General features: G+C 51.0%; 51 protein-coding genes and 1 riboswitch (1 of these 52 running past the window's edge). Of the genes, 30 read left to right on the top strand and 21 right to left on the bottom strand.

Annotated elements, in window-relative coordinates; all coding sequences use genetic code 11:
• Together AAC007_RS09770 and AAC007_RS09765 are read right to left on the bottom strand one after the other, a co-directional pair.
• Positions 1 to 369, bottom strand: partial view of an MFS transporter gene (locus AAC007_RS09770; protein WP_339676338.1) — the start only. Its footprint begins 1,140 nt before the window's first position; the window shows 369 of its 1,509 coding nt (coding positions 1-369); its start codon is at positions 367 to 369; its stop codon lies beyond the left edge, outside the window.
• Positions 370 to 429: 60 nt separating this feature from the next.
• The gene (locus tag AAC007_RS09765) at positions 430 to 912 is read right to left on the bottom strand and encodes a YajQ family cyclic di-GMP-binding protein (protein ID WP_219044318.1); all 483 of its coding nucleotides are present in this window, start codon (positions 910 to 912) and stop codon (positions 430 to 432) included.
• Positions 913 to 1,001: 89 nt separating this feature from the next.
• Here AAC007_RS09765 and AAC007_RS09760 point away from each other — a divergent pair, with 89 nt between their 5' ends.
• The 9 genes from AAC007_RS09760 (at position 1,002) to AAC007_RS09720 (ending at position 10,581) form a co-directional block, all read left to right on the top strand.
• Positions 1,002 to 1,958 carry a 2-dehydropantoate 2-reductase gene (locus AAC007_RS09760; protein ID WP_339676335.1) on the top strand — a complete coding sequence of 319 codons (957 nt, stop codon included), beginning with the start codon at positions 1,002 to 1,004 and terminating at the stop codon, positions 1,956 to 1,958.
• 45 nt (positions 1,959 to 2,003) lie between these two features.
• Positions 2,004 to 2,181: riboswitch (cobalamin riboswitch) on the top strand.
• Between the two features lie 89 nt (positions 2,182 to 2,270).
• Positions 2,271 to 4,142, top strand: a complete 1,872-nt coding sequence (locus AAC007_RS09755; protein ID WP_339676333.1) for a TonB-dependent receptor — start codon at positions 2,271 to 2,273, stop codon at positions 4,140 to 4,142.
• A 72-nt stretch (positions 4,143 to 4,214) separates the two neighbouring features.
• Positions 4,215 to 4,820 carry a cob(I)yrinic acid a,c-diamide adenosyltransferase gene (cobO, locus tag AAC007_RS09750; protein ID WP_339676331.1) on the top strand — a complete coding sequence of 202 codons (606 nt, stop codon included), beginning with the start codon at positions 4,215 to 4,217 and terminating at the stop codon, positions 4,818 to 4,820.
• On the top strand, positions 4,820 to 5,710 hold the full coding sequence (locus AAC007_RS09745) for a cobalamin-binding protein (protein ID WP_339676328.1): 891 nt from the start codon (positions 4,820 to 4,822) through the stop codon (positions 5,708 to 5,710). The genes cobO and AAC007_RS09745 overlap by 1 nt, the downstream gene beginning before the upstream one ends.
• On the top strand, positions 5,697 to 6,701 hold the full coding sequence (locus AAC007_RS09740; protein ID WP_296434387.1) for an iron ABC transporter permease: 1,005 nt from the start codon (positions 5,697 to 5,699) through the stop codon (positions 6,699 to 6,701). The genes AAC007_RS09745 and AAC007_RS09740 overlap by 14 nt, the downstream gene beginning before the upstream one ends.
• Positions 6,702 to 6,703: 2 nt before the next feature.
• Entirely contained in the window at positions 6,704 to 7,474 is a 771-nt protein-coding gene (locus AAC007_RS09735) for an ABC transporter ATP-binding protein (RefSeq protein WP_339676327.1), read from the top strand.
• A gap of 4 nt (positions 7,475 to 7,478) precedes the next feature.
• A complete protein-coding gene (gene bluB / locus AAC007_RS09730) occupies positions 7,479 to 8,135 on the top strand; it encodes a 5,6-dimethylbenzimidazole synthase (RefSeq protein WP_339676324.1) in 657 nt (218 codons plus the stop codon).
• 297 nt (positions 8,136 to 8,432) lie between these two features.
• The gene (locus tag AAC007_RS09725; protein ID WP_339676323.1) at positions 8,433 to 9,872 is read left to right on the top strand and encodes a cobyric acid synthase; all 1,440 of its coding nucleotides are present in this window, start codon (positions 8,433 to 8,435) and stop codon (positions 9,870 to 9,872) included.
• Positions 9,873 to 10,245: 373 nt separating this feature from the next.
• Positions 10,246 to 10,581, top strand: coding sequence for a type II toxin-antitoxin system HicB family antitoxin (locus AAC007_RS09720; protein ID WP_219044327.1), 336 nt, complete (start codon positions 10,246 to 10,248; stop codon positions 10,579 to 10,581).
• 5 nt (positions 10,582 to 10,586) lie between these two features.
• Here AAC007_RS09720 and AAC007_RS09715 read toward each other — a convergent pair whose 3' ends face one another.
• Entirely contained in the window at positions 10,587 to 11,519 is a 933-nt protein-coding gene (locus AAC007_RS09715; RefSeq protein WP_339676322.1) for an alpha/beta hydrolase, read from the bottom strand.
• A 52-nt stretch (positions 11,520 to 11,571) separates the two neighbouring features.
• Positions 11,572 to 12,399: an SDR family NAD(P)-dependent oxidoreductase gene (locus AAC007_RS09710; RefSeq protein WP_296434394.1), complete on the bottom strand. Its 828-nt coding sequence runs from the start codon at positions 12,397 to 12,399 to the stop codon at positions 11,572 to 11,574.
• A 188-nt stretch (positions 12,400 to 12,587) separates the two neighbouring features.
• Between AAC007_RS09710 and AAC007_RS09705 the strand changes: the two genes are divergently transcribed.
• The 11 genes from AAC007_RS09705 to AAC007_RS09655 all read left to right on the top strand — a co-directional run bounded on the left by AAC007_RS09705 (position 12,588) and on the right by AAC007_RS09655 (position 27,831).
• Positions 12,588 to 13,748, top strand: a complete 1,161-nt coding sequence (locus tag AAC007_RS09705) for a helix-turn-helix transcriptional regulator (RefSeq protein ID WP_339676319.1) — start codon at positions 12,588 to 12,590, stop codon at positions 13,746 to 13,748.
• A 107-nt stretch (positions 13,749 to 13,855) separates the two neighbouring features.
• Positions 13,856 to 15,325 carry an NAD(P)/FAD-dependent oxidoreductase gene (locus AAC007_RS09700; protein WP_339676317.1) on the top strand — a complete coding sequence of 490 codons (1,470 nt, stop codon included), beginning with the start codon at positions 13,856 to 13,858 and terminating at the stop codon, positions 15,323 to 15,325.
• Between the two features lie 45 nt (positions 15,326 to 15,370).
• Entirely contained in the window at positions 15,371 to 16,126 is a 756-nt protein-coding gene (locus tag AAC007_RS09695; RefSeq protein ID WP_339676314.1) for an SDR family oxidoreductase, read from the top strand.
• Positions 16,127 to 16,333: 207 nt separating this feature from the next.
• Positions 16,334 to 18,550: a TonB-dependent receptor gene (locus tag AAC007_RS09690; RefSeq protein ID WP_339676312.1), complete on the top strand. Its 2,217-nt coding sequence runs from the start codon at positions 16,334 to 16,336 to the stop codon at positions 18,548 to 18,550.
• Positions 18,551 to 19,013: 463 nt separating this feature from the next.
• Positions 19,014 to 20,459: a wax ester/triacylglycerol synthase family O-acyltransferase gene (locus tag AAC007_RS09685; protein WP_339676311.1), complete on the top strand. Its 1,446-nt coding sequence runs from the start codon at positions 19,014 to 19,016 to the stop codon at positions 20,457 to 20,459.
• 131 nt (positions 20,460 to 20,590) lie between these two features.
• Positions 20,591 to 21,547, top strand: a complete 957-nt coding sequence (locus AAC007_RS09680) for a MoxR family ATPase (RefSeq protein WP_339676308.1) — start codon at positions 20,591 to 20,593, stop codon at positions 21,545 to 21,547.
• Complete coding sequence (locus tag AAC007_RS09675) at positions 21,544 to 22,494, top strand: DUF58 domain-containing protein (RefSeq protein WP_339676307.1); 951 nt, start codon at positions 21,544 to 21,546, stop codon at positions 22,492 to 22,494. The genes AAC007_RS09680 and AAC007_RS09675 overlap by 4 nt, the downstream gene beginning before the upstream one ends.
• Positions 22,491 to 23,006, top strand: coding sequence for a DUF4381 domain-containing protein (locus tag AAC007_RS09670; protein ID WP_339676306.1), 516 nt, complete (start codon positions 22,491 to 22,493; stop codon positions 23,004 to 23,006). The genes AAC007_RS09675 and AAC007_RS09670 overlap by 4 nt, the downstream gene beginning before the upstream one ends.
• On the top strand, positions 22,999 to 24,030 hold the full coding sequence (locus tag AAC007_RS09665; RefSeq protein WP_339676305.1) for a VWA domain-containing protein: 1,032 nt from the start codon (positions 22,999 to 23,001) through the stop codon (positions 24,028 to 24,030). Before AAC007_RS09670 ends, AAC007_RS09665 begins: the two co-directional genes overlap by 8 nt.
• The gene (locus AAC007_RS09660) at positions 24,027 to 26,072 is read left to right on the top strand and encodes a VWA domain-containing protein (protein WP_339676303.1); all 2,046 of its coding nucleotides are present in this window, start codon (positions 24,027 to 24,029) and stop codon (positions 26,070 to 26,072) included. Before AAC007_RS09665 ends, AAC007_RS09660 begins: the two co-directional genes overlap by 4 nt.
• Before the next feature lie 37 nt (positions 26,073 to 26,109).
• A complete protein-coding gene (locus AAC007_RS09655; protein ID WP_339676301.1) occupies positions 26,110 to 27,831 on the top strand; it encodes a BatD family protein in 1,722 nt (573 codons plus the stop codon).
• Between the two features lie 28 nt (positions 27,832 to 27,859).
• Here AAC007_RS09655 and AAC007_RS09650 read toward each other — a convergent pair whose 3' ends face one another.
• Positions 27,860 to 28,738, bottom strand: coding sequence for a DMT family transporter (locus tag AAC007_RS09650; RefSeq protein ID WP_295876484.1), 879 nt, complete (start codon positions 28,736 to 28,738; stop codon positions 27,860 to 27,862).
• Positions 28,739 to 28,905: 167 nt separating this feature from the next.
• Positions 28,906 to 29,235 (bottom strand): hypothetical protein, encoded by a 330-nt coding sequence (locus tag AAC007_RS09645; protein ID WP_295876486.1) that lies wholly within the window; start codon positions 29,233 to 29,235, stop codon positions 28,906 to 28,908.
• Positions 29,236 to 29,461: 226 nt separating this feature from the next.
• Here AAC007_RS09645 and AAC007_RS09640 point away from each other — a divergent pair, with 226 nt between their 5' ends.
• The 3 genes from AAC007_RS09640 (at position 29,462) to AAC007_RS09630 (ending at position 31,001) form a co-directional block, all read left to right on the top strand.
• Positions 29,462 to 30,067 carry a DoxX family protein gene (locus AAC007_RS09640; RefSeq protein ID WP_339676297.1) on the top strand — a complete coding sequence of 202 codons (606 nt, stop codon included), beginning with the start codon at positions 29,462 to 29,464 and terminating at the stop codon, positions 30,065 to 30,067.
• Positions 30,068 to 30,150: 83 nt separating this feature from the next.
• Positions 30,151 to 30,765: a sigma-70 family RNA polymerase sigma factor gene (locus AAC007_RS09635; RefSeq protein WP_339676295.1), complete on the top strand. Its 615-nt coding sequence runs from the start codon at positions 30,151 to 30,153 to the stop codon at positions 30,763 to 30,765.
• Positions 30,759 to 31,001, top strand: a complete 243-nt coding sequence (locus AAC007_RS09630; protein WP_339676293.1) for a hypothetical protein — start codon at positions 30,759 to 30,761, stop codon at positions 30,999 to 31,001. The genes AAC007_RS09635 and AAC007_RS09630 overlap by 7 nt, the downstream gene beginning before the upstream one ends.
• Before the next feature lie 26 nt (positions 31,002 to 31,027).
• Here AAC007_RS09630 and AAC007_RS09625 read toward each other — a convergent pair whose 3' ends face one another.
• The 3 genes from AAC007_RS09625 to AAC007_RS09615 form a co-directional block, all read right to left on the bottom strand.
• Positions 31,028 to 32,260 (bottom strand): ATP-binding protein, encoded by a 1,233-nt coding sequence (locus AAC007_RS09625; RefSeq protein WP_339676290.1) that lies wholly within the window; start codon positions 32,258 to 32,260, stop codon positions 31,028 to 31,030.
• A gap of 272 nt (positions 32,261 to 32,532) precedes the next feature.
• The gene (locus tag AAC007_RS09620; RefSeq protein ID WP_339676287.1) at positions 32,533 to 32,790 is read right to left on the bottom strand and encodes a hypothetical protein; all 258 of its coding nucleotides are present in this window, start codon (positions 32,788 to 32,790) and stop codon (positions 32,533 to 32,535) included.
• Positions 32,791 to 32,820: 30 nt separating this feature from the next.
• Positions 32,821 to 32,961, bottom strand: coding sequence for a hypothetical protein (locus AAC007_RS09615; RefSeq protein ID WP_339676285.1), 141 nt, complete (start codon positions 32,959 to 32,961; stop codon positions 32,821 to 32,823).
• A gap of 331 nt (positions 32,962 to 33,292) precedes the next feature.
• Between AAC007_RS09615 and traF the strand changes: the two genes are divergently transcribed.
• Complete coding sequence (gene traF, locus AAC007_RS09610; protein WP_339676283.1) at positions 33,293 to 34,357, top strand: conjugal transfer protein TraF; 1,065 nt, start codon at positions 33,293 to 33,295, stop codon at positions 34,355 to 34,357.
• On the opposite strand, the gene AAC007_RS09605 is transcribed toward traF, so the two are convergent.
• Positions 34,335 to 35,984 carry a GMC oxidoreductase gene (locus tag AAC007_RS09605; RefSeq protein WP_339676280.1) on the bottom strand — a complete coding sequence of 550 codons (1,650 nt, stop codon included), beginning with the start codon at positions 35,982 to 35,984 and terminating at the stop codon, positions 34,335 to 34,337. The two genes, traF and AAC007_RS09605, sit on opposite strands and share 23 nt — an antisense overlap.
• A gap of 141 nt (positions 35,985 to 36,125) precedes the next feature.
• Between AAC007_RS09605 and AAC007_RS09600 the strand changes: the two genes are divergently transcribed.
• On the top strand, positions 36,126 to 36,764 hold the full coding sequence (locus AAC007_RS09600) for a TetR/AcrR family transcriptional regulator (RefSeq protein ID WP_339676277.1): 639 nt from the start codon (positions 36,126 to 36,128) through the stop codon (positions 36,762 to 36,764).
• Positions 36,765 to 36,769: 5 nt separating this feature from the next.
• On the opposite strand, the gene AAC007_RS09595 is transcribed toward AAC007_RS09600, so the two are convergent.
• The 3 genes from AAC007_RS09595 to AAC007_RS09585 all read right to left on the bottom strand — a co-directional run bounded on the left by AAC007_RS09595 (position 36,770) and on the right by AAC007_RS09585 (position 42,166).
• Complete coding sequence (locus AAC007_RS09595; RefSeq protein WP_339676275.1) at positions 36,770 to 37,525, bottom strand: SprT family zinc-dependent metalloprotease; 756 nt, start codon at positions 37,523 to 37,525, stop codon at positions 36,770 to 36,772.
• Between the two features lie 71 nt (positions 37,526 to 37,596).
• Positions 37,597 to 39,111 (bottom strand): response regulator, encoded by a 1,515-nt coding sequence (locus AAC007_RS09590; RefSeq protein ID WP_339676273.1) that lies wholly within the window; start codon positions 39,109 to 39,111, stop codon positions 37,597 to 37,599.
• A complete protein-coding gene (locus tag AAC007_RS09585) occupies positions 39,101 to 42,166 on the bottom strand; it encodes a cache domain-containing protein (protein WP_339676271.1) in 3,066 nt (1,021 codons plus the stop codon). The genes AAC007_RS09590 and AAC007_RS09585 overlap by 11 nt, the downstream gene beginning before the upstream one ends.
• A 183-nt stretch (positions 42,167 to 42,349) precedes the next feature.
• Between AAC007_RS09585 and AAC007_RS09580 the strand changes: the two genes are divergently transcribed.
• On the top strand, positions 42,350 to 42,970 hold the full coding sequence (locus AAC007_RS09580; RefSeq protein WP_339676269.1) for a response regulator transcription factor: 621 nt from the start codon (positions 42,350 to 42,352) through the stop codon (positions 42,968 to 42,970).
• Here AAC007_RS09580 and AAC007_RS09575 read toward each other — a convergent pair.
• Genes AAC007_RS09575 through AAC007_RS09565 form a run of 3 tightly spaced genes read right to left on the bottom strand, consistent with a single transcriptional unit; the run spans position 42,967 to position 46,620 of the window.
• Complete coding sequence (locus AAC007_RS09575; RefSeq protein ID WP_339676267.1) at positions 42,967 to 43,311, bottom strand: YqcC family protein; 345 nt, start codon at positions 43,309 to 43,311, stop codon at positions 42,967 to 42,969. The genes AAC007_RS09580 and AAC007_RS09575 overlap by 4 nt on opposite strands.
• Positions 43,312 to 43,329: 18 nt before the next feature.
• Entirely contained in the window at positions 43,330 to 45,453 is a 2,124-nt protein-coding gene (gene dinG / locus AAC007_RS09570) for an ATP-dependent DNA helicase DinG (RefSeq protein ID WP_339676265.1), read from the bottom strand.
• The gene (locus tag AAC007_RS09565; RefSeq protein ID WP_339676263.1) at positions 45,454 to 46,620 is read right to left on the bottom strand and encodes a 1-acyl-sn-glycerol-3-phosphate acyltransferase; all 1,167 of its coding nucleotides are present in this window, start codon (positions 46,618 to 46,620) and stop codon (positions 45,454 to 45,456) included. It abuts the gene before it with no gap.
• A 296-nt stretch (positions 46,621 to 46,916) separates the two neighbouring features.
• Here AAC007_RS09565 and AAC007_RS09560 point away from each other — a divergent pair, with 296 nt between their 5' ends.
• From AAC007_RS09560 to AAC007_RS09550, 3 genes are all read left to right on the top strand, one after another.
• Positions 46,917 to 47,282 carry a hypothetical protein gene (locus AAC007_RS09560; protein WP_339676261.1) on the top strand — a complete coding sequence of 122 codons (366 nt, stop codon included), beginning with the start codon at positions 46,917 to 46,919 and terminating at the stop codon, positions 47,280 to 47,282.
• On the top strand, positions 47,282 to 48,115 hold the full coding sequence (locus AAC007_RS09555) for a lysophospholipase (RefSeq protein ID WP_339676259.1): 834 nt from the start codon (positions 47,282 to 47,284) through the stop codon (positions 48,113 to 48,115). The genes AAC007_RS09560 and AAC007_RS09555 overlap by 1 nt, the downstream gene beginning before the upstream one ends.
• A gap of 103 nt (positions 48,116 to 48,218) precedes the next feature.
• Positions 48,219 to 50,564, top strand: coding sequence for a 1-acyl-sn-glycerol-3-phosphate acyltransferase (locus AAC007_RS09550; RefSeq protein WP_295876536.1), 2,346 nt, complete (start codon positions 48,219 to 48,221; stop codon positions 50,562 to 50,564).
• Positions 50,565 to 50,614: 50 nt separating this feature from the next.
• Here the strand turns inward: AAC007_RS09550 and AAC007_RS09545 are convergent, their stop codons facing one another.
• From AAC007_RS09545 to AAC007_RS09530, 4 genes are read right to left on the bottom strand one after another with little or no spacing between them, the layout of a single operon-like run.
• Positions 50,615 to 51,433, bottom strand: coding sequence for an SDR family NAD(P)-dependent oxidoreductase (locus tag AAC007_RS09545; RefSeq protein WP_295876538.1), 819 nt, complete (start codon positions 51,431 to 51,433; stop codon positions 50,615 to 50,617).
• Between the two features lie 30 nt (positions 51,434 to 51,463).
• Complete coding sequence (locus AAC007_RS09540; protein ID WP_339676255.1) at positions 51,464 to 52,402, bottom strand: alpha/beta hydrolase; 939 nt, start codon at positions 52,400 to 52,402, stop codon at positions 51,464 to 51,466.
• Positions 52,399 to 53,265 carry an SDR family oxidoreductase gene (locus AAC007_RS09535; RefSeq protein WP_339676253.1) on the bottom strand — a complete coding sequence of 289 codons (867 nt, stop codon included), beginning with the start codon at positions 53,263 to 53,265 and terminating at the stop codon, positions 52,399 to 52,401. The genes AAC007_RS09540 and AAC007_RS09535 overlap by 4 nt, the downstream gene beginning before the upstream one ends.
• 10 nt (positions 53,266 to 53,275) lie before the next feature.
• Positions 53,276 to 54,742 (bottom strand): NAD(P)/FAD-dependent oxidoreductase, encoded by a 1,467-nt coding sequence (locus tag AAC007_RS09530; RefSeq protein ID WP_339676252.1) that lies wholly within the window; start codon positions 54,740 to 54,742, stop codon positions 53,276 to 53,278.
• A 93-nt stretch (positions 54,743 to 54,835) separates the two neighbouring features.
• Between AAC007_RS09530 and AAC007_RS09525 the strand changes: the two genes are divergently transcribed.
• Positions 54,836 to 55,486: a TetR/AcrR family transcriptional regulator gene (locus AAC007_RS09525; protein ID WP_339676250.1), complete on the top strand. Its 651-nt coding sequence runs from the start codon at positions 54,836 to 54,838 to the stop codon at positions 55,484 to 55,486.
• Positions 55,487 to 55,560: 74 nt separating this feature from the next.
• On the opposite strand, the gene AAC007_RS09520 is transcribed toward AAC007_RS09525, so the two are convergent.
• Entirely contained in the window at positions 55,561 to 57,663 is a 2,103-nt protein-coding gene (locus AAC007_RS09520) for a TonB-dependent receptor (RefSeq protein WP_339676452.1), read from the bottom strand.
• Positions 57,664 to 57,671 lie beyond the last annotated feature (8 nt).

The raw sequence follows: 57,671 nt of genomic DNA, 5'->3' as shown, positions 1-57,671 counted from the left end.
CACGGCGGCAACCGCCATCATCTGCAATTGCTGTTGAGGATCGGTTAAGGCCATCAGACAAATGGCCGCAATCACCCCCAGCTGGGCCAATAACAGCCAGCTGCGCCGTCGCCCCATCGCCGCACTAAGCAAGGGCAGCGGCAATTTATCGACCAGCGGCGCCCAGACAAACTTGAATGAAAACCCCAGCGCTGCCCAGCTAAAGTAGGTAACTTCAGCCCGACTGACTCCGGCTTCCCGCAACCATAGCGACAAACTGGAAAAAATCAGCAGCAGGGGAACCCCCGCCGAGAAGCCGAGAAACACCATAATCCAGACGGGTTTTTGTCGCCACCAGACCAGATCGACTAGCTCTTCCTGATGACTCACGAGCTTACTACCACTGCAATACTCACCGTAAGGCGCATTAAGCTCTCCAGTAACGGGCTATCAATCTCTAAAGTTTGTGTACTGCAAAGGCTGATCTAACTCCTCAGCACGCAACAAGGCCATCACTTGCTGAAGGTCGTCGCGCTTTTTGCCTGTCACTCGCACTTGCTCATCTTGAATTTGGCTCTGTACTTTAATTTTGCTTTCTTTAATCAATTTTACAATTTTACGCGCCACGTCGGAGGTCAGACCGCTTTGCATAGTAACCAGCTGCTTTACCTGCTTGCCCGCGCCTTTTACATCACCCAGCTCCATCGCCAGCGGGTCGATCTTCACCTTAACCAGGGCCGCGCGCAATAGATCTTCCATTTGCTGCAACTGAAACTCCGCCTCGGCGAACATAGTCACGGTCAGTGCATCGCGCTCAAAGCGCGCATCCACACCTTTAAAATCAAAACGCGTCTCTATGACCCGTCCTGCCTGATCAACGGCATTGGTAAAAACGTGGAGATCCACTTCTGAGACAATATCAAACGCTGGCATAGCCTAGTTTCCTTTGTTATGTTGCGGTCGGCAGTTTAGCATCCCCGGATAAGCGACAAAACGTCTCACTGCGTCATAAAGGCCGTCTTATGGTAAAAGCCAGTCTATCGCCAGCGTCAGAACGCACTCTGTACATTTTAGGAGCGGGAGCGATCGGCAGTCTGTGGGCAGCATATGGCTATCAGGCGGGTGCGGATATTCGCCTTATTCTTCGCGATCAAGATACGCTTGATCACTACCGACAACACGGCGGCATTCGCCTAATCAGCGCAAATCAAACGTGGCTTTGCCCTATACCAGCGGACTGCCCCGAAAGTATTTCGACGCCAATTCAGCATCTATTAATTACTACCAAGGCTCAGCAAACTCTGGACGCACTGCGCAGTATAAAACCCCATATCGCAGCGCAAGCCGTCATGGTTTTACTTCAAAACGGCCTGGGGATTGTCGAGCAAATTCGACGAGAGTTTCAAAATGCCACCGTACTCCAAGGCTCAACCACCGAAGCTTGCTATCAGCAAAATCGCTTTGAATATGTGCATGCCGGCCACGGCCATACCTTTATTGGCAGTACCGAAAATGACCAGCGCACGGTGCTTTTAGAACTTGCCGAATCCCTTTCTTTTCCGCCTTTGCAGCTTAGTGTCAGCGACAATATTGACGCGGTGCTATGGCGCAAGCTCGCCATAAACTGTGTCATCAACCCGCTAACCGTCATTCACCGTTGCCGCAATGGTGAACTGTTAAATAGCCCAGAGCGTCGCGCTCAGATTCAGCAAATCGTCAATGAAATACTGGCGCTCAGTTCAGTCCTGGGTCGCAGCGAGTGGGTGGCAAACCTGTATGAACTCGTCACCGAGGTTGCCACCACCACCGCCGCCAATCGCTCGTCGATGCTGCAGGATGTGGAAGCTGGCCGCGATACCGAAATTGACGCCATCACCGGCTACGTCTGCCAACTCGCTGAGCAGCACAACACGCCAGCGCCCATGAACCGACAACTACTAGACGACATTAAACGCCTTCCTAAAATCACTCGGTGCTGAAAACACCAGCCACGCTAATTTGACAAACCCCCAGCGCAGTTTTAGAGTGCGCGCCAAGTAACAGGTGCTCTGCGCCCCTTCTACAGGGTCAATGAGTTAAACGGGAAGTCAGGTGCGCGAACTCTAACGAGTCTCCGCAATGCCGACGCTGCCCCCGCAACGGTAAGCAATTTCAGTTTTCTGAAGTGCGAGCCCGGAACCGGCCTTTACTGATTCACCCGATGAAGCGGAGGGCTCCATCAGCGGTCGTATACTTGTATATAGCCCCTACCCCTCCCTCATTGCTTCCTTTTATAGCTTTGAGGTTACACAATGAACAAAACCACCCTTGCTGCTGTTAGCAGTATTTTTACCCTTGCCACGTCACCGCTTTTTGCGGCTGATGAATCCCATATAGAAACTACCATCGTCACGGCGACGCGCACCGAGCAATCGGTGGCGGATATTCTGGCGCCGGTCACGGTCTTTGAGCGCGCTGATATCGAACGCATTCAGCCCAACGACCTGCAAGAGTTGCTGTCCCGCGCTGTTGGCGTCAGCTTTGTTCGCAACGGCGGGCGCGGCGCTAGCACCAGCCTGTTTTTGCGCGGCAATCAAAGTAACCATACTCTGTTAATGATCGACGGTGTACGCATCGGTTCGGCCACCAACGGTGCACCCGCCCTCACCAATATACCGCCGGAATTGATAGAGCGCGTCGAGATTGTGCGCGGCTCGCGCTCCAGCCTATACGGTTCAGAAGCCATTGGTGGCGTAATCAATATCATTACCCGCAAATACCACGACACCGACGGGCTCAAACCAATGATTCAACTTGGGGTGGGCACCCAAGGCAGCCGCAAGGCACTCGTCGCCGTGAGCGGCGGCAATGAGCAGACCCAAGCTAATATCAGCGTCTTGCGTGAAGAAACCGACGGTGTTGACAATACTGCCAGCAAAGCCGGCGTCAGTGGCGACAAAGACGCCTTTGAGCAAACCGCTATCAACGCCACCTTCAGTCATAAAATCAACGACGCCGCAGAATTATTTGCGCTCTATCAAAACAGTAAAACCGAAAGCGACTATGACAATAACTGTCGGGCTGGCGGCGTGACCTATGCGTGCTCGCCATACACCGAGGCCGAAGTCGGCATCGCCAATATTCGCGGCGAATTCCGCCCGCTAGATAGCTGGCTCCTGACCTTGTCAGCCGGCGAGTCCAAAGATCAATCGACTATCAACTATCGCTACGTTGACCCCGCTGCCATTGGCGTCAATGGCGACACGTTTGACACCACACGCCGTATCTACAGCCTGCAGAACGATGTCATGATTGGCGAACACCATGTCCTTACCGTCGGTGCCGAGCGCTCGCTGGATCACGTCGAAAGCAACCTTAGTTACGGCGAAGTGGACCGCGGCAATAAGGGCGTTTACGCACAGTGGCAAGGTGATTTTGGCGCCCTTGACGCACTGATCGGTTTTCGCAAAGACGACAATGACCAGTTCGGCAAGAACGAAACCAAAAATGTGTCGGTGGGATACGACTTAGTCGACGAGATCAAACTTATTGGCTCGTACGGCGAAGGCTACAACGCGCCAACGTTTAACGACTTGTACTACCCCTTTTACGGTGTCGATACCTTAAACCCAGAGACATCAAAGAATATCGAGTTGGAATTACGCGGCAATCACCAATGGGGTGACTGGGGTGTCGCTCGCTTTGAAAACAAAGTCGACAACCTGATTCAATACAACCCTGCCACCTTTGGCCCGGACCAAATCGAAGGTGCTGAAATAAAAGGCTGGGAATTCAGTGTTGCGAGCGAAATCTTGGACTGGAGCGTCAAAGCCAATATCAGCTTACTCGACGCCATCGATGCAAATTCCGGTTTGGATCTGCGCCGCCGCGCCGACAAACAAGCCAACCTCGACCTCGGCCGCGAATGGCAGAAATGGGGTGTGAATGGCAGCTTACGACTGGTGAGCAGCCGCTTTGAAGACACCGCCAACACCGACGAACTCGGTGGTTACGGCTTAGTCGACAGCTCGGTGTCTTACCGTGTAAACGAAGAAGTAAAACTACAACTGGCACTGAAAAACATCTTTGACAAAGAATACGTCAGCGCACGTAGTTTTAGCTTTGGTGACTACCTTTCAATCGGCCGTGAAGCGATGTTAAGCATCACTTACACACCAAAATAAAGGTATCATTCACCGCTCACACAATCTGCGCTGTAACACGGCGCAGATTTGACTCAGCAATCAGGAGCCATCATGACGCTTAATGACGAAGAAAAGCACCAAAAGCGAATGCAGATTAAAAAAGCCATGATCGACGAAAAAGTCGCCAAGGCCACTGAAGAGCGCGGCGTGTTAATCGTATTAAGCGGTCCCGGCAAGGGCAAATCCAGCTCCGGTTTTGGCACGATTATTCGCGCCATCGGTCACGGCTATAAAACCGCAATTGTGCAATTTATCAAAGGTACGTGGGACTGCGGCGAGCGCAACTTTATTCAGCAGCGCTGCCCCGAAGTCCCCTTCATTGTGATGGGTTCTGGCTTTACTTGGGAAACCCAAAATAAAGAACAGGATCGCGAAGCAGCCCAGCAAGCCTGGCAGCAAACCAAAGTTTTATTACAAGATGAATCCATCCATCTCGTTCTGCTAGATGAACTTACCTATATTTTAAAATACGGCTATATCGATGCCGAAGAAGTATACCAGGCACTGCGCAATCGCCCCCGCGAGCAAAGTGTGATCATCACCGGTCGCGGCGCCCCAGTACCCCTCAAAGAATTGGCCGACACAGTGTCGATGATCGACGACAAAAAGCACGCCTTCCGCGGCGGCATTAAGGCCCGCAAAGGCGTGGAGTGGTAATGGGTCGCTCCTTAACACTAGTCTGCACACTACTGCTTGGCAGCGTGCTGATCTCGGCGCAGGCCCGTGCGAAAGTCTGCGTCACAGACGACAGCGACGCCCAGCTCTGCTTGCTCAAAACAGCGCAGCGAATAATCGCGCTTTCGCCCGGTGCTACCGAATTAGTTTATGCCGCTGGCGCTGGCGACAAATTAGTCGCTGCGGTTAGCTTTAGCGACTACCCCGACGCGGCAAAGAAATTACCCCGTGTCGGCAGCTACAACCGCTTTGACCAAGAAGCCATTCTCGCCCTTAAACCCGATTTATTAATTGGCTGGCTCAGCGGTAATCCCCGCGAGCAACTATCACAACTACAGACCTTGGGAATGCCCATTTACTACAGTGAACTGCGCTCCTTTGAAGACGTTGCCAACTCGCTTGAACGCTTTGGAAAATTAGCTGGCACCACAAACACCGCAAATACTGCTGCCGCCGATTTTCGCTACGGCATCAAAAAATTGCGCGAGCGCTACGCCAAGGCATCAGAAGTAAGTGTGTTCCAGCAAATTTGGATAAACCCCCTGATGACCGTCAACAATGAACACATCATCAGCGAGGCGACCCGCATTTGCGGCGGTGTAAATGTGTTTGGCGATCTGCCAAATTTAACCGCACGCATCGACAATGAAGCGGTACTTGCCGCCAACCCAGAGGCCATTATCGCCGGTGGCATGGGGGAAGAAAATCACGACTGGCTGAAGGACTGGCGGCGCTTTAGCGGCTTAACTGCGGTGAGAAAAGATAATTTATTTTTTATTCCCCCCTCCACGCTGCAACGACCTACGCCGCGTTTATTGCAAGGCACCACTCTGCTCTGCGAACACCTGGACACCGCACGTGGCCGGCGCTAAAAGTAACAATAACACTACATCACTGCCGCGTTTTTTTACGCCGCTGTTGGTGCTGTTTGTTTTCACGCTCGGCACTTTAACGCTGGCCATCACCACTGGCAGCGTACACATTTCTAATCAAGAACTGTGGCAAGTTTTACATGGCGGCGGAGAACCGCTGCATCGCACTCTCGTTTTCGAACTGCGTTTGCCTCGCGCACTATCTGCCTTTGCCGCTGGCGGCTTGCTCGCCGTTGCCGGTGCCTTAATGCAGGTTTTATTGCGCAACCCCCTGGCCGACCCCTACGTGCTCGGCCTGTCTGGTGGTGCCGCCGTCGGCGCCTTGCTCGCCATGCTCAGTGGATTAAGCGCCGCCGCCGTATCAGGCTCGGCCTTTATCGGCGCCATGATCTCAGCCGTTACCGTCTTTGGTCTCGCCCACGGCACCGGCAGTTGGACACCCACCCGCTTATTACTCACCGGCGTGGTTATCGCCTCTGGCTGGGGCGCAGCTATTACCTTTATGTTGGCGGTCAGCCCCAGCGATCAACTGCCGGGCATGCTTTACTGGTTGATGGGCGACCTCGCCTATGCGCGCTCCCCGTGGATGGCATTAACCGTATTAGCGATCATTTCTGTCGTTATGTTGCCCTTGGGCCGGAGCTTAAATGTGTTAGCTCGGGGCCAAATGCAGGCATCCGCCTTGGGCGTGTCGGTTCGGCCGCTGGAATGGACGATTTATATTTCCGCCAGCTTGCTTACCGCGTTTGCCGTGACGACGGCAGGCAGCATTGGCTTTGTGGGCTTGATCGTCCCCCATATGCTGCGACTGGTATTGGGTAATGACCAACGCCTGATTTTACCCGCAGCAGCGCTTGCCGGTGGCGCACTATTAACACTGGCCGACACCTTGGCGCGGACTCTGATTGCACCAGAGCAGTTACCCGCTGGTGTCATTACCGCGCTGATTGGCGTACCCAGTTTCTTGTATTTACTGCACCGGAGTCGCTGAACATGCTGGCCGCGACTGATCTCGTTATTGATATTCCGGAACGCAAAAGTGGAACACCGCTTTCATTTGACGTTAAAGCCGGCGAAATTTGGGGCATACTCGGCCCCAACGGCGCTGGCAAAACCACCTTGCTGCACACCCTGGCGGGGCTGAAAAAGCCGCGGGCGGGCAGCGTTAATTTAAACAATCACAACATTCAAAATTTGCGCCGCAAGCAGGTCGCCCAGCAATTGGCGGTGGTGTTTCAAAATAACGGCGAAGGCTTTCCGGCCACCGTATTAGAAACCGCCATGATTGGGCGCCACCCCTTTATTGCACCGTGGGATATTGAAACCGCAGACGACCTTGCCATCGCGCGCCAGGCCTTGCAGAAATTAGAACTGAGCAATTTAGAATCACGCCTCGTCAGCACCCTGTCCGGCGGCGAACGCCAGCGTCTCGCCATCGCCACAGCACTTAGCCAAAGTCCCAAGCTGTGGTTAGCCGATGAACCCAGCAACCACCTTGATTTAAAACACCAAGTGCAGATTATGGGGCTACTTGCCGAGCAAGCAGAAACGGGATGCGGTGTTATTCTCTGCCTGCACGATTTGAATCTCGCCGCGCATTGGTGCGATAAAATACTGCTACTTTATCCCAACGGCGAAGCGTGTTGGGGCGACGCCAATGCTATGCTGACAGTTCCCGCACTAGAGCGCCTCTACGACCAAAAACTCAGCATGATCAGCAGTGAAGGCCAAACTTATTTCATGCCCATTAGCAGTAGGACATAGCACAGTGACGGAGCCAGAAAACACATTGCGCTATAACGACCAGGATCGCGACACCGTGTATCGCGTCATGGCCGAACGCCGCGACATGCGCCACTTCAGCGGCGGGCAGGTAGACTCAGCTACCTTAAAGAAATTACTCGCGGCCGCTCACCTCGCCCCCAGTGTTGGCTTTATGCAGCCCTGGCGATTTATTCGAATTAGCAAAGCCGAATTGCGCGAAAGTATTTATCAACTAGTTCAAGACGAAAGAATTAAAACCGCGCAGGCCCTTGATGAACGCGAAGACGAGTTCATGCGCTTAAAAGTTGAGGGGGTGCGAGACTGCGCCGAACTGCTAGTGGTGTGTTTAATGGGTGGCCGCGAAAAACATATCTTTGGCCGCCGCACCCTACCCGAAATGGATTTAGCCTCCGCGTCCTGCGCCATTCAAAATCTGTGGCTGGCTGCCCGAGCTGAAGGCCTAGGTATGGGCTGGGTATCGCTATTCGATCCAGATTCATTACAAAGTTTGCTCAATATGCCCGAAGGCAGTCGCGCCATTGCCGTGCTGTGCCTTGGCCCCGTTAAAACATTTTATCCGCGCCCCATGTTAGAAACCGAGCAATGGGCGGCGCGCAAAAATATTGATGAACTGATTATGCAAGATGGATGGCAGGATTAGGTCGGAAGTCGGAAGTCGGAAGTCGGAAGTCGGAAGTCGGAAGTCGGAGATTAGACACGGTGGCTGCAGAACGCAGGATGGGAGACGGGGAGCCCTAAAAACTTCGTTATACGCCAAACTTCGATGTAGGTTGGGTTAAGCGAAGCGAAACCCAACAATCGGGATATACCACCTATTAACCCTAGTTTCGTGCCACACCCCATGTTGGGTTTCGCTTTGCTCTTCCCAACCTACGAGCAACCAGCGACGCGACGGCGACCCACGGAACATGCCAATGGAATTAAGTGACACACAACCATGACCTTAACATTAATGATTCAAGGCACTACCTCAGACGCCGGCAAAAGTGTCACCGTCGCGGGACTGTGCCGGGTATTTAAACGGCGTGGTTTGAGTGTGGCACCTTTCAAGCCGCAAAACATGGCTTTAAACAGTGCGGTCACACCAGAAGGCGGCGAGATCGGTCGCGCCCAAGCCGTGCAAGCCCAGGCCTGCGGCCTACTCCCCCACACCGATATGAATCCGGTCTTACTCAAACCCAATAGCGACACCGGCGCCCAGGTCATCATCCACGGCAAAGCGCTGAGCAATATGGAAGCGCAGGACTATCACGACTATAAAAAGCGCGCCATGAGCGCGGTATTAGAGTCACACCAACGCCTGAGTAACCAGTACGACGTGATTGTCGTTGAGGGCGCAGGTAGCCCTGCCGAAATTAACTTACGCGCCAACGACATTGCCAATATGGGCTTTGCCGAAGCGGTGGACTGCCCCGTTGTTATCGTTGCCGACATTGATCGCGGCGGTGTATTCGCTCACCTTGTCGGCACGCTGGATTTACTTTCCGAAACAGAACAGGCACGGGTAAAAGGCTTTATCATAAATCGCTTTCGCGGCGATATTGCCCTTCTCCAATCGGGGCTCGACTGGCTAGAAGAACGCACTGGCAAAAAAGTCATTGGCGTGGTGCCTTATATTCACGACCTGCACTTAGAAGCTGAAGACGCCATCGACAGGCGCCAGCAGGTGTCTAACAATGCCATTAAAGTGGTTGTGCCAGTACTCACCCGCATCAGCAACCACACCGACTTCGACGTGCTGCGGCTACACCCTCAAGTCGACCTGTGCTTTGTCGGCAAAGGCGAAGCCATTCCGCCCTGCGATCTAATCATACTTCCAGGCAGTAAAAGCACCCGCCGCGACCTCGACTATTTACGCAGCAATAACTGGGACGCAGACATCAGTAAACATCTGCGCTACGGCGGCAAAGTGCTGGGTATTTGTGGTGGCTTCCAAATGCTGGGCAAGGCCGTTCACGACCCAGACGGCATTGAAGGCGACGCAGGCTCAAGTTCTGGCTTAGGCTTTCTCGACATGGAAACCACCCTCGGCAGCGAGAAAACCCTGCGCAGAGTAAGCGGTCAACTGATCGGCAGTGGCGCAAAAATCAGTGGCTACGAAATTCACGCCGGTATCAGCTCCGGTCCGGCCCTAAACAATGCCTTCGCAGATTTAATTAGCCATCAAGACGGCTGCCGCAGCGACGACGGTCACATCATCGGCAGCTATTTGCACGGCCTCTTTGATGAAAGCGAAACCCGCAATGAGTTACTGAGCTGGGCTGGTGCAAAAGAGATCGAAGACCTCGACTACGCCGGCGTTATTGAAAGCAATATTGAGCGCCTTGCGGATTGCCTAGAAGCGCATTTGGATATCGATGCGCTGCTAGCATATTAAGTATCCGTCTCATTTAGAACAAAACACACTACGCAGTAAAGCTGTCACTCAAGATATTAAGCCGAATGAAAATACCCACCTTCAAATATTGATGCGATATCATTTAATGATATCATTCACCCCGTGAACTCAAAGCAAAAGCGTACTTTGACTGCGATATTTAGTGATCCGGCATCACCACTTTGGCATGGAAGGATATCGAATTCCTTTTTATCTCTCTTTCTGTAGATGTCATTGAGGGAAGCGGTTCACGTGTCAGGTTTCATAAAGACGGGCACATTGCCTCCTTTCACAGACCACACCCCAAAAAGGAAGCAAAACCATATCAAGTCAAAGACGCACGAACTTTTCTTAAACAACTAGGAGTAGAGCCATGAGCAAATCCTTGGTCTATGAAGGTTATGCTGCTCGTATTGAATTTAGTTCAGAAGATGAATGTTTTATTGGTCATATTGCCGGCATAAAAGACGTTGTCGGCTTTCATGGCGAAAGTGTTTCTGAGCTCAAAGCTGCATTTGAAGAAGCCGTTAATGACTATTTGGAGACCTGTAATAGAGTGGGTAAGGAGCCTCAAAAGCCCTATTCGGGAAAATTAATGCTTCGACTTCGCCCTGAAATTCACGCGGCAATTGCTACCGCGGCTGAATTGAGCGGGCAAAGCATAAATCAGTGGGCATCAGAGGCGCTCAATAGAGAGGCTAGCCTGTAAAATGGCTAAGCCCCAAACAAACCCACAAGCACTTCTCTCCCCTTGGGAATAAAATCGGCAAAGCTGCAGAAGCCGTGTATCTGTCCAGCCACGCTTTGATAATCGACATGATTACCTTCGGCCGCCAATCTATCGGCGTACAACTTGCCTTCATCGCAGAGGGGATCGTACTCAGCAGTCACAATAACCGCCGGCGGCAAGTTCGCAAGATCAGCCGCCAACAAATCAACATAGGGACTTAGGGCATTTGCGGTGTCGCCAAGGTAGTGCTGCCAGAACCACTGCATTTGTTCTCGAGTTAAAAAGTAGCCTTCAGCAAATTTATGGTGTGAGTCAGTATCACAATGAGGCGATGTGACCGGATACAGCAGAATTTGTTTTTGTATCGCCGGGCCTTGGCGGTCGCGGCTAAGCAAACACAATAGCGCCGCTAAATTGCCGCCCGCGCTATCGCCGCATACCGATATCGCCGCGGCATCAACACCCAAAGTCTCGGCCTCTTGTGACAGCCATAACAGTGCGCGGTAAGCATCTTCCGGTGCAGCAGGAAAACGCGCTTCCGGTGCCAAGCGGTAGTCGACCGACACCACAACCGCGCCACTGGCGTTGCAGAGCGTTCTGCACATGCCGTCGTGGGTATCCAGATCGCAGCCGACAAAACCGCCGCCGTGAAAAAATATTAGCGCTGGCAGCGCGCCGATAACATCGGCCGAACTGGCTGGATAATATAGGCGAACTCCGATGGGATCTTTACTACCAGCTTCATTGTCTTTCGCAGGTAGAGGAATCAGGGTATTCACTACCTTCAACACTGCCTCACTATTTTCTGACAATGGCAGGGTCTGTGCGCGCATCATCTCAGGAGTGAGATCAGCTAGCGCCACGCTAGGCTGAGTGCGCATATATTCCAATAATACTTTTACTTCCGGGGCTAACATCCGCACTCCTCTATTATTCTATTTACAACTATTTTTAATTTAAGCACGATATTTAATCGCAGATCACTTGCTCAAAAATGGGGTTTCGCTCATTCGCCAAGGCATCTGCCTTGGCAAGGTATGCCGGCTTAAAATCTGGATGTGTGAATATCCAAAATGCCCCGCGCTCGATCGCGTCAAACACCTGCTCGGCCACGTCATCTGCCGACATTCCCGCTTGAATACCGCTGCGCAAAAAATCATTTAATTGTTTAGCAGTGCCGTGCTGCGCGCCACCAATATCGATCGCATCCATAATATTGCTGTCAACCTGCGCGGGGCAAAGCACCGACACGCCGATTTCCGAACCCTGGCTTTGCAGGTCATATAGTAAACTCTCTGACAGCGACACCAGAGCGTGCTTACTCGCACTATAGGGCGCCATCATCGGCGAACTTAGTAAGCCAGCCAAGGATGAGGTATTCACAATATGGGCGGGCGACGCCTGCATCAGCATTCGGGGCACAAATTCGTGTATGCCATAAACAGCACCCATGAGATTGATATTTATTGTCTTCTGCCACTCAGCGATGCCGCACTCCCAACTCAAGCCATTGATCATGATACCGGCGTTATTGAAGAGTAAGTTAACTTGGCCATAATGAGAGTAGGCGAGGTCGGCTAAGGCCTTAATTTGACTGGGATCGGAGACGTCGCACACCATAATCTGGTGATCAATCTTGCGCCCCTGCAAATCTTTACTCAATGACTCAAGCCTCGCCTGACTAATATCGGCAGCGACAATACGTATATTTCTGGCCGCGCAAATATTGACTAAACCCAATCCAATTCCACTCGCCGCGCCGGTAATCACCGCAACCTGTTGTCCATCTATAAGCATAGATCTCCGTCCTACCTGTCTAACATTATTGTGCAAAGTAGCAATGTGCCGTTCTCAAGCAAAACATTCATCGTCGAGATGGACTATTACATACCTCCACTTTAGGGCTATGCTATATTTCTTACCCTACAATCGCAGCAAGCAATACCCAATAAACAATAGTGCATATAATAAGCGAGCCCATCGACATGGCCACAAACGATAGTGCTGCGTACGACTTAAACACCTTCAGCAGTCTTTTAGAGAGCATTTACAAAGGTTTAGACGAGACTCCACTTTGGCAGACCTTTCTACGCAAATTACGCGAAGAAATGAATGCCAATATCTGCTTTCTCATCCTACGAAACCCCAACCCCGGTGATCTGGGCTTATTACTGAATGACGGCCTACCACCACACTTATCTGGCAGCCCAAATAATGTCTATAGTGATGGGCTATATGCCACCGACCCCTTTTCAAACCTCCCTACCGGGCAAGTCACCACTCTTGAAGAATTTGTGCCTACCGAGCAGCTTTTGCGCAGCGAGTTCTATTTGCGCTGTATGAAGCCCTTTGATTTGCTACACATCCTTGGCGTCGACATTCAGCTGGCCGAGGGCCTCCGGGTGAGCCTGCGAATAACCCGCGGTGTCAATTCGCCCTGCTTTACTGCGCAGGATAAAGACAAAATAGCTCTACTGATTCCGCATCTACACCAGGCAATTCCGCTCTACGCCAGACTCCAGCAAATGGAATCAGAGCGCTCTCTGCTAGACCGCACTGTGTCACAGCTTTCCCTTGGCACCGTCATCCTCGATGACAACCGCCACGTGCTCCACTGCAACGCGGTCGCAGATCGCATCCTTACTGAAAAAGACGGAATTTGCAGCAAAGACCGACAAGTACTTGTTACCCACGGCAGCGAGGCAAGCCATTTTCGGCAGTTACTAAATAGCGCCATCGACGCGCACAAACAAAATAAACCGCATATTGTGCAAGCTATGGCCATTAGCCGCGCCGCTGGGCGGCTGCCCTTAAATATTGTGATTCGCTCTATGCCTCAAGTGAGTCAGGTGGACGGACAAACCGTGGCTGCTGTCGCCATTTTTATCAGCGACCCAGAATACAAATCGCAAACCTCGGCTGAAATGCTAGGACAGCTGTACGGCTTAACACCTGCAGAATCGAGGCTAGCGATGGCATTGGCAGATGGTCAAAGCTTAGAAGACGCGAGCAATAACCTGCATATCAGTCGCAATACCGCGCGCGCTCATCTGCGCGCCATATTTGCCAAAACCGGCGTCACCCAGCAAACCATGTTGGTGAGCCTTCTACTAAAAAGTGTCGCGGCGTTTACAGCGAATAAATAAATCAAACCTTGTCATGTCAAATAGTTGATCTGGACGATTTAACGCCACCCAAAGCGGAATAGGATGAAACTATATCACTAGTTTTGCTTATAAAAGGTAGCACTTAAATGACTAACAATAACGCTAATAGACAACATCGCTACGTCATTATCGGCGCCGGTATGGCGGGCATTCTCGCTGCAATAAAGCTTCGCGAAGCAGGCAAACACAATATCCGTGTTTACGAAAAAGCTGACCGTATCGGTGGCACCTGGCGCGAAAACACCTATCCAGGTTTGACCTGCGATGTGCCATCGCACTCTTACACCTATTCTTTTGCCCCCAACCCCGAGTGGAGCCGGCATCTACCACCAGGCGCAGAGGTTCAGGCCTATTTTGAATCGGTAGTCGCCAAATATAATCTTGAAGACATTATTTCCTTTAACGAGGAAATAACCCAGTGCGAATTTTCTGACGATCAATGGCATATAAAAACATCTCGTGGGAATAGCGACTGTGCAGACTTTGTTATTGCCGCCACCGGCGTGTTGCACCATCCTCGCATACCCCGTATTGAAGGAATGGAGACGTTTAAAGGCGATATTTTCCACAGCGCCCGCTGGGATCATTCAGTAGCACTAGACAACAAGCGGATCGCCGTTGTCGGCACCGGCTCAACCGGTGTGCAGATAGTGACTGCCTTAGCGGATCGCGCAGCTACGCTATGTCATTACCAACGCACGCCCCAATGGATCATGCCGGTAGTGAATGGCGTGTTTAGTGAAGAGGAAAAAGCGTTATTTCGCAACGATCCAGTCGCTTTAAAAGGTATTCAAAACGATCCCGAACTGGAAGCCAATATAGAGCGCTTCTCGGTGGCTATAACAGAACCAGACTCCGCCGCCATGCACGAAATTGAGAATATTGTGACCCAAAATTTGGAGCAATCAATTAGCGACCCAGAGCTACGAGAGAGGCTGCGCCCACAGTATCGCGCCGCCTGTAAACGACTTATTTACTCAGAAAAATTTTACGTTGCCGCGCAAAAGCCCAATGTCGACATCTTGATCGAGGGCGTAGATATAATAGAAGAAAACGGTATTCGCAGCGCCGACGGCACTTTAAGAGAGTTTGATGTAATTGTCCTGGCCACCGGTTTTGAAGCAGACCGCTTTATGCGCCCAATGACAATCACCGGCGAGAATGGTGTCACGCTGGAGCAGGCTTGGTCAGAGCGGCCGACCGCCTATATGTCAGTATCTATTCCAGACTTCCCCAACTTCTTTATGTTAAACGGGCCCAGCGGCCCGGTCGGCAATTTCTCGCTTATCGAAATAGCCGAGCATCAGTGGCACTACATTAGCCAACTCATGGCTCTGGTAGAAAATGGCGTATGCCGCAAAGTCAGCGCGTCGCAATCCGCCTTAAGCAAATTCGATGAAGCGCGTATCGCAGCCGCTAAAAAATCGATTTTTGGCTCCGGTTGCCAAAGCTGGTATTTAGACGCCCAAGGGATTCCGGCCACTTGGCCGTGGACGCGGGCTCAGTTTAAAGAAGCAATGCAAAAACCTGATTTTACAGCGTATTGCCTAGGGTAACGCTGATTAATTCATTTAGGTAAATATAAAAAGCGAGGAGGAAGCATGAGAAACGTAGCACTTATAACCGGAGCCTGCTCGGGTATTGGTCTGGCTAGCGTAGAAATCTTAGCAGCAAACGGTGCTACTGTTATCGCCTGCGACATTAATCCGCCATCAGACGCTACCGCAGAAATATGGAAGTCTAAAAATATTCACTTCATCAAACTCAATGTTGAGCTAGAGAGCGCGATTCGCAGCACCGTCAATCAACTGGCCGACGAATTCGCCGGTATCGACACCCTGGTGAACTGCGCGGGGATTAGCGGCTGGGGTGGCTTAACTGAGGTAGATATGTCCCAGTGGCAAAAAGTACTGAACATAAACCTCAGCGGCACCATGTTGATGTGCAAATACGTGCTACCGGTAATGCTCGCCCAAGGCAGCGGCAGCATTATCAATGTTGCCAGTATTTTTGGACTGGAAGCCTGCGATAACAACGTTGCTTACAATGTGTCTAAAGGCGGTGTTATTCAGTTAACCCGCAGCATCACCGCTGACTATGCCAGCCAGGGCATTAGATGTAATAGCGTGGCGCCGGGGCTCATCGAAACGGCGATGACCAAGGACATCGCCCTCGATCCGCAACTGCATGAAAAATTTGTGAGTTGGCATTTACAAGGCCGCGCTGGTCGCGCTGAGGAAGTCGCCAGTGTGATCGCCTTTCTCGCCTCAAACGCCGCTTCATTCGTAAATGGCCAAACCATCGCTGTTGACGGTGGTTTCAGTATTGGCCGCAAATTCGCTTCGCATCCCAGGTGAGTGGTCTTGGCTGCCGTTCGCGGCAGCCTCTTTTCTCGCTAATTCGTACAGACGATGCCAGCCATCAAATAGTCCAAGTCAACGATGTCCAATGCGCTTTGCCATGACATAAATAGTGCCATGAAAAGTGCTGCCTGACCCAAGCAGGTCAAAGCTACATTTTCTCAGTTGAGATTTTAAATAATAACGGTTCATCCGGAGTAAAATATGTTTTCATTTCGACCCTATGCCATATCGGCCGGCGCTCTAATTGCAGTCGCAGCAAGCGTCAACAGCAGCTATGCCCAGCAATCTGACAACGGCCTAACACTAGAAGAGGTGGTGGTAACCGCTCAGAAAAAATCCGAATCACTGCAGGATGCGCCAATTTCACTGCTTGCCTTCAATAGTGAAAAGTTAGAAAAGCTAGGCGTGAGCGATGTTGGCGATATCCAGGGTGCCGTTCCTAATTTATCGACCGCACCACACCCCACGAATCGCAACTCCTTGACCGCCTTTATACGCGGTGTGGGTAATGCAGACTTACAAATTACCAAAGACCCCGCGGTGGGGGTTTACCTTGACGGCGTTTATTTAGGGCGCTCGGCGGGCCTCACAGCTGATATTGCCGACGTACAAGCCATCGAAGTACTGCGTGGACCACAGGGCACTCTCTACGGCCGCAACACCACTGGCGGCGCGATATCAATTCGCAGCGCACAGCCAAACGAAGAATTCAGCTTGAAACAAAAGCTCAGCAAAGGCAATCGCGGTTACTGGCGCTCGCTTACCCAAGCCAATATTCCCCTTAGCGATACCCTAATGATGCGCGCTGCATTCAGCCGCAGCGCAGAAGACGGCTGGGTAGAAAACACCGGTGCCGGCAAAGATTTTGGAGAACAGCAAAAGCTGGCTGCACGCATTGCCATTCGCTGGCTAGTCAATGATGAAGTGAGCATCGACTATGCCTATGACCAGTCAGAAATTGAAGGCGGTCAACTCGCCTACCAATTAACTCGCACTACCAATGCCAATGGCGCTGGATTCGCACCCTTCGCTCGCGAATCTCGCCAATCAAGCCTGTCGGTAAATAATTTAGAAAGCAGCTCTGATGACGTCAGCGGTCACAGCTTAGTGGCCACCTGGTTTGTAAATGACGACCTCTCCGTAAAATCAATTACCGCCTACCGCGATCTCGATGAGTTTGCCTATCAAGATTATTCAGCCAGCGCACACCACTTCAGTGGTGGTATGTTCCCGTCGCTGGTTGCCAGTGGCGCGGAAATTCTCGATACCCGCACCGACAAAGTTCAAGACCAGATCTCGCAAGAGATTCAATTCCTTGGCACGATGGCCGACGGAAAAATTGACTACGTTGGCGGACTTTATTACTTCAAAGAAGAGGGTAGCGAAGACCAACTGGCCTCCCTCAACCTCCTCGCACTGGGCGGCTTTCCGCAAATTGCCGAAGAGTATTACGAAATTGATGCTCGCGCAGAATCTCTCGCCGCGTTTTCTCAACTTGAATACACCCCTGAGATCCTAGAGCAACGCCTGCACCTCACCCTTGGTTTGCGCTATACCAGTGACAAACGCGAAGCGACCAAGTACGACAATTTATACAACAACCAAAACGGCGCCACTGTGGGCGGTGACCAGACCTCCAGTAAATTCACCCCCAGCTTCACCGCAGCCTACGATATTAGCGATGACATCAATGCCTATGCCAAAATCGCCACCGCCTATCGCGCTGGCGGTTTTAACACTCGCGGCACAGAGACACGTTTTGCCGGCGGTTTCGAGCCAGAAGAACTATTGGCCTACGAAATTGGCAGTAAAGCTGAGCTGCTCAATCGCCGTATCCGCCTCAACCTTGCCGCATTCTGGTATGAATACACCGATCTGCAGGTAGACCAAAGCGATCCAGTCAACATTATTGCCACCGACACGTTTAACGCCGGTGAAGCGGAAATGTCTGGTGCAGAAATGGACTTAACTGCCGTGCTAACCCGGGACCTGCAACTAAATGTGAGTTACGGTTATCTCGACGCCAGCTATCAGTCCTTCATTCAGTACGGACAGGAAGTTTCTCAATCTAAGAACGTCCCCTCGGCGCCACAACACAGCTACAACGTGAGCCTTGACTACACCCGCCCTGTGTCCATTGGCGAGCTCAGCGCCACGGTCAATTACAGCTGGGAAGACGAGTACTATTTCAGCACCCAAGGCATTGCCCGCAAAGACGACGTTGGCCTGTTGAGCGCCACCCTCGGCGTGAGTAATATCGCGATCGGCGACAGCGAACTTAGCGTGCAACTTTGGGGAAGAAACCTGGAAAACAAGACCTACGCCGCGCACGAAATTGACTGGGCGGAGAGTGGCTTTGTGACCACCATATTTGGTGAGCCACGCAGCTACGGGGTAGATGTCACCTTGTCATTCTAAGTATCACTTATTACTTTAAGCACTGTAGGGTCTGCTCACACTGAATTAGCAGTGTGAACAGACCCTAAGCTTCATGGAAGTGGCCTTAGCCACATCGACGCTTTACCGCACGACACCCCACTTTATAAATATCCGCTTTACTACTGCCCCCCAACCAACGCAAAACCCTAAGCTATTAAATGACGCAGATGAAACTCATTGCGCATTAATATCGGCCTCCACGGAAATCACTTTGCGACGGTAACGAGTCCCTTAAGACTCTACGAAGACATTAAATTCGTCCTGCATTCAAACCCTTCACAAATATGGCGCAGTTATTGCTGAATTTTTATCGCGATGACTAGTCACAATTTGATAGCGAATTCACACCTATTTTAAATCAGTCACTGACTGACACATCGCCACCATAAAATGTACTTACTCTAGTTTTGGCACCTAAATCAGAATAAGGAAGCACCGCACCATGCAACAATTAGACGGCCTAGATGCCTTTTTTGCCTTGAACGAACGTCAACACGCGCCCATGCATATTGCTGCTTTATCAGTTTATAAACCCAGCACAACCAAACATAAAAACTTTTTACAGCAGGAAATACACCAGAGTTTCCAGGAGCGACTATCGACTTCCCCGATTTTTAGACGCCGCTTGTTTAACGTATCGTATGGTATGGATCACCCCTACTGGATTGAAGATCAGAATTTTGATCTCAAGCACCATATATTCAGCCATTCGATTAAAGACCACAATGGCGACCTGGAATCCCTGTTAGCAAACCTACACGCCCAAGCCATGAACATGACTCGGCCACTGTGGGAGGTACACGTCATACATGGTCTCGGCACCTTAAAAGGCTATGACAAAGGTGCCTTCGGCTTGTACTTAAAAGTACATCACGCGGCAATGGACGGCGTTTCCGGTACGGAAATTTTAGCGGGCCTACACAATTTAGCCCCCCAGCCCTTTTCGCCGAGCGAGCAAACGGATGACTGGCAGCCTGACGCGGTGCCGAGCCAGTGGGCGCTAGGCCGCCAAGCCTGCATCAATAATCTTCGCAAACCTGTCAATCTGACATGGCAGGCACGCAAGCTGATCCCCTCGTTTAAAAAGGCCGCCAGCCTCAAAATTAGCGATCACACGCCCAAGGTAAGCTGGCAAAAATCGCCTTTCAATACCCGTATCGATGCGGAGAGAAATATATTGCTGCTGCGTTTTGATTTCGGTCGGCTGCGCCAAATCCGGCGTCACTATCCCCACACCACGGTGAACCACGTCATGCTCAGCATTGTTGGCGGCGCCTTGCGGCGCTACCTGATTGCGCTGAATAGCCTACCGGAAAACCCCTTGGCATCGATGGTCCCAGTAAATGTGCGCAATCGCGACAGCAATGTCGCCGGCAATGCAATCAGCATGTTACTCGCCAATTTACGTACCGACATCGAGTGCCCGCTGCAACGCCTGCAAGCGGTTCGCGACGCGGCCAACAACGCCAAAGATTTTTCTAAATCCATTGGCCGCACAGCCATTACCTCGCTGGTACGGGAAATGCCCAACAGCCTCGGCGCCGCAACACTGCGCACGCTGTCTGCTCTCGCCTACTGGCCCGGCGGCATTGCCGCACCCGCTTGCACGATTGTCAGCAACGTGCCTGGGCCTCCCGTTCCGCTGTATTTTAACGATGCCAAAATGGTGGACATGGTGTGCCTAGGGCTTATCATCGACCACTTGGGCCTGTTTCATGTGGCCACCAGCTACAACGGGGTAATGACCCTATCGGTGCTGAGCAGCCCCAGTTCATTGACCAAGCCCGAGGTATATCGGCGCTGCCTACAGGAATCTTATGAGGCTCTAGATGAAGCCGTTAGTCGAGAGGCAAATAGCAGCCACAGCCCGCCAGCTAAGCGGGCTTAAACCAGCGTATTTAAGGGATTGGGCATTAAATTAAAGCAAAACTAAATTTTCCCTTGAAATGCGCGAGCAAACCCCCATTTTTAATGTCACAAGAAAAGATAATGACACTCGCTCGGCAAGGGAAACCCCCAATGACGGAAAAACAATCCATCGGCCAATTACGCAACTGGCTGACTTCTCAGATTATTGGCCAACAAAGTCTGGTCGACCGCCTGCTAATTGCCCTGCTGGCCGACGGCCATCTACTGGTTGAAGGCGCGCCCGGCTTAGCAAAAACCAAGGCGATTAAAACCTTGTCGGACGGGATTGATGCAAGCTTCCAACGCATCCAGTTTACCCCTGACCTGCTGCCTGGCGACGTAACCGGTAGTGATATATACCGCCCCGAAACCGGTGTATTTGAATTTCAACCGGGGCCGATTTTTCACAATTTGGTGCTGGCCGACGAAATCAACCGAGCCCCCGCCAAGGTGCAGTCAGCCTTATTAGAAGCAATGGCGGAACGACAGGTCAGTGTTGGCAGCAAGACCTTGCCTCTACCGGCACTATTCCTGGTAATGGCCACCCAAAACCCCCTTGAGCAAGAGGGCACTTACCCACTCCCGGAAGCGCAGCTTGACCGCTTTTTAATGCACGTGAATGTGGCCTACCCCAATGCTGCAGCGGAATTGGAAATTCTCCGCAGGGTGCGCGCAGAAGCCAAGGGCGAAATTGACACTCCCAACCCGCTCAGCCAAGAAACCCTGCTCGCTGCCCGCAAGCAGGTCCTGGACCTGCATATGGCAGACGCCGTCGAGGAGTATATGGTTCAGCTGGTGGTAGCCAGTCGAGACGCGAAAACCCTCGACGCCGACCTCGGTAACTGGATAGAAGTTGGCGCCAGCCCTCGCGCGACAATTGCATTGGATCGCTGCTCCCGCGCCCACGCCTGGCTAAATGGTCGCGACTACATCAGCCCTGACGATGTCCAAGCGATCGCGCACGATGTGCTCCGTCACCGCCTGATTCTGAGCTTTGAAGCCGAGGCCGACGGCATCCGCAAAGACGACATTATTGACCGCCTTCTGCAGGTGGTGCCAGTGGCATGAACAGCCCCCTGCGCAGTGATTTTAGCGCACCGGTGAAAGGCGCAATCGTCGATCAGCAGGCGCTGATTCACACCCGCTTTGGCGCCACAAAACTAAAGGCCACACCGCGCCGCCGCCACTTTGCCAAACAAGGCGGCAACCACGCTTCGCCATTTAAGGGCCGCGGCTTGGCATTTCACCACGTGCGCGAATATCAAGGTGGCGATGAAATTCGCCACATCGACTGGCGGGTGACAGCCCGCACGGCAAAGGCGCACACCAAGATTTTTGAAGAGGAAAAAGAACGGCCGGTTGTGCTGTGTTTGGATCAGCGCGCCAGCATGTTTTTTGGCAGTCGCCATTGCTTTAAATCGGTACTGGCCTGTCACGTTGCCGCCACCCTCGCGTGGGCGGGACTAGAAAACAATGACCGGGTTGGCGGCCTGGTATTTGCCGATGAGCACCACCGCGAAGTGCGGCCGCGTCGCAGCCATCGCGCAGTGCTCAATTTTATCCACACCGCGGCCGAGTATAATCAAACCCTCAGCCACGCAAGCGCCGCGCCTGATATTGCCAGCGACCAGAGCTTGGCCACCGCTTTTGAAGAAATGCGGCGTATTACTCGCCCCGGCTCGACGGTCTATGTCATTAGTGATTTCGCTGGCTATCAAAGGCAAGCCGAGCGCCAATTGCATTTAATGGCCCGCCACAACGACGTGATCGCTATATCCATCAGCGATCCAATGGAAGAAAGCTTACCCGCCAACGGCAACTACCCTGTGAGCAACGGCCGCGAACGTTTACAAATGCGCCTGACAAATAGCCTGCGCGAACAATTCCTCAATCAGCATCGGCAAGAAAGTCACGAATTACAGGCCAGCCTGAAAAGAGGCGGCATTCACCATATTGCGCTATCGACCGACGCCGCGTACTTTCAAACACTTCAGCGCGGACTGGGGCGGGGATGAACGCAAACAATCTAGCCGCACTAAACCCTATTGCAGACCAATCATCGCCATTGGATCAGCTCGCTGATATTCATTTACCGCCACCCGTGGCCAGCTTTCCCTGGGCACCAGGCTGGTGGCTAGTGATCGGTGCGGTCATCATTGCGACCTTGGCAGCGGGGCTTTACCTTCGTCACTACCGTCGTAAGAATGCATTCCGGCGCGCAGCGCTCGCTGAATTAATTACGCTTAACGCGGTAGAAAATGATCGGGAATTTGCGCAGCAACTCAATCAACTACTGCGCCGTGTCGCACTGCATAGCTACACAAATAAAAATATCGCCGGCTTAAGCGGCGATAAATGGATGGATTTTCTATGTCGAAGCTGCGGTGACAAACCCGCGTTCACCGATGCCGCCATTGAGGCGATGCTAAACGCGGCTTATCAACCTGCGGCCCAATCACTCCCCCGCGACGTTCTTATTGCTGAAAGTACGGTGTGGATAAAACGTCACCGGAGCCACCATGTTTGAATTTCAGTGGCCACTGGTCTTTTTATTAATTCCCCTACCTCTGCTGGTGAGGTGGCTGTCAAAACCACATAGCCAAAATACGGCGGCCGCATTGCGGGTACCTTTTTTTGCGCAGTTGCGCAGCTTGGGCAGCGAGGACAGCGGCCCGATTCGCAGCGGCAATTATGGAAACCTCATTTTGCTCAGCCTGGTATGGCTAGCCCTGCTCGCCGGCGCAGCGCGACCAATCTGGATTGGCGAACCCGTCGCCATGCCTACCACTGGCCGTGACCTGATGCTAGCAGTCGACATTTCTGGCTCTATGAGCCAAGAAGACATGCTTATTAAAGACCAAGGCTTGCCGCGGATTGCCGTGGTCAAAGCGGTGGTAAATGAGTTTGTTCGGCAACGCCAGGGAGATAAGTTAGGACTGATTTTGTTTGGCTCCAATCCCTATATTCAGTCTCCGCTGTCCTTCGATTTAGAAACCCTCAGCACCTTGATGAATGAAGCCCAAGTGGGCTTTGCAGGCAAGCAGACAGCCATTGGTGACGCTATCGGCTTTGCCATAAAACGGCTGCGTCAACGGCCGGAAAACAGCCGCGTACTCATCTTGCTCACTGACGGTGCAGATACCGCCAGTACCTTAAAACCACTAAAAGCCGCCGAGCTCGCCGCCGCGGAAAAAATTAAAATTTACACCATTGGTGTTGGCGCCACTGAAATGAAAGTGCCAGGCATCTTTGGCAGCAGCTTTGGCGCGCGCACCGTAAACCCCTCTGCCGATTTAGACGAAGACACGCTGCAAACCATTGCCAGCAAAACCGGCGGCGAATATTTTCGCGCTCGCAACCCCGCCGAACTCCAAGCGGCCTACGATGCCATTGCCGCACTAGAACCCGTTGAACAAGAACAGGAAATGCTGCGCCCAGAAAAATCGCTGCTGCACTGGCCGCTATTTTTTGCGGCTGCCGCCATGTTGTTGTTAGCACTGAGCCGCAACTGGCCGTTTAATACACGCGGACAAAGCGAGGGGGCTGCATGAACATCGCCGGCCTGGAATTACACTGGATTCGACCGGAGCTAGCGTGGACAGCTATCCCGCTGCTAATGTGCGCCCTGCTCCTCAGCCGCCAGCAATTTCAACAACGCAGTTGGCAAAAGCATATCGACCCGGCTCTATTACCCTTTTTGCTCGACGGCAAACCGAGTGGCAAGCCCCGCCAATCTGCGCTTATTTTACTTCTCGCCGCCGTGCTGACGTGGTTGGCACTGCTAGGGCCGGCCTGGGAGAAAGCCCCGTCGCCCCTCCATAAAAATACCGACGGCCTAGTGGTCGTGTTGGATTTATCGCCATCGATGCTGGCCGAAGATATACAACCTTCGCGCATGGGTCAGGCGCGCTTTAAGTTGCGCGACATCTTACATTTACGGCGCGACGGCCAAACCGGTTTGGTGGTATTTGCCGGCGACGCTTTTGTTGTGGCGCCACTCACCGACGATGTAAACACCCTACTCACACTGATTCCCGGCCTTAATCCCAGCATGATGCCACTGCCCGGCAGCAACCCTCTCGCAGGAATTAGCCTCGCCAAAGACCTGCTGGATCGCAGTGGCGCGAATGGCCGGATATTACTCATTAGTGACGGCATTAATAGTCGACAACTTGATGGCATAAAATCCTTCCTTAGCAACAGCGACTACCCCCTTTCGGTACTTGCTGTCGGCACCAAGGATGGCGCACCCATTCCCTTACCAGGCGGTGGCTTTGCACGGGACAACGACGGCAACATTATTGTCCCGGCACTGAGCGTAGGCGAATTACAAAGCCTTGCATCGGCGGGCGGCGGTGATTACCGAGAACTCAGTTTAGACGACAGCGATATAAAAGCGCTCTCCGTCGATACCGCTACAAGTCTGAGCGCCGAAGCGGATAGCCGCACTGAACGCAATTATGATCAATGGAAAGACGCCGGCCCTTGGCTGGTATTATTGCTACTGCCATTTGCGCTGCTCGGTTTTCGTAAAAGCTGGCTGGCCAGCTTTTTACCCCTGCTACTTCCGGCTCTGCTTATCCTTCAACCCAGCAAGGCCAATGCCTTTGAGTTTGCTGATCTGTGGCAGACCCCAGATCAGCAAGCGGCAAAAATACTAGCAACTGAGCCGCAAGCCGCCGCTGAAAAATTTGAAAATCCTGAATGGAAAGCCGCTGCGCAGTATCGGGCCGGTGACTTTGAAGCCGCCGCACAAAGCTACTCCCAGCTTGACTCCGCTGACGCCCACTACAACCGCGGGAACGCGCTTGCCAAGGCCGGCAAACTCGATGACGCCATTGCCGCCTACCAGGCCGCACTGGAAAAAAATCCGGATCTTATTGATGCTCAAACAAATAAGAAAATAGTAGAAGATCTAAAAAAACAACAAGAACAAAATCAGCAGCAATCAAAAGACCAGAATCAAGACCAAAAAGACAAGCAAGATCAGCAGAAGCAAGACCAAGGTGAGAATAATCAGAATCAAGATAGCGAAAATTCAGACTCAGAGAGTTCTGAATCTGAAAGTTCAGATTCTAATGAAAATAATTCGCAAGACTCGCAGTCACAAAATCAACAGGGTGATTCGCAGAACAAAGACAATCAAAATTCTGAGCAAGAGGCGGATCAAGAAAATAATTCATCGTCTGATCAACAGGAAAACGACCTCGAGCAAAATGATGGTGAGCAAGCATCGGCAGAGCAACAAAGTGAACAGGCTAAGGCCGAAGAAGATCAAGCGCGGGAGCGCCAAGAACAGTTAGCAGAAGACTATGCCAAGCAGGCGGCCGAACAAAACGAAGCCGTTCAGAACGCCTTGCAAGCCAATCAAGACAACAAGACACAGGACCAAGCTGCCGACAAACAAACTGCGCAAGCTGCCATGGAGAGCGACGAGCCGCTTACCGAAGAGGAGCAGGCTCGTGAGCAATGGCTGCGAAAAATCCCTGACAACCCGGGGAATTTATTGCGCAATAAATTTCGCTACCAACATTTAGAACGTCAGCAGCGCGGTGAACAGCAAGGTGGTAATGAAGACTATGCACCCTATTAATTCGATAGCAGACCATACGCATCGCAGGAAAGCGTTTATGCCAAACAGCCTCCTCAATATCCTTACTCGCCCAATATTGGCGGTATTGCTACTACTCCTGTGCCAGATGAACAACGCCTACGCAGAAACCAATGTGCGCGCCAGCGTTGATCGCAATCAAGTTTCCAGCGAAGAAACCTTCACCCTGTCGCTGGTGGCAGACAGTATTTTGTTTTCCGGCGAACCGGATGTCAGTGCGCTAGATGCAGACTTTCACATTATTAATAAGCAGCAGAGCAGCCGCACCAATATTATCAATGGCAAGGTGAATAGTAGCCGGCAATGGGACTATACCCTTGTCGCAAAACGCGAAGGCACTCTGACAATACCTGCTCTTCCGATGGGAAAGTACAAAACCCGCCCCATCACAATATCGGTAAGCAAGGCCGCAAAATCTCAACAAGCCAATAGCGATAGCATCTATCTTGAATCTGACATCACCCCTCGCAATGCTTACGTGCAGCAGGAGCTGCAGTACACCGTGAAAATATTTACCTCGGTGAATATACTCGACGCCTCGCTAGACGCGCCCGAGGTCGACAATGCCGTGGTTGAGGCCAATGGCGAGCAACGCTATCAAACTCTAATCAACGGTCGCTACTTTCAAGTTATCGAACGGCGCTACAGCATATACCCACAAGTTAGTGGCACGCTCTCCATTCCCAGCCTTACCTTGCAAGCGCGGGTTGAAGGCTACCGACCCTCGATGCTCGACCCGGGCAGATTGGTGGTAAAACGCAGCGGCCAACACCGGGTAAAAGTTTCACCGCCGCCAGCGGAATTTACAGGTTCGGTATGGTTGCCAGCCAAAGAAATTGAAATAGAGGAAAGCTGGAGTAAGGATCCCGACAAACTTAAAGTCGGTGACTCTGTTACCCGCACTATCAATATCAACGCTGACGGCCTGCTAGGCTCACAACTGCCGGCGCTACCTGTTATAGATTTACAGAATGCCAAACTCTATCCAGACCAAGCCAAAATTGAAAAAGGTGACGAGCAATCGCACTGGACCGGGATTCGCAGTGAATCCCTTGCTATCATTCCCACTCGCGCTGGCGAATTTGTGCTTCCAGAGGTTCGTCTTGCATGGTGGAATACCGATACAGACAGCGCGGAATTTGCCGTACTTCCTGAGCGTCGATTCACAGTAGCGCCCGCGCTGACAAACACCAGCGACGGCAAGATCACTATTGGCGAAATTGCCTCGAACAATGCCACCGATAAAGTCAATAATCCCACTGCCGATAACGACACTACTGAAGCAAATGTCGTCGACAGCCCACAAGCGCATAACTCCTCGCTACTATGGGCTGTTATCGCCATGTTGTTACTCAGCAATATCGCTTTTGCGGCAGCGTGGTGGCGTGGACGGCATCGCCCTGCCAGCCCGATTAGCGCGCCGGAAAGTAGTACTCAAAACGAGAGCAAGGCTTTCAAATCACTGGAGCGCTGCCTAAAAATTAAGGCTGAGCACAAAGAGTTACGCAATGCCCTAACACACTGGGCAAGCTGCCACTTTAAGCGCGCGATGACATTGAGCGAGATAGCGAAAGCCATACCTGAACTTGAAGAGCCATGCCGACGACTCGACGCCCATTTATTTTCTGGGCAGGCGATTACCATAGACCCTAGCACTATCATAAACGCAGTCAAAAAGGCGCGCAGCAAACCAGCGACACACGCAGCTGAACCAGCGCTTTCCCCGCTATATAAAAGCTAAGTGTCCCTTAAAAACCGATACTCTGCGCCTAAGCTGGCGCAGGTGTCGCTTTATGCCTGAGAACCAGCACCCCACCCGAGACCACAAAAGCGATACCGAATAGTGTTAGCACATCGGGAATATGATCCCAAATTAACCAGTCCAATAGGCCGCTAAACACAACCCCAAAATAGCTTATTGGTGCTAAGGCGGCCGCAGATACATAGCGATATGCCAAGGTGTACATGACAAAACTCAGGTAAATAGCGACGCCCATATACAATAATCCCGGCCAAGCAGATAGGGGAATAGGCTGATAGTTCCAAATGAAAAACGGCAGACTAACCAACAAGGAGATACTAAAATAATAAAATAAAATACGGTTTTGCGGCTCATGCTGAGCCAACACTCGGGTACTGACCATCGATACCGCCAGCCCTAAGCCTGATAGCAGCGCCAACAAATGCCACAAGCTCAAGCCAGTAAAACCTGGCTTAAGCACAAGGACCACCCCGACAAAGCCCACTACCAAAGGCGGCCAGGTTTCCTTGCGAAGCCGTTCACTAAACCACAGGTAGATCACCAATGGCACCATTAACGGCGCAGACGATCGCAGCAAGGTTGCCTCAACCAGTGATATTTTACTGAGCGCAATATAGTACAAATAGAAACACGCGCAGCCGCTTACCCCCCTTACAATATGCAAGCCGGGACGACTTGTTGTCACACCTGAGCGGCCGGCTCGCAGCACTGCGGGTAGCGCGAATAAAAAGCTAATGCCGTACTGCACAAGCACAATGGCGGAGACATGCACCTCCTGCGACACATGCTTGCCCACCGCCGCAACAGTGCTTGAAAAAAAGACAGTCACCAGCGACAGCAATAAACCACTTAGTAATTGTTTTCGTTCAAGGCTGAGGGTTAGCAAGCAAAGCTCTCTTATATTAATCGCAGGCGAAATGACCGACGGTGCCGGCAGAATGCAGCAATACTATAATGAGCCGAGTAGACGTTTGCTAGTCAAGTGCTAGAAATAGAAGGGGATAGTGAGTAGCCCCAAGCTCCTCGTCGAAGGAAGAGCTTGGGATTTAACAATTACTTCTTGTCAGCGCCACATTTCGCTTCGCCGCACTTGCCTTCGTCAGCTGCTTTATCGGCGCCGCATTTGGCTTCGCCGCACTTGCCTTCTTTAGCTGCTTTATCTGCACCGCATTTGGCTTCGCCACATTTCGCTTCGCCGTCTTTTTTCTCTGCACCACATTTTGCTTCGCCGCATTTACCTTCTGCATCTTTAGCGTAATCAGCAAGCTGATAACCGCTACTCATTACTTTAGCCGCAAATGGGTTGGTATCTGCAACGGCAACTGAGGCCATTGAAGAAGCTAACATGGCTGCACCTAGTGCCGTCATCGCAGTATTTTTCATTATGTCATCACCTTTGTAATCAGTTAAAAGATCTATTTGGCCGCAGCATTGCGACTCTACTTATTAGAGACAGTTAAAAACCATCTGTTACACCGTCGTGAAAATAAATTTCTTGCCGCCGGCTGTAACAAGACTTGTCGCCGCACGTCTTAATCGCATAAACCGACACGATGGTTTCCGACAAACGACTATAGCGCAATGCTGGTAACTATACGGAGTAAACTCAATGCTAGATTTTATAAACACAATTCGCGACCTGCAGACTGCTATCGCGAAAATGGTGGCACCGCTGGATGGCCTTCCCTCACTGGCGCTGCGTCTTTATCTGGTACCCGTATTTTGGATGGCTGGCAGCAGCAAGATGATGCATTTTTCAGCCACCGCCGAGTGGTTTGGCAACAGTGACTGGGGCTTGGGATTACCCTTTCCCTACGGAATGGCCTTTTTAGCAACGGCCGCAGAGGTGGGCGGAGCACTATTGCTGTTGGTCGGATTTGCGACACGCTGGATTTCTATACCTTTAGCCGCGACGATGATCGTGGCCGCCACCACCGTGCACTGGAGCAATGGCTGGCAGGCTATTGCCGACGCCAGCGCCCCCTTCGCCAATGATCGCGTGCTTGACTCGGTAGAGAAACTTACCGCAGCGCGCTCGCTACTTGAAACCCATGGAAATTATGACTGGCTGACATCAAGTGGCAATTTCGTGGTACTGAACAACGGCATCGAATTTGCGGTCACCTACCTTGTTATGTTGCTCGCCCTAATGGTAATGGGTGGCGGTCGCTTTGTTAGCGCGGATTACTGGCTAGATCGTACAGTGACGAAATAAAGAGGAATACATAGCGGTGAACAGTTGCCTGAAAGCAGGAGGATCAGGGACACTAGGGGCTTAATCAGTTATTGGATATGCTCGTGTCTTTACCCGCCGACGATCAAGAACTTATTCGCCGCCTTAAAACGGGTGACAACAATGCGTTTAAGCAGCTTATCAGCAGCTATCACCCGAAATTACTTATCGTTGCCAGGGCCATTGTCGGCGATGTTTTTGCGGAAGACGTCACCCAGGAAGCCTGGAGCTCCATTTACAAAGCAATCGCTAAATTTGAGGGGCGGTCTAGCCTGTCGACGTGGATGATCCAGATTGTGAGCAACGAAGCTAAATCGAGGCTGCGCCGAGAAAAGCGTCACAGTAGTTTTGGGGATATCGAAGAAGTGCGCCCCGAACTTGACGCGAATAGTTTTAATGACGGGGGGCACTGGGCAAATCCCCCATCGCACTGGGACATCAATACACCGGAGCTCATGCTTCAAGAGGATCAGCTAAGACATTGTATAGAACATACCTTAACAATATTGCCGGAAAACCAAAAAGCCGTGTTTTTACTTCGCGATGTTGAGCAAAGTAGCTTGGAGGAAATCGCCGATCTACTCGCACTTAGCGAGGCAAATGTTAGAGTGATTTTGCACCGGGCGAGATTACAACTTATGAAAACCATCAATCATTATCAGGAGACGGGAGAATGCTAAACTGCAGGCAATTTACCGATCTCGCCAGCGACGATATCGATTTCCAGCACACTGGCTGGAAACGGCTTGAAATTCGCGCGCACCTGATGATTTGTCGCCACTGTCGACGTTTTCGCCGCCACCTCGACCGCAGCCGCCAAACCGGTGCAGCCCTGGCACAACAGTTATGGCGCGGCGACGACGCCATGGCGGACATGGTATTTTCGCGAATTAAGCAGCCGAACTCAGGAGAGTAAGGCCCAGCGCGGCTCTGAACACGCGGTTACGCGGCGGGCAGATATACTCTAAATTCAGCACCTTGCCCCTCCTCGCTATGAAGCGTTATTCGCCCCTCATATTCATCGAGGATACGCTGACAAATCGCTAAGCCAATGCCATTGCCCTCATACTCTTTCTCACCGTGCAACCGTTCGAAAACACCAAAAATACGTTTGCTGTACTGGGGTGCAATGCCAATACCGTTGTCGCGAATATAGAACCCAATTTCACCGCTATCGCCATCATTTAATGGCCCAATCTCTATTGTCGGCTCGCCCTCGTCTCTACTAAATTTAATCGCGTTATCCAGCAGCTTAGATAGCAACAACGTTAAGATCTCGATTGGCAGCCTAACTGTTGCGAGCGAATCACGCTTTAAATTCACTCCGTATTTTTTCAGTTCCGAGGCATTCAATGCGAGCGCTTTTTCTAGAGCGTCGTTGAGAGATGATGGCTCGAAATCACTAACTAGCTTCATATTCGAGTATTCGTGCAAGTCATCGATCATCGACGTTGTTTGCTTGGCCGACTTTACCATCATCGTCAACCACTTGGCTTCGTCCTCCGCCAAGCGGTCGATTAAGCGATCTGATAATAGTTCACCAAACACGGCTATTGAACGCAGCGGCTCTTTTATATCCCGCGAGGTCACCGTTGCGTAACGTTCAAGTGCTGTATTAGAACGCTCGAGAGAGATCTGATTTTGTTCAAGCAGGGTTTTCATCACCCGCGTCTCGGCAAGCTCTTCGGTGCGCTCATCCACCAACTGGCGTAAATCTTTAGACAAACGCTCCACTTCCGCCCGCTGCTTAACATTGTCGGCAACTTCATCACGCAGCTTTTGATTCAAATCTAACAACTGTTGATTACTGGGCAGCGCCAAAGCCTTTTTAACTAATGGCCACACGGCAATGGCTGTTCCAACAGAGGCAATCGCGGTGATCAATTTAACAATGCCACTAAGCCAATAAGCGCCGTACCACACATTGAATATATTAATAAGATGGGTCGCACCGCAGGCGAAGATAAAGACCGCAAACATCACGAATATAAAATTGAATTTTAAATCGTCGCGATTGCGAACTAAATAAACTAAGGCAATCGGAATCGTGAAGTAAGATAACGTGATCAACACGTCGCTAGTGACGTGTAAAAGCACCAAATCTTCATTCCACAAATAGCAATGCCCATGGGGGGGCATTTCTGGGCCTAGCAAAAAATTCATTAAGTCAGACATTTCACCAATCCATAATTTGCGCGCTGCCTACTATCTACCAATACGCAGCCGAAGAACGTAGCTATGCACATTCATAATGTCGTTCATCTTTATAGCAAGCTAAATCCAAACACACCACTGTGTATTTCACCTAGCTGGCCGCAAAACTTCACAGGCTGGCGGGAACCCAAGACTAGATGGCGCGTGTAAAACGTCTAATTCGACAAACTCAGAACGCCGGAATTAAGCTCGCCCAGCATAAATATAGACCTATAAACAACAACTATCCTAATTTATAGTGATTTTACGCAGCTACTACCTTGCTCTGGGTACGTTGCCGTTACGTCGCGATGAGACGCTTGGATCCGCTCGATATTACAAACGTAATCGCCCATCAGCCTATATTCCTGCGCAATACCGACATATTTTTTCGCATAATCTAGCTGAGCCGCCAAGACCGGCAGATCCGCACCTGCCGCAATATGGTAAAAACCGCCCTTCCATTCCTGAACGTTGCTTCGCGTGTCCTCAGGAGCAATGATCAAGACCATGTCCTCAGTATCTTAAAATAACACCACCATTTAGCTGACAAAATCATGATGACTGCTGCGCTCGACGGCAACAATCATGACGTACTTACGAGCAACAGGCTGTTCGCTGGTAAATCGCCAAGCCCCTAGGGCAAACAAGCCGTCCACCAGGGCGCGAATAGTTTTAAGCAAAGAGGATAAAGCTAATCGTTTTAACTTGAGACATCACCATTTAATGCATTCACCAGCTTTATTATTGTATCGGCCCAAGGCCTCAGAACAATGTAATTTGTGCTCAGCGAAGCCTTTGACCATATCGATGATTAGGAGATATCACACAAAACAAGCCCAATGTGCTTGCCACCTTCTACTGGCTCCACTATTCTGCCGATTCACCTAGTAAAGACGGACCAAGCCGGTCAAAAACAATATCGCCAACAGGATGAATACACTCTTGCCCCTATTTACCGACCTCCGTTTAAGGCAAATATTGCTGATCTGCAGCATATTAATATCGACACATGTGACCGCCGATAGCGCTGGCGACCAGCGACTAAGCTCCTTACATACCCGCTCCGCCGCATTCCCCGCAATTAATTCGCATTCTGAGCCAGCGCTGCAGGGAGATGGCTACGGTTTTGTTAACGACGCTGACAGCCTGCTAGACAACTTGAAAAACATTTACGATGAAGGGGTCGCTTTAGATGGACGATCGAGAGGCATTCTGGTTATTCCCGGCGACGAAACCGAGCTGGTCGAACAATTAGAGAATGCCGATAATGACATCACCAGTTTTGCCGCCGGCGGTCACTTCGCTCTGCTGACACAAGACAAAAATTGGGTGGTAGTCGGGGGCTCTGAATTTAATGGCAGTGGTCGATTTATTTACGACGAAGGGGATGCCAATCGACTGCGCTTTGCCACTATTCTCGGCTTGTTCTCGCTTGGTGAGCTGCAATCTAGCGTTAACGTATCTGCACTTTGGAAAAATTACTTAGGCCTAAACTATCGCTTCAGCTTGGAAAGCATGCCCAATACCCAAATTGGCATTACCGCAAAACTTCAAAACATCAGTGTTATCGAGCGTGAAATTTCAATAGAAGACTACGACGAAGACAAGCTATTCGACCGCGGCAGAGATGTTGAAAATAGCATCCAAGCCAATGCCGACCTCGGAATTGAGCACCAAGTCGACAATTGGTTATTCAACTTAGACTTTAACGATATTTATCAGCAAGAAATTGAAGGACCTGAGGGGACTCGCTACCAGCAGCGGACGCATATCAGCAGCAGTATCAACTACAGGGCAAACTGGGCAAGTTTGCGCTTAGACGCCGACCTTAGCCCACAAAAGGGATTTGGCGAATTGTCGTCCCGCAGAGCATACGCGCTTAGCGGCCTACTCCCAGTTAGTGAGAAGCTGCAGTTACTACTCGGCTATACTTGGCTACACAGCGGCAATGATTCGAATTTACCGACGGTAGGCTTACATTATCGTCTCGGTGAATTACTCAGAATCGAGGCCCAATTTAGCTATGCTGGGCCCCGCGAGTTTGGCGGTGGAGCTAGCCTGCAGCTGCCACTGTAACCGCTGGCGACTCGGTGACTAGAGATTGCTTAGCGGGAATATACGCCATGGCGTGCTCCGTCAGCGCGGTGATCGTCAGTGATGGGTTAACCCCTAGGTTAGACGACAATGTCGACCCGTCACAAACTAACATATTTTTATAGCCGAACACTCTGCTCTGCACATCAACCACGCCGTCATCGGCGGAGCGCCCCATTCCAGCACCACCCATGCAATGGGCTGTCGCAGGAATATTAAACAGAACTTCGGTGATCAAACTGCCTGCCATACCACCCAAACGGCGAGCAGTCTTCAGCGCGAACTCGCTAGCTTCAGGAATATGGGCGGGAATTTTGGGCCCAAAACTGACCATACGTTTACTAAATGGCCAATACCAACGGCGCTTATAAAGCATATCAATATGACCATCCAAGGTTTGCATACACAACAATATGATGGTCTGCTTTGCCAGGCCAAAAGGAATAATTGAGCCGATCGCCTGCCTGGGATTGCGCACCAAAAGGCGCAGCAAGGTGTAAAGCCAAATAAATACGCGGCGCCAATCTGTCTTCCCACGTATCATCGCGGTAACCAATAGCCCCATTGCATCAGAGCCTCGCGGATAACGGGTAGCTTCAATATGGGTTTTCTCGTCAAGATAAATTCCGGAACCAATAGCGATACCAGAATCCATATTGTCCACATTGGGTAAGCGCACCCCGATCAACGACTCGGCATTTGTTCTAACGCGACGACCCAGTTGCGCCGATATATTAGGGAGCGATTTCTTGTCTCGCAATTTAAAAAGCAGATCCTGAGTGCCTAGCGACGAACCCGCAAACACCACAGCCTTTGCACGCCAGCGGCGTTTATTGCGAAACAGTAAAGACGTGCTGCTGACGGTGGTCACCTCGTAGCCGTCTTCGCCATCTGCTTTTCCATTTAATGGCACAACGTCAATGACTCGGGTTTCAGAGAAAACCTGCGCGCCCTGCTTTTCCGCCAAATATAGGTAGTTTTTGTCGAGACTATTCTTGGCATTGTAGCGACAGCCGACCATGCAGCCTCCGCAGGCGATACAACTATTACGCTCTGGACCTTCACCGCCAAAATAGGGGTCGGCATACGATTTACCCGGCGCCTCACCCTCGTCACCAAAAAACACCCCGACTTGGGTTTTGTAAAAGCTATCGCCACAGCCCCAATCTTCAGCGGACTCCTTTAGAATTATATCCGCCGGCCCAAGGATGCGGTTTTCAGTGACCCCGAGCATTTTTTGAGCTGTGGCGTAATGCGCGGGCATATCAGTCTCCCAGTCTTTTAAACCCGCCCAACTGCCCTGCTGCCAAATAATTGGCTTCGGCACTAATAAGGTATTTGCATAGGTAATTGAGCCACCGCCCACGGCATTGCCATGTAAAACCAGGACATGCTTAAACCACTTAATGTTGAAAAAGCCCTTCAAGCCCAGCATTGGCCGCCACAGCCAGCGGTGAAAATACCAATTGGATGGGGGATACGTTTCAGCACTCCAGCGCTTTCCCATCTCCATCACGGCAACGCTATAGCCCTTCTCGCTCAAGCGATGAGCAGACACCGAGCCGCCAAAGCCAGACCCGACAATTAAGTAATCGACATCGTATTCCACGCAAAACACCTTTTTTCACCGCAGCCGAGCAGCGCGGCACAATTTGACAATAGTTCATGTCACTTTACATCTGACATCAAGCCATGTCAAAATTTCAAGATGCCAAAAACAATCGCAAAATCCAACAAAGACGCCGCCCAAATGCCCCAAAAGTCACGCCGCTACCGCGGTAGCAGTGGCGACCAGCGCCGCAGCGAACGCTACGAGCAATTACTCAACGCCGGTTTGAGTGTTATCGGCAATCAAGGTTACGCCGCCGCAAGCGTGCGGAGCATTTGCGGTGAGGCCGGATTAACTGAACGCTATTTTTACGAGTCCTTCGCCAATCGCGAAGCCCTGCTAGCAGAGGTATACAAAACTCAAACCCGCTATCTAAAAAGTCGGATGCTGGCTGCCTTTGAAGCGTCAGAACGCAACACCGCCGCTTTTTCTCGCGCTGGTTTACAGGCTTTTTTCGACACCCTCTCTCAAAACCCTGATATTGCTCGGCTACTGCTTTTCGAGGTACTAGGGGTAAGTGACACTATTGACGAACTCTACTATGAAGCGATGGAAGAGTTTGCGGTCTTGATTCGAACGCTGACCGAATCCTTGGGATTGGCAGATATTTCTGACATACCCGATCAGGGTATGGTGTACGCCGGTTTGGTTGGCGCAGTATTGCAAATCGCGCGCCGCTGGGCCCTCACAAATTACCGTGAACCTGTGGCCAGTGTTATTGAAAGTAGCTTATTTTTATTTATTGCGGCTACCAATTACAGTACTGCAAAATCGCAATAGCCGTTTTATTCGCGAACGATTCTGGCGCCGACTGCCTCCAATTCCGCCTTGCACTGCCGCCACTCGGGCATTGCCTCAGTCATTAACGCATAAAATCTCGGGCTGTGATTAAACTCTTGGATATGGCAGAGCTCGTGGACGATAACGTAGTCAATACAGCGTAAATCAGCCTTAATTAAATGGGTATTCAAACAAACACGCCCCTCTGCAGAACAGCTACCCCAGCGCGAGCGCATACGCCTGAGCCGAAGTTCCGGGACGCCGCTAACCCAGGGAAGACGACTAGCCCAAAAGGCCAAGCGTTCAGCGAACAACTGCTGGGCTTGACGCAAATACCATTGCTGCAAAACGCGACGCACCTGCTCCGAATCGTCATTTACACCGTGAACACACAGCTCACCATCGCCGGCTAACACCTTTGCCCGCCGCGCACCGGCCACAATCCTAAGCGCCAACGGCGCACCTAAATAATCGTGAAGCTCACCCGACTCGAAGCGAAGCGCGTCGCCCTGCTGAAGTAATACCACTTGCTGACGCTGGTATATCCAATCCCTATTGCGGGTCAGCATGTCATCGATATCGGCCTGCAAGGTCGAAAATGGCGCACGTAACACCACACCAGAACGGCCCACCTGCAAACTGAGTTTGCGACGCCGACGCCGACTGCGGATGACGGTAATAGCAATGGTTTGATCTGGATACTGCAGCTGTTGCTGGCTGCGCAGCTCGCTAACCCGCCTCGATTTAAGCGCTCTTAACACGATCGTCGCCTGCTATTTAAAAAACTTGCCGCGACGCGGGAGTGCAAAATACAGATCATGAGAAATGAGCCCTACTGATGCACCGGAAATTCACAGCTGAAAATAGCACCACCGTCAGGGTTGGCCTGATAGCGAATATCACCACCGTGCCCCTGCATAATAGATTTTGAGACCGACAGACCAATACCCATACCGCCTTCTTTCGATGTCACAAAGGGGCTGAACAACTGCGCTTCTATTTCCGGCGCCAAACCTGCGCCAAAATCTTTTACTTTAAAACACACCAAACCTTGATCCAGGTACGTGCTTACTTCCACGGCATTACTCTGCCCCGCATTCGCGGTCGACTCCATGGCATTGCGAATTAAATTTAAGGCCACCTGCTGCAACTGAACTTCGTCTGCAAAAATTGCCGGCAAATTTGGCGCTGCAATTAAACGAACTGGAATTGCGTTTACCCTCGAATCCACTTCCGCAAGCGCCAGTACATCCTCGAGCACCGCGTTTAATGCCAGCACCACCCGACCACCCGAGGGCTTTTTAACATAGCTGCGCATACGCTGAATAACCGCCGCCGCCCGCTCCGCCTGAATGGTAATTTTAGTCAGCACCTCGTCCATTTTCTGGCGGCGCTCCTCGGGCAAATCTGCCACCAACCGCTGGGCAACTCTCGCGTAATTGGTCACTGCCGTGAGTGGCTGATTCACCTCGTGGGCGATACCGGCAGCCATTTCACCGCCCGTACTTAAGCGCTCGATATGCGCCAAATGTTGACGCTGGCTGTCCATTTCTTCGCGAGCTTGCTCAAGGGCAAATTGGCTCTGCAACCACTCGCTAATATCCCGCAACACTAATACTGCACCGCCCTCACTACGTGGCGAACCACTGAGCGCTACCGGCGCAATACTGCCGGTACGGGTATTAATGCTGACGTGATCCTTACGCAAACTAACGCCTCCCGCGCACAGTAAACCCAAGGACTGATTAAGGGCCTCGTCACCGGAAAACAACTGTAGCTGAGAGAATAACTCACCAATGCAATCGGAGGCGGGCCACCCTGTAATTGCCGCCGCTTGAGCGTTCATAGATGTAACACGACCAGTGACATCCAAGCCCAATATGCCCTCTTCAACCGCATTTAATATTTGCTGATTTTCATCTTCTAACTCAGTGTTGCGTCGCGCCAATGCGCGCTCAAGACGCTGAATTTTTATATGAGTACGCACCCTAGCCAAGACTTCATCCGTCTGGAAAGGCTTGGCAATATAATCGACGCCACCAATCGCTAAACCGTGCACCTTCGATTGGCTATCGGTTAGGGCCGACAAGAATATCACGGCGATATCAGCCGTTTCTGGATCAGCTTTTAGGCGTTCGCAAACTTCAAAGCCGTCCATGCCTGGCATCATAACATCGAGTAATATCAGCGCTGGCCGAGCTCGTTTAGCGGTATAAAGTGCGGCCTCACCATCTCTAGCCGCCAATAGCCGGTAGCCACTCCCCTCTAAGGTTTTAAACAAAACCTGCAAATTTGTGGGGTTGTCATCAACCAATAAAATTTGTTCACTACCGCTATCAGGCGTCATCAATAGTGGTCTCGCGCGTCGCTTGTACTACTAAGTGGGCGAGCTTATCAAAGTCAAATTCAGAGAGGTATAACTCTGCCTCGTCAAGAAAGGCGTCGCACTCAGGGCAGCGTCTGCGCAGCTGCTGCAATAGTTCTCGCAGTCGAGTGACGTCGCCTAAGTCGACCGCCTCACTCAAATTCTGCAAATCATCTTCTTTGGGTAATACAAAATCACGTAAGGGCAGTGCGTTGCTAACAACTTGGCTAGGCTTAGGCTGCTGTTTTTGCGTTTCAACACCGCAAGTGGCGGCAACAACTTTGAGCAAATCGCCAATACCAATTGGCTTAGGTAAAAAGCCATCGCACCCTACCTGCACAGCTTCATCCATCATCTCTTCATCGGTTGTCGCTGACGCCATAATGATCGCAACATCGGCCATCCCCATGTCCTGCTTAATGACGCGGGTCGCTTCCATGCCATCCATTTCCGGCATACGCAAATCCATCAATACCAATTTTGCCGTGCGCTCTTTTAAATGCGCAATAACCTCTAAACCATTGGCAGCTTCTCGGATATCTGTCGACACATCCTCCAACATACCTAGGAGCACGTGACGATTTACCGCCACGTCGTCAGCAATAATAATTGCAGGGTTTTCGCCAACGGTCGATAAAAGCTCCGTTACAGGATCAACCGTATTTACCAGCGATTCATCGTCGAACTCACTTTCATGAATTTCCAGCAGCGGTAAGTCGAAATAGAAACAACTGCCGTGACCAAACTCGCTGCTAACATTTAAATTACCACCCATCGCCTCAACCAAGCGGCGACAGATAGACAGCCCCAACCCAGTGCCCTTGCCGTCTTGCGGATTAACTTGGCGGAAGGGTTCAAAAACATCGCGGAGCTTTTCTTTGGGTATGCCCATTCCGCTGTCGGTCACCGAAAACATTAACTGCTTGGTTTCCTGATCAGCGTGTAGTTTTAGAACCACCTTGCCAGCGCTGGTAAATTTTACGGCGTTATCAAGTAAGTTAACGAGGACCTGCCGCAGCTTCACCTCATCAACTTGCACTTTCTCCGGCAAATTCGGCGAACGATCCACAATAAAATCCAGACCTTTCGACTTCGCCCTGTGCGCTACGATATCGCTGACATTGGCCACAATGTCGTCGAGCTTGTTCGGTCGACAAACAATATCGATATTACCGCTCTCAATCTTGGCCAGATCTAATACATCGTTTATAAGGGTGAGCAGGTGCTTACCGCAGCTTTCTATCGCGCGTAAATACTCCTGACTGCCCGTTGGAATTCCTGTGTCGCGCTGAAGGAGCTGCGCATAACCTAGCACCCCATTTAAGGGGGTTCTCAACTCGTGGCTGACACTGGATAAAAACTGACTTTTAGCGTGTAGCGCATCTTCGGCGGCGATGCGCGCGTTGACCAGTTCTAGCTCTATACGTTTGCGGTCGGTGACATCTGTCATGATCCCCATGGCGCGCATCGGCTTGTCATTTTGATCATTTTCAACAACATCGCCACGGCTATAGATCCAGCGGAAATTACCAGCGCGATCCTTAACTCTAAACTCAACGCTATTGCCCGTCGCCATTCCAAGCCAGCTGTCGACCGCCGAGGCGATAATTTGCAAATCGTCACCAAAGGCAATGTTTTTGAAGGCGCCAACCGGATACGGCGTAGCGGGGGCATTGTAGCCCAGCATACGAAAGAAACTCTCTCCCACTGTGACCAAGCCCGTCTGCAAATCCAGATCCCAGAGGTGATTTTGGGCGGCATCCAAAGCTAATTGGAAGCGACGTTCACTGAGTTTTAAGGCGCGCTCGGTTTCGGTGCGCTTTTCAACCATGAAATTTGCGTCTTCAGCCAAGCGCTGAAATTCCGCAAAAGGCAGGTGATTTACATTGATGGTGGTAGACCGCTTGCTTGCGTCAGCAAAAAACTGCTGGAAAATCGTAAAGCCTGCAGCACTTCGGCGCGCCAACCAGCGCGCCGCGAAGGTTGAAAACACCATTAAGGCAAACGCAATAATCACAATAAAGCGAATATGTTCTTTTACTCGCTCCTGCAGTGCGGCACGCTCATCGCTCAATTTAACATTGAGCTCGTCCAAAAAAACGCCGGAACCCAATACCCAGCCCCAGGGTTCAAAACGGCGAATATAGGAGATTACCGGCTTTTTCATACCATCTCGGTCAAGCCAGCTTAACTCGGTAAATAAACTGTGCTCTTCGCCGCCCACCCTCGCACTAACGTTTACAATATCGGGCATGAGCAAACCGACATTACTGGGATCGTAGGCGTTTACCAATTGCCGCCCATCTTTATCGACGACAAATAAAATAGAGTTATCTGGATCAATAGGTACCGCGGCAATCCGCTCGATCACTTCGCGCTTCAAGCGATTAAGCTCGTCGCGCAGATAAATACTGGCGCCCATATAAATATTCAGCGGCTTGTAATAGTACACAAAGCTAAAATTGCGCTCGGTCGCGACTTGGCTATTGGGATCAGTGAAACGGTATTCTAGAAACTCGTATTTCTTGTCTGACAACGCGCTTTTAATCTGACTAGAAAAAGCATCAATCGTCGCACTGTCTGACATTCGCTCATCGGTAAGGGGGTTCATCGGCGGTAGCAAAGCCCTGCCGTCGCCATCAAACAAGAAAAAGAAGCCCTTATTATTTAAAAACCGCAGCGATCCCATTGTCGTTCGCAAGCGGTTTAACTGCTGCGACTTACTTTCGCCAACAAATTCTTTGCGGGTGTCTTCAACCAGAGAAATACCAACGGCAACTTGCTGGCGCAAATCGTTGTATAACTGCTGATTTAGCTGCGTGTGTTTAAAATCTAGATATTCAACCGCCTTGCCTACTTCCCTGCGCAACAACTCCCGGCGGGACTCAACATAAGCATCTCGCCACGCTTCACTTTGCTGCGTATAGCGCTCGTATTCTTTGGCAATCCAGATATAGCCGAAAATAGCCAAAGGAATCGCAGACAGTGCGACTAGGCTAAGAAGATAAATTTGTACTAAACTGCGCTTAGTTCGCATGCGCAACCCTTGTTGTTTTATGGCATTTGCTTCGTTGCAATGCGGATTATAAGGCGGAAGCTTATCCAGTCTTGACGCTTCCCGCCAGTATCAATCGACTAATTCACCGATTAAGCATGCCCAAAGTTAATAATTTCATGATAGCCTTATCCCATACAAAACGGTAACCGCAAGGACCTAATAATGACTACAGAAGCGACGGTGTACCTCGTAGAGGATGACGAAGCCGTACGAGACTCACTACAAATGGTATTGGAATCAGTTGGCCACAAAGTAGTTAGCTATTCACGAGCCGATACGTTTTTGGAGGATTACTCCATCGATATGGCCGGTTGCATGGTGTTAGATATACGCATGCCGGGCATGAACGGCATGGAGCTGCAACGTCAACTCAACACTCGCAATTCCATATTACCGATTATATTTGTAACCGGTCACGGCGATGTGCCAATGGCGGTCGACGCTATGCAGCGCGGCGCTGTGGACTTTGTGCAGAAGCCCTATCGTGAAGAAGAGCTACTAGGCAAAATCCAACAGGCTATTGCTGCTGACTCTGAGAACCGCGCCGACCTCGAAGAAAAACACAAAATTCGCGCTAAATTGAGCGACCTTACGCCGCGCGAAAGTCAGGTTATGGAACTGATGATCGAGGGCAAGGCGAATAAAGTGATCGCCTACGACTTAGATATTAGCCAGCGCACCGTCGAAATTCACCGCGCACGCGTTATGGAAAAAATGGGCGTTCGCTCACTGGCGCATTTGGTACGCATGGTAATGGCGGCCGAAGAGCCCAACAATAACTAGGACTTGCTTACGCTAATACCTTGACTGCCCAGCAGCGCATCCACTGTCTGCAGGGCAGTCATTAAACCCTCTATTGGCAACAAGCTCGCCCGAAAATACTCCCCCGCCATAGGCGCAATACCGCTGGCCAGAGGCAATTCTTGCCTTTGTTCAATTAAAAACCGCATTCTTGGAATAAAAATAAACTGTAACCACTGCGGGAAATTGAGCCTATCGATGGCGAATGGCTGCTCGCTGCACAATGCTTCCGGCGGTGGCGGCTCGGCATCCCAGCGGCCAATCCGGCGTAACTCGGCCTCAACATCCATTAAAACCGCAGCGACTTCATGATACTTGCTCATATCTCAGTCCGCCAAAATCTACTCAATTATCTGTCGATACGGTGGCATCGACGCCAACATTTTACGACCGTAATGCCGCGTGACAATGCGCCTATCCAGAATGGTGATACGGCCAACGTCTGATTCACTGCGCAGCAACCGGCCACTGGCTTGTATCAATTTCACCGCCGCGTCTGGCACGGTAATATCCATAAACGGGTTGCCATTATTGCGACTAATCCACTCAGCCAACGCTTCTTCAACCGGATCTTCCGGCACCGCAAAGGGAATTTTGGCGATCAATACGTGGGAACAATATTTACCGGGCAGGTCGACACCCTCGGCAAAACTAGCCAAACCGAAAATAACACTTCCGTTACCCTTGTCTAAAGCCTCGCGGTGGCGGGTCAGAATCTCGTGCTTCGGCAAATCATCCTGCGCCAAAATCCGGCCTTGCCAATCCGCCGGCATACCCTCGCGCACCGCGCGCAATTGCTTGCGGGATGAAAACAGCACTAAATTTCCGGCATCCGGCGCCATTAAGTTTGGCAGCATATCGATTAGCGCCGCGGTATGCGCCTCGGCATTACCTGCATCGCAATTCATTGCCGGTATGTGCAGCTCGCCCGCATCGGCGTGTGCAAACGGGCTGGGAACCACCTCAAAACTGGCATCGCTATCTAAACCGGCGCGCATACTAAAGCGGTTAAAACTACCCAGGGCGGTTAGTGTTGCCGAGGTTAGGACAGCCGCATAACAACGTGACCACAGCGCCGATTTAAGGGCATTGGCGGCCAGTATTGGACTGGCGTTCAATTCTATATCAAACAGGCCTTGACCCGTTTCAACCAAGGCCATCCACCGCGCATTGGGTGGTTTTTCTTTGCTGGCATCACTGGCGTAAGAGCGCCAGAGCGCACAGGCACTTTCCGCGCGAAAACGCGCAGCAGACACCGTCGCCAACCATTGCTCCGTCACTTCTCGGCTCGCCATCAATTGATTGCCATCTAAGCTGTCTTGAAAGGTATCGATAATCCTTTCCGCTTGATGGATCACGCCGCTAAACCCCTCGACCATATTTTTTGCGTGGGCGGCTAGATTGTCCGGCACGATACCGTCGGGAAAGCGCACACTCTTACTTCCCTGCCGCTCTTCTGCGCTCTCTAGCAGCTCTTCCAATAGCGGCCGCAGTGGCGCCAAACCGCGCCGCACGGCAATAAGTTGGGTAAGCAAGCTCTCTAGCTGGCCGCGGGCGGTAACGTCCATAGCGGGCACGGCAATCATCGCTGTCAAAGCGCGTTCAATTTGCTCTAGCCAGCGCTCAGTCGCCGCCATACGAAAGTTGGCGCTGAAATGGTTAATCACTTTGTCGGGCAGGTGATGCGCTTCGTCGAATATATAAATGCATTCTTCCGGAGGCGGAAGTATGGCGCCGCCGCCTAAGGCTAAATCCGCCAGCACAAGATCGTGATTGGCGACAATAACATCTGCCTGAGTGAGCGACTCGCGGGCTTTAAAAAAGCTACATTGCTTAACGTGACTGCAGCGGCGACCGGTGCATTGGGCGTGATCAGTTGTCACCCGCGCCCACTTATCATCGGCAATCACGGTATCCCAGTCGTCGCGATCACCCGCCCATTTTCCGGTTGCCATTTTCTGCGCGAAATCCGTGTACAAAGACAGGCTTTCGGCGTCCGGCGCGGCCATGTGCTCGTCAATGTATAGGGGTAATACTTTTGCGTCGGCGCCTGACAACAATTGATCCAGCTTGGACAGACAGATGTAACGACGCCGCCCCTTAGACAAGCTAACGCTAAATTGCAGGCCGCTTTTGGTGAGAATATCAGGTAAATCGCGGTAGATAATTTGCTCTTGAAGCGCAACCGTCGCGGTGGAAATAACGAGTGTTTTATTGCTCTCTTGCGCAATCGGGATCGCCGCCACCGCATAGGCCAGAGTCTTGCCGGTGCCAGTGCCGGCCTCCACCACGCAGAGATGATCACCGCCCCCGCGCTGAAACTCTTGATTGCGCTTTACGCCACCCAGGACTCTCGCGATATGGGCGATCATCAAACGCTGCCCATAACGTGGCTTCAAATCTTTTACATCCAGAAATTGCCGATACGCATCCTGAATTGCCTTTTTAAGTGCATCCGTGAGCACCTATACCGCCTTCTCGATTGCCCGTAAATCTCGACTACGCAATTGATTGCAAACCGGGTTGGCGTAGATCTCCATCGCCTTTAGACGAAAGGCCTCAGGAATTTTTGCAAAACGCTGCTCGAAATCTGCGACATCGCGATCCGTTATTTGCGGCACCCGCAGCTCGCGCCAACTTTCGTCATTGTAAATCCGCATATACGCCAGCACATTGCTGGCATGGAGGCGATACTGATCAATAATTGCCTCGTCTAACACCGCCGCTACCCTCGCCGCGTCTGCGAACTCGCCTTTTAAGGGCGCGCCAAAACTGACATGAACATCGCCTTTGTTGCCTAACACGCCAATAGCGATGCTTTTTAAATCTTCGTGTTCCGCTTTTAAATAGGCACCGTCGCGCTCGACATGAACTAACTCCTGAGCCTTGGCGGCATCCAGCGGATCCCATTCATAGGAGATCGACACCGGGACGATATTCAGCTTGTTAATATAATCAGAAAAGCTCTCTTCAGGCTTTTGCTGGGCCATACCAATCATCTTAATGACCGCCGCCTCGGTGGCATCATTGCCATCTTTGGCGCGCCCTTCACGCTGAGCGATCCAAATGGAACTGCGCTCTTCCAGCAGAGAGAAACGAATATAGCCCGCCAATTGCCTAAATGCCGCTAGCATCTGGCGCGGGCCCTTGGCTGAACGCCGAACGATAAAGCTCTTATTAAGACGCATCAAATCGGCGGCAAAGGGCTTGGAAAGCAGATTATCGCCAATCGCAATGCGCACCGTGTCGCGCTCGTGATGATAGAGGGCATAATTGACAAAGGCCGGATCCAGGGCGATATCGCGGTGGTTACTAATGAATAAATACGCGGAATTTGGCGCTAAGGCGTCTAAGCCAGATACATTAAAGCTGCAGGTATGGTCCTCAATCATGGTATCCATATACTGCTTGATAACTCGCTGAAAGCCCGCCACATCGGCAACCCCGTTCAGCTCGCGACGCAGATACCACGCCACAAGCGGGCGCACTAACCAAGGCAGGTAGCGATTGAGCTTGGGTATGCGCAGGTTTGCGACCACATTCAGCAACTCGGCATCGCCCAGTAACTTGGCTAAAACCGGCACGACTTCATCGTCGTGGTATGGCCGGATCTCAGCGAAGTCATCCATCATTTTGTGCTCTCAACGATATAAAGGGGCGTACAATAAAGGATTCAATCGCAGTCGTCATCTGCCAGCGACCAATAGTACGTAGCAAACTCCCAATTTTCAGCGCAAAGCGCAGGTCGAACAAACACTCATATCCCTCAAAACTTCAATCATACCCAGCCAGCAAAGTGCCTGATTTAAGGCCAACACGGCCGAATCAAAATGGGGCTAGACGACTTACATCTTAAAGCCGACAACGTAGTTCGCTTCCTCATATTGTGCGCATATACAGAATCTGCCTTTCAATATGCGGATAAGCTATGCCAACAAAACCCCTGGTCCTTCCACGCCAAACTGATCGGCACCGACAAAGTCGTTTCGGCGATATGAGGGAATTACGACAACACCTTAAGTCCAAGCGCAAGTCGCAAACGTATACTGGCGACATTGATATTTTGCCGCAGCGGCAGCATCACGGCACCATTAGCTTGCTCTCGGCTCGCAGTACCGACGGGTTTTGGGATAGGAATCGCGACCGCGAGTATGCTTACTGGCCTTATATTAAAAGGATTCGACTACAAACTAGCATCCGTCATGCACTTGATCGTATATTACTAGGCATGCCGCTCAGTCTAAGAGCCGACTCCCAAGAATCTAAACCTGACATTGCAGTGGAAGCACACTAATGACACACCAGCAAGGCACCCTAAGCAGCCAATCCGGCTGCCGAATCTACACCCAAAATTGGCAACCCGCCGGCACCCCAAAGGCGGTGATCATTCTGGTGCACGGCCTTGCAGAACACAGCAATCGCTATATCGATATCGCCAACTATTTCACCGAGCAATGCTATGCTGTGTATGCGCTCGATCATGAGGGTCACGGCCACTCTCAGGGACTGCGCGGCTATATAAACCGCTTTGATGATTTCATCACCACGCTTGATCAATACTGTAACGAGATAGCCGGGCTTCACCCAAACACCAAACTCTTCTTGGTCGGACACAGCATGGGCGGCGTTATTTCGACAGCGTATCTATTACAACATCAACAGAAACTTGCTGGCTGCATACTGTCTGGCGCCGCTCTCGCAACCGGGGACGTTATCAGCCCCGTACAAAAATTCGTGGTTCACTGCTTATCGAAAATTTTACCCAAACTCCCTATTCTGCAACTAGAAGCAAATGACGTCTGTCACGATCCCGCTGTTGTGGAGGCATACCGCAACGACCCCAGAGTATTCACCGGCAAGATTCGCGTTCGACTGATAAGCGAAATTTTACGCACCGCCGACATGGTCATTCGCAATGCGGCAAGCATTAGCTTGCCGATGCTTATATTGCATGGCGGCGACGACAAAATGGCCTCTCCAACAGGCTCAGAGAAATTGTACGCGGGCATCGCGTCCAGCGATAAGACCTTAAAGATTTACCCCGGCCTCTATCATGAAATTTTTCTAGAGCCGGAAAAATATTCCATCTACGCAGAGATATATGATTGGATAGAACAAAAGTTATAGAGACAGTCACAACATTTACTTGTTAACTATTTAGGGCTCCAAAAATAGGCAAAACAATTTAATTAGTGGCACTCTCGCGATATAGCACCAAAGGAACAGCAATATGGATCAAACTCGCAGCAACCCTTGGCCCGAAGCCACCACCTGCCCTGTCGTTTTCATTATCGACAGCGTTAATCGGACCGAAAAAAAGCTTTTAGAAGATGCTATACGCAAACATCAACCTGCCGGCTCAAGGTATCATGTCGTCCACCGCCACTTAAGAAATGTGCAGACCCGCCGCCAGCGCTCCACCACCCAATTACTAGAGCTAGCCAAGTCAAACGACAACCCTTACTTTGTTCCCGTGCGTATTTGCTGGCAAACACGCACGCCGAGAGACATGCAAGGTGTATCACTGAGAGATTTAATTACCGGCAACCGCGAATACCCAGGCTGGTTTCAACAGCAGCTGCGACTGCGCAAAGACAGCAGCGGCTACAGTATCACCGTTGGTAACGGCGCCAGCCTGGAGCAACTCAAAGACAGCTGCGTTCACCACACCCAAAAACATGGCGGAACAGAAGACCTTATTAAATTTATAGATCGCTCCGCTTTTTTGGCGCTCGAAAAAGTAGAACGCCAAGTGAAAGGCGCTCGATATAAAATACCTCAGCTTCTCTCAGACGAAGTCATTCGCAAACCATCAGTGATTAATGCCCTAAGCAAAATCAGCGAATCTACTGGTCGCTCGATGGATAGTTTGATCAAAGAAGCAAAACTGTGCCTAGACGAAATGTCTGCAAAACCAAGCGCCCTCGGTACCGACCTCGCCGCCGCCTTAGGCCGTTTCATGTATACCCGCGGTTTTGACAAAGATATTGACTATGTCGACGGCGATATTGAACGCATTCGCAAACTTCTCACTGAAAAACCCGTCGCCTTTTTGTTCACCCACAAATCACATATTGATGGCTTCCTGCTGATGACCATCTTTCACGATCAAAATCTGACGCCATTGCATTTATTCGGTGGCATCAATATGAATATGCCAGGAATCGGCCCGATTCTGCGCCGGTCCGGCGCCATCTTTATTCGGCGCAGCTTCCAGAATGACCCGGTCTACAAAGTTGTATTCAAAAACTACATCGATTACTTGGGAGAAAAACGCTTCCCCTTGATGTGGGCACTAGAGGGAACCCGCTCCCGCACCGGCAAGTTAATGCCACCTCGTTTCGGCTTAATTAACTATGTGGTAAGCGCGCATATGCGCGACGACGCTCCCGACTTAATATTAATGCCAGTATCGATTACTTACGACCAAGTACCCGAAGTGGCTGATTACGACGCACTGCAAGCCGGCGGTAAAAAGCGCCCTGAATCCACATCTTGGTTTATGGAATATATCAGCGGCCTTAAAAATCCCCACGGTAAAATTCATGTGCGATTCGGTGAAGGCGTTACCATTAGCGAACACCTGGACCTAAGTAGCCCCGCACCGCAAACCAGAGACATTCAAAAGATCGCCTTTGAACTCGCTGTCGACGCAAACAATGCCACGCCGATTACGGTCAACTCATTAATTTGCTATGTCATTCTTGAGCACGGCCACAAGGCCATCACATTCAACGAGCTCAACACTGACATTCAAGAACTTCTGCAATTAATTAATAAACTCGGTTTTGCGACCACCAGCGACGTACAAAACCTCAATGAGGCCAGAATTCAGAAATGCTTAAAAGACCTGGGTACAACCGGTGTCATTAATATATTTAACGACGGCATCGAATCGGTATATATGCTGCCGAACGACGCCGGTCGCACCGCGGCCTACTACCGAAACGGTCTGATTCACTTCTTCATCACCAGTGCCATCGCCGATCTAGCACTGCTTGCCGTTAGCGCAACGGGCGATGAAGCGCTTAGCCAGTTTCACAATGAAGCACTGCGTTTACGGGACATGTTTAAGTACGAGTTTTTCTTCGAGGGCTCAAGTGCGTTTATTGTGCTGCTCGAACATGAACTTGAGCAGCGTGCGCCCAACTGGCGAGACAGCGTTAAACAAGGTGCTAAAGCAACCCGCAAACTCCTTGCAGGCATAACACCTATTCTAGGTCACGGCACGCTGCGCCCATTTATCGAAGCCTATCTTGTCTTGGCACGAGCTTTACGGATGCAGCCGGTGGGAGAAATCAGTGATCAAAAGCATCTCATCAACCACGCTCTCACGCTGGGTAAACAGCGGGTGCTGCAGAAGCGAATACATTGTGAAGAGTCCGTGTCGGGTAGCTACTTTGAAAATGCGATTAAAATCGCAGAAAACCAAGAGCTACTCAAGGCGGGGGACGAGGCTGTTGCAGGGCGTCAGCGCTGGCTGGAAGAGCTGCGCGAAATTTCCGCTAATGTTCGCTTTTTAGCATCAATGGCCGATGCCAAACGACTGCAAATACGAACCGCGCTGGAAAAATAATCCGCTCCAGCATTAAAGGCTGCGCCACTAGGGCGCAGCTCACCCTACAATTATCGCACCGCAACGCCCTGCAACTTCATTACTAAGCGTACAACAGCAATATATGCTGAAGGCATAAGTCTCGCCAATATGTCCTGCACGCGGCCGTCGCTAATAAAGATACGGCCGATATTTTTCTGCACGCCACGAAGAATGATATTCGCCGCTTCCGACGGCTGAGTACCTTTTTGAAGCAGTTCGTGAAAATGCTTTGTGCTGCTATTGTGATGATCGGCATTGATTGTAATGTTGGTCGCCACTGCACCGGGATGCACGGTATGCAACGTTACGTTGTTGATACCTCGGATACGATGCTCTGCGCGCAAACTGTCGGTAAAACCGCGCACCGCGAATTTTGTGGTGCAATACGGTACGAGATACGGCAAAGCAAGAATACCTTGCGAGCTTGATAGATTAACGATGGCAGCCTCCGGCCGACTGAGCAAATGTTGATAACAGCGCTGAGTCGTATGAATCACTCCCCAATAATTAATATTGGTAATTTTTTCAAAGTCTTGCTCGCTGGCTTCGCCGAAGGTGAGGTCGCCGGAAGCGATACCCGCATTATTAATGAGAAGATCTATATGACCAAAGTGCGCGAGGACATTGTCGACGAAAAGATTGATGGCGCACTTATCGCCCATATCGACTTTCTCACTATAATAGTCTGCGTGCATTGTGGTGAGCTGGTCTTCGGTAGCGTCGAGCTTCGCAATATCGCAAAACGCAACTTTCGCGCCGCGTCGCGCAAGCTCCATCACTAAATGATGACCGATGCCACTGCCACCGCCGCCAGTCACAATGGCAACCTTGTCTTTAAATGTTTTCATATCTGATCCCTTGTGTGATTACGGTCAGCCTTAACGATGCTTGGCGAGAAAGGCGAGCACATCTTCTGCGCTCTTACGCGGTGCTTCTAGCATGGGCATATGACCAAGTTCTGGGTAAGTAATAAGTTCGGCATTCGGTATACCGCTCCGCCAAATCGCTGCGGAACTAATATGCAGCAGGCGATCGCGCTCACCCCACAGAATGAGTATGGGCACGTTAATGTCACTTAGATGCTGATCCAAAAGACCAGTGCTATGAAAGTCCTGGAATATACGGGTAAGTGACTCACGACGAACAATATAGTCATCTGCCATGAAATCTAAGATCATCCGAGGTAGCCACGGTGGCTGAGCCATGGTCATCGAGTAGAATTCGAGAAACTCATCGCGATTATGTATCTCAAAAGGGTTGCGACCCGTCGCGAGCATTTTAGCCATATCACTTTCTTGTGGCGCAACAACACCGGCGGCATCAACCAATACCGCGCTCTGCACGCGGTTTGCATGGTGCAGTGCTAACTGAGCGGCAATAAAACCACCCATGGAATTACCCACAATATGGGCGCGCTTAATACCCAGCGCGTCCATCGCTTCTACCACCCGCTGCGCCTGACTCACGGTGTCATACTTAAGTGCGGGGTCAAAGGCGGTTTCGCCATGGCCCGGCAGGTCTAAAATTAAGACCTGATACTTATCGGTAAAATGGCTGGCAAAGCGCATCCACACGGTTTTTTCTGAGCTATAACCGTGGATCATCACTACGGTTTCTTTGGCGTCTTGTGGGCCGCCCTGCCAGCTCATCATCTGGCTATCGCTAATCTCGATTTTGGACCGGTGCAAGCCATAAATACTTGTTTCAATACGGCTGGCCAAGTGCAACACGTCACCACCAATACGCGGGTAAGTGGTCACAGCCCAAATGACAACACTAGCAGCCAGCGCAATCGCAACAATTAGGGACTTCTTCATCCTGCATTCCCTTTTTTAATCGGTGTAGCAATTGGCTTAATAGCAGCTGGCTGGAGCGGATAGTCGCTGCGGTCGATTACGTCGCGCATATCCCACCAGATAAGTTTATTAAGCAAACGTAAGGGCACTAGGTTGGCGCCCAACCAAGTTTTAAATGAATCTTTGCCATAAACAATCTTCGGCGTACCGCGACGTATACCTCGAATCACACGGCGCACAACAGCCTCCGGCGGTGTTGATAAGTACTTGTCCGAGAAGGCTTGGTGCTGAGGAGCGCTGGCTATATTGGTAGCGATTCCACCGGGATGGACAAGGTGCACACTGATTGGACTATCGTGCAACTCAACCATTAACGCTTCACTAAAGCCGCGCACGGCGAATTTCGCCGCACTGTAATCGCTGTTATTGGGTGGCCCAATCAGGCCAAAAATACTAGATACGTTCACCACCGCACCCTCGCCATTTTCGATCAGCTGCGGCAAAAAGACTTGGGTACCATGCACTACACCGTAAAAGTTAATACCCATTACACGCTCGATTGAAGACAGCGGCGTTGCCCACACCGGCTTGCCATCACCCGACACACCGGCGTTATTTATAATGACATGAGCGTTGCCCAGTGAGGTTTTTACATCAGCAGCAAATCCTTCCATCGCAGAACGATCAGCAACATCAAACACCGCACTGAACACCTCGGTCGCAGCGGTGTTATGTACCATTTCAACTGTTTTGGCTAAGCCCTTTTCGTCGTAATCATTGAGCGCCAGCCTTGCACCTAGCTTTGCAAATTCTAGGGCGTAGGCACGACCCATACCCGAGCCTGCGCCAGTTATAGCGACTATTTTATTATTAAAATCCTTCATATTGATGATCTCATCTAAACAAATGGTGCTTGGTCTTAAACCGGCTGGCTAGCCTGTTAAAGGTAAAACTGAAGCCGGGAAACATCGCAATAACATGACCACTCTTGCTCTGGTACCAGCTGGTGCAACCGCCAGACTTCCAAACGGTTTTTTCCATTTCAGAGTGAACCATCTGGGTGTATTGATCCTCGGCGTCGGCGCTGACTTCTATGGCCTGTTTACCAGATTTCTCCAGCTGCCGAATGCTGCCAATGATGTATTTCATCTGTGATTCAATTACGAATATTGCGGAAGTGTGGCCAATGCCGGTATTGGGCCCAGTGACCACAAAGAGATTAGGGAAGCCTGGAATGGCAGTGCCGAGGTAGGCCCGAGGAAACTCTTCCCAGGCACTCGCTAAACGCCTATTGTCCTTGCCAATGACGGGGTATGAGATCATCCCGTCGGTCGCGTCATAACCGGTAGACCAGATGATAAGATCGACATCAACTTGCTGACCTTGTGCGGTCAGAATGCCGGTCTCGTTCACCGAGGCGATCCCGTCTTGCTTGTCATGCAATTTTACATTCTGTCTCGACAAGGCTGGATACAAGGTGCTCGATAAAATGATGCGCTTACAACCGATGGTAAAATCCGGAGTGAGTTTTTCACGAAGCACCGGATCGGGCACCTGCTTTTTAAGTAATTTCAACGCGGCCCGCTCCGCAACTAAATCCAGCATCAGTTTGGAATACTTAAAACCAATCACACGAGTTTCAAGACACCAATAAATCCACCAGCGCAGTGCTTTATAAAGCGGTTTAATGCCTAACAATTTTTGTTGGAACGATGAAAATTTACGATCTGGCCTTGGCAAGACCCAATGCGGGCTGCGTTGAAAAACATGCAGCTCCGCAACATCGCCCGCTATCGCCGGTATAACTTGTGCTGCGCTTGCCCCGCTACCCACAATGGCCACACGTTTAGCACGATAATCAAAAGAGTGATCCCAAGCATTAGTGTGGAAGCTTTTACCCTTAAAAGTATCGCGGCCGGGGAAGTCGGGAATAACCGGTGTGCTCAGCGGCCCAGAGGCATTAATCAGAATTTGCGCCTCAAACGTACCCGCCGCGTCAGTCTCTATAATCCAGCGCTTATCATCCTCATTCCAGCGGACCTGCGTCACATTGGCATTAAGTGTAGTTTTGTCGCGGAGGCCGTGCTTATCAATCACCGCATTGGTGTATTGCCGCAACTCCTCTTGCTCTACAAACATTTGCGACCACACGTAAGGCTCCGACGAAATGGAATACAGCGGTGACTGCACATCGACCGCCGCGCCGGGATAGCTATTCTGACACCACGTCCCGCCCATAAAATCGCGGCGCTCAAGAAGTCGAATATCGGTGATGCCCTGCTCCTGCAGGCGGATTGCAGCACACTGACCACCAAAACCGCTGCCAATGATAACAACCCGATAACACTGCTTTGCTTGCATGTATTTATTCTCCCCGCGAGGGCTCTAGCCAATTTCATGTGATGACAAACGACATCACTTTACTTCTGATGACGCTTGTCGTCAAATAAGAGAATGAACAAAATTGAAAAGAACAGTAAATCGGGGCGAACCTACGGCGGTGAAAGTGCGGCCGAAAGACTGGCGCGTCAGCGCCAAACCTTTATGGACGCAGGACTAGAGCTATTTGGCACGGTTGGCTACCGAGCGACAACCGTCAGAATGCTGTGTAAAGAAGCAGGGCTAATTGATCGCTATTTCTACAAGACCTTCACTGATACTGAAGATTTATTAGCTGCGGTCTATACCGAATCCTTGGACCAAATCCAAACTCAGGTTCTGGCAGCAATCAATACCACTAACAGCGAGCCAATTACGGCCAAGCACATTGAACTTGGCCTTGAGGCGTTTTTTAGTGCTTTTGAAAACTCGCGAGTGGCTAGAGTGTGTTGGTTAGAAGTCCTCGGCGTCAGCCCGCGTATTGACACGCTATACATCAGCCGCATACAGGAGTTTGCCGAATTATTGCTGCAACTTGGCAAATCCATGATGCCAAATTGGCCGCTTGGCGAAGAGGAAACGCGCATAACAGGCATAGCGTTGGTTGGTGCAATAAGCCAGTCTGCGATGCAATGGCTGCTCGATGACTACCGCTCACCGAGGGCAACATTAGTGAGCGCGAATGGGCGTCTGATTAGAGGACTCTTCAACACGCCTTCGCATTAAGGTACCTATAGCCATAAGGCTCGCCTTACCTTTTAGTTGGCTACTACCTAGCAACCACAGCCCAAGCAAGCACCTTAAAAGATAACTTTAAAATCCACCCCGTAAGTTAAAGGATCAACGATACCGACATGGAAGGTCCCAATATCAGTGCCAGTTAAACCTCCGGGCTGTGACACGCGATCATTGCCCAGTAGATTTTTACCCCATAAGGCCATCTCATAGCCGCCGCTCGGCGTGCTCCACGCCACCCGCGCGTTTAATAGCTGGGTATCGTCGCCGTAGCCATTGACGGTATTAAAGAAAGGCTGATGATCTTCATTGCTGGGCTCAGTGTTTTCTTCGTAAATGTAGTCAACATGGAACAACAGCAATCCGTAATTAAACTCCGGAGACCAATCCATTGTCAGGGTGTATTCCTGCGGCGAGCTAACATTCAACTGATCTGCCACCTCAAATTCACCCTGTGCGTTGAAGTACGCTTCACGACTAGACTCTTGCTCGCGGTAGGTATAAATCAGTCCAAAGCGCAAATTTTCGGTCGCCAGCCAATCTGCGGTCAATTCGATACCCTGAATATCCTCATCTGTATTGATGACTGTCGGCACCGCGCCGTTACTGTCAGGCGATCTCGATTCAATGGCTTCTTGACGATCATCAATAATCATTTTAAACAGAGCAATCTGGGTACGCACTTGGGTGTCAAAGAAATCGCCCTTCACACCCAGCTCTATATTACTAACGACTTCGGGGTCTAATGGCGCTTCTCTTGTTCCGGTATTTAACGAGTCATAGCCGCCGGACTTGTAGCCAGTGGAGTAACTTAAAAACGTCATTGCACCGTCAGTGACTTGGAAATTGGCTACCACGCGACCGGTGATTTTATCCCAGCTTTCAGAGGCTGTTTCTACGCCATCAGAATTAAAAAAGAAGTTTTCTTGTAGCAATTGCGACACGACAAAATCCGTTAGTGGCGCATCCCAACTAAAAGACTTTTTATCGTTACTATAGCGCAGACCGGTAATAACATTCAGCCTGTCCGTAATTGGGAAATCTAAGTCCATAAATAAACCGTAGCTTTCGAAATCCCCCTCATTGGTCATTCGTTCGGTAACAAAATTACCCTCTACCACATCGCCTATTAGGGAGTTTAAAAGCCCCTGAGGAATACTTGCCATGCCAGATGCCAGCTCCAATACTGCACCGTAGCTAAACGTGAGAGCGGTTTGCTGATAGGTATCTTCCTTGCTGTAGTTGGCACCGAATACCGCGTCTACCCATTCGAGTGCAACATTGAACTGCATTTCAAAGTAGGCTATATCCGAGTCTTCAATATTATTGGTATCAACATACACCGACTCATCACTGGTGGCGTCTTCATCTTGCAAATTATAGGTTTCAAATGCGCGGTAACTGCCGATTAAGGTCATGCTGCTAACGTCGTTTAGCTCGTACCAAAGCTTGCCGGTAAAGCCCTCCATATCTCTAGTTTCGCCACCGCCGATCGCGTCCGTCTCTAATTTACGATCAGAGGGGTCAGGAAAATTAGAAAACTCTTCGCTAATACTGATTCGCGCCTGGGGGCCGTTATCGACACGATCAATATCATAGGCAAACTGCATGCTCAGCCTTTCATTTGCCTCCCAGCGCAGGGCGAGACGCGCAAATTGATTATCTTGCTCGCCGGGATTAGGTGATGCTGGGCCTTTATTTTCAGTCACCTCATCGCGCTGGTTGTGTAGCAAGTTAACCCGCAGTGCCAAGCTATCGCTTAGCGGCATATTGCCCATACCCTCTACGCGGAATAAATTGTAGCTACCCAACTTTGCCATCACAAAGCCTTCGCTTTCTTCTAGGCTCGGCGCATTGGGAATAAAGCTCACCACCCCCGCCGCGGCATTACGACCGAACAATGTGCCCTGCGGCCCCTTCAATACTTCTACCCGCTCCATATCAGAAAATGGCACGGTAATCGCCGCGCGCGGTAAATAAACACCATCTAAAAACGTGGCGACAGAGGGGTCGCCACCCGTACTGATATTGGAACTATCTATGCCGCGAATCACAAATGAAGACTGAGTAGTACCGCCGCCGCGCACCCCATCGCCCACTTTTAAGCCGGGAATATAGGCTTGAACCCGTGGTGCATTTAGGAAATGACGACTTTCAGGTTGTTTAATTTATTCCC

Source organism: uncultured Zhongshania sp. (assembly GCF_963975605.1).
GTDB lineage: Bacteria > Pseudomonadota > Gammaproteobacteria > Pseudomonadales > Spongiibacteraceae > Spongiibacter > Spongiibacter aquimaris.
Note: the sequence above shows the minus strand (reverse complement) of the source record. Positions and strands in the feature narration are given on the sequence as shown.

Bases quoted from the DNA above. Each gene is read 5' to 3' on its own strand.
- AAC007_RS09710 (WP_296434394.1), bottom strand. From the start codon at position 12,399: ATGCTTATAGATGGACAACAGGTTGCGGTGATTACCGGCGCGGCGAGT.
- AAC007_RS09705 (WP_339676319.1), top strand. From the start codon at position 12,588: ATGGCCACAAACGATAGTGCTGCGTACGACTTAAACACCTTCAGCAGT.
- AAC007_RS09630 (WP_339676293.1), top strand. From the start codon at position 30,759: ATGCTAAACTGCAGGCAATTTACCGATCTCGCCAGCGACGATATCGAT.
- AAC007_RS09565 (WP_339676263.1), bottom strand. From the start codon at position 46,620: ATGATGGATGACTTCGCTGAGATCCGGCCATACCACGACGATGAAGTC.
- AAC007_RS09585 (WP_339676271.1), bottom strand. From the start codon at position 42,166: ATGCGAACTAAGCGCAGTTTAGTACAAATTTATCTTCTTAGCCTAGTC.
- AAC007_RS09725 (WP_339676323.1), top strand. From the start codon at position 8,433: ATGACCTTAACATTAATGATTCAAGGCACTACCTCAGACGCCGGCAAA.
- AAC007_RS09645 (WP_295876486.1), bottom strand. From the start codon at position 29,235: ATGAAAAATACTGCGATGACGGCACTAGGTGCAGCCATGTTAGCTTCT.
- AAC007_RS09760 (WP_339676335.1), top strand. From the start codon at position 1,002: ATGGTAAAAGCCAGTCTATCGCCAGCGTCAGAACGCACTCTGTACATT.
- AAC007_RS09590 (WP_339676273.1), bottom strand. From the start codon at position 39,111: ATGACGCCTGATAGCGGTAGTGAACAAATTTTATTGGTTGATGACAAC.
- AAC007_RS09755 (WP_339676333.1), top strand. From the start codon at position 2,271: ATGAACAAAACCACCCTTGCTGCTGTTAGCAGTATTTTTACCCTTGCC.
- AAC007_RS09525 (WP_339676250.1), top strand. From the start codon at position 54,836: ATGAACAAAATTGAAAAGAACAGTAAATCGGGGCGAACCTACGGCGGT.
- AAC007_RS09535 (WP_339676253.1), bottom strand. From the start codon at position 53,265: ATGAAGGATTTTAATAATAAAATAGTCGCTATAACTGGCGCAGGCTCG.
- AAC007_RS09695 (WP_339676314.1), top strand. From the start codon at position 15,371: ATGAGAAACGTAGCACTTATAACCGGAGCCTGCTCGGGTATTGGTCTG.
- AAC007_RS09735 (WP_339676327.1), top strand. From the start codon at position 6,704: ATGCTGGCCGCGACTGATCTCGTTATTGATATTCCGGAACGCAAAAGT.
- AAC007_RS09640 (WP_339676297.1), top strand. From the start codon at position 29,462: ATGCTAGATTTTATAAACACAATTCGCGACCTGCAGACTGCTATCGCG.
- AAC007_RS09720 (WP_219044327.1), top strand. From the start codon at position 10,246: ATGAGCAAATCCTTGGTCTATGAAGGTTATGCTGCTCGTATTGAATTT.
- AAC007_RS09685 (WP_339676311.1), top strand. From the start codon at position 19,014: ATGCAACAATTAGACGGCCTAGATGCCTTTTTTGCCTTGAACGAACGT.
- AAC007_RS09550 (WP_295876536.1), top strand. From the start codon at position 48,219: ATGGATCAAACTCGCAGCAACCCTTGGCCCGAAGCCACCACCTGCCCT.
- AAC007_RS09545 (WP_295876538.1), bottom strand. From the start codon at position 51,433: ATGAAAACATTTAAAGACAAGGTTGCCATTGTGACTGGCGGCGGTGGC.
- AAC007_RS09715 (WP_339676322.1), bottom strand. From the start codon at position 11,519: ATGTTAGCCCCGGAAGTAAAAGTATTATTGGAATATATGCGCACTCAG.
- AAC007_RS09680 (WP_339676308.1), top strand. From the start codon at position 20,591: ATGACGGAAAAACAATCCATCGGCCAATTACGCAACTGGCTGACTTCT.
- AAC007_RS09555 (WP_339676259.1), top strand. From the start codon at position 47,282: ATGACACACCAGCAAGGCACCCTAAGCAGCCAATCCGGCTGCCGAATC.
- AAC007_RS09625 (WP_339676290.1), bottom strand. From the start codon at position 32,260: ATGTCTGACTTAATGAATTTTTTGCTAGGCCCAGAAATGCCCCCCCAT.
- AAC007_RS09530 (WP_339676252.1), bottom strand. From the start codon at position 54,742: ATGCAAGCAAAGCAGTGTTATCGGGTTGTTATCATTGGCAGCGGTTTT.
- AAC007_RS09660 (WP_339676303.1), top strand. From the start codon at position 24,027: ATGAACATCGCCGGCCTGGAATTACACTGGATTCGACCGGAGCTAGCG.
- AAC007_RS09560 (WP_339676261.1), top strand. From the start codon at position 46,917: ATGCCAACAAAACCCCTGGTCCTTCCACGCCAAACTGATCGGCACCGA.
- AAC007_RS09700 (WP_339676317.1), top strand. From the start codon at position 13,856: ATGACTAACAATAACGCTAATAGACAACATCGCTACGTCATTATCGGC.
- AAC007_RS09580 (WP_339676269.1), top strand. From the start codon at position 42,350: ATGACTACAGAAGCGACGGTGTACCTCGTAGAGGATGACGAAGCCGTA.
- AAC007_RS09600 (WP_339676277.1), top strand. From the start codon at position 36,126: ATGCCCCAAAAGTCACGCCGCTACCGCGGTAGCAGTGGCGACCAGCGC.
- AAC007_RS09620 (WP_339676287.1), bottom strand. From the start codon at position 32,790: ATGGTCTTGATCATTGCTCCTGAGGACACGCGAAGCAACGTTCAGGAA.
- AAC007_RS09540 (WP_339676255.1), bottom strand. From the start codon at position 52,402: ATGAAGAAGTCCCTAATTGTTGCGATTGCGCTGGCTGCTAGTGTTGTC.
- AAC007_RS09665 (WP_339676305.1), top strand. From the start codon at position 22,999: ATGTTTGAATTTCAGTGGCCACTGGTCTTTTTATTAATTCCCCTACCT.
- AAC007_RS09575 (WP_339676267.1), bottom strand. From the start codon at position 43,311: ATGAGCAAGTATCATGAAGTCGCTGCGGTTTTAATGGATGTTGAGGCC.
- AAC007_RS09745 (WP_339676328.1), top strand. From the start codon at position 4,820: ATGGGTCGCTCCTTAACACTAGTCTGCACACTACTGCTTGGCAGCGTG.
- AAC007_RS09675 (WP_339676307.1), top strand. From the start codon at position 21,544: ATGAACAGCCCCCTGCGCAGTGATTTTAGCGCACCGGTGAAAGGCGCA.
- AAC007_RS09690 (WP_339676312.1), top strand. From the start codon at position 16,334: ATGTTTTCATTTCGACCCTATGCCATATCGGCCGGCGCTCTAATTGCA.
- AAC007_RS09670 (WP_339676306.1), top strand. From the start codon at position 22,491: ATGAACGCAAACAATCTAGCCGCACTAAACCCTATTGCAGACCAATCA.
- AAC007_RS09655 (WP_339676301.1), top strand. From the start codon at position 26,110: ATGCCAAACAGCCTCCTCAATATCCTTACTCGCCCAATATTGGCGGTA.
- AAC007_RS09765 (WP_219044318.1), bottom strand. From the start codon at position 912: ATGCCAGCGTTTGATATTGTCTCAGAAGTGGATCTCCACGTTTTTACC.
- cobO (WP_339676331.1), top strand. From the start codon at position 4,215: ATGACGCTTAATGACGAAGAAAAGCACCAAAAGCGAATGCAGATTAAA.